Genomic DNA, 57,671 nt, shown 5'->3' on the forward strand with positions numbered 1-57,671 from the left:
GTAAACTGTGCCAAGTTCAGTTGTCTGAGAGATATAGACAAGTTTTATCTTTACATCAACTTCTGAAGAATGTTTTTTAATCACTTCATTTACTTGAGATGGTTTTATCTTGCCGTCTTCTGAATGAACTGTGACAACTTTATGTCCAGTTGATTCAATGGAGCCAGTTTCGTGATGAGTGATGTGTCCACTTTCGCAAGATAAGACTGCTTCATAAGGTCTTAATACAAAAGTTGTCGCCAAAATATTTGCGGCAGTTCCACCAGATATAAATTCAATATCAGCGTCACGACCCACTTCTTTTTTAATTAATTCTCTTGCTTCATTTGACAAAGAGTCTTTTCCATATCCAGAAATTTTTTCGTCGAATAATTTTTCTATTTCTCTATAGATTTCAGGTGAGCCGAAATCTTTATAATCATTTCTAAAGTTATTCATTTTGCCTCCAATAAGGTTTTGTCCTTAATTTACATTTACCCAAATTTGTGTATAATAAAATAATATTATATTCAATTGGGTAAAATATAAAAGAGGTGTTTAAATGAATAGTCATGGAGCTAACATTTTTGAAATTTCAAAGAAAAATAATATAGATTTAAATGAGATAATGGATTTTTCTTCCAATATCAATCCTCTTGGTCCAAGCAAAAAAGCACTGGACTTCTTGAAAGAAAATCTAAATCTCCTAGCTGCATATCCCGATGTGGACTATGTGGATCTTAAAAACTCAATATCAAATTACACATCTGTGGACAGCAAAAACATTGTATTGGGACTTGGCTCCACAGAAATTTTAAAGGATTCTATTAAATTCTTTTCTCCACAAAGGGCAATGATTTTATCTCCCTGCTATTCAGAGTATGAAAGGGAATTAAAATCCATTGGTGCAGAAGTTTTTGAATTTAACTTAAAAGAATCTAAAGATTTTAAAGTTGATGTAGATGAGATAATTCTTGCAATACATGAAAATAAAGTCAATCTTTTAGTGTTTGCAAATCCAAACAATCCAACTGGTACAATTTTTACAAGAGATGAAATCGAAAAGATACTAAAAGAAACAGAAGTAAATTTGATAATAGATGAAACTTATGTGGAATTTACTGATATGGAAATTTTTTCTTCAACTAAGCTAATTGATGATTATGAAAATATTATTGTAGTAAGAGGTACTTCAAAATTTTTTGGACTTCCAGGAATAAGGCTTGGTTATGGGCTTACTTCTAATAAAGAACTGCTCAAAAACTACGAAGAAAACGAAACTTTATGGGAGATAAATTCCGCTGCAGATATCTGCGGCAGAGTTATGTTTTCAGATAAAGAATATATTGAAAAAGTTTTTAATTTTATAAAAACTGAAAGGGAGAAAATTTTACAAGATTTAAAAGATATTAAAAACCTTAGAGCCTTTGAAAGCTATGGAAATTTTATACTTGTAAAGATTTTAGATGGGCCTAATTCTACAGCTCTTCGCGAGAAACTAATTGAAGATAAAATAATAATTAGAGACTGCAAAACATTTAAGAATCTAGATAATTCATTTTTTAGATTTTGTATTCTGGGTAAAGATGAAAATGAATTGTTAATTGAAAAATTGAGAAAAGTTTATGAGGTGGACAATGATTAAAATTAATTTTCCAAAATTTATTAAAAAGAACAAAAAGAAACTTAAAAATATAATGGTGCTATTTGTGCTTGCTCCAGCACTTGTAATTCCTACATTTGCTGAAGGTGCAAAAAAGGTCCCTAATACAAATGATACTAAAGTCGAAGAAACTCAACAAACTCAACAAACTTTAAAACTTCCAACATTTAGTCCATGGGCAACTGCGGACTTAAACGAAGCTCAATTTATGGGAATATTCCCAAATGAAAGATTCTACGATGGAACAGATTATAAAAAAGAAGCAAAGCTTGAAGAGTTAAAGAAATTAAACGAACTTTCAAATAAAAAGCTAACTGAAAGAGATATTAAAACTGGCGGAGTCTTTGAATTTAAAAATCTCACAAGAATTGAAGTGCTAAACTCAATATCAAGACTTCTAAACAAAGAAGAATTTAGCATTAAAGACTTACAAGATAAAAAAATATTTAGAGGAGAAAGTGACGAAAAATATCTAAACTCAAAAATTCCACTACAAGAAGCACTTGCACTTTATGCAAGAACAGTTAATGGAGTTCTCCAAGAAAATGGCAAGACTTCAAAGGGATTTTTCTATGAAGTAAAAAATAAGGACAACACAATATATATGCTTGGATCAATTCACGTTGGAAAAAATGAAATGTATCCAATAGATGGAAAAATTATCGATTCACTTAAAAAATCACAAAAAATATATATGGAAGTTGACTTAACTAATCCTAATGCTGCAAAGATTATGCAAGAAGCTATGTATTACAAAGATAACACTACTCTTAAAGATGATTTAGGAGATGAACTATATGCAAAAGTTGTAAAAATCTTTGGAAATCTTGGACTTAAAGAAGAATCTATAAGAAAAATGAGACCATGGGCAGTTGTAAATTCACTTTCAATTGATCCAAGTGGTGAAACTGGCAACGCAGCCTTTGGTGTGGAATCATATTTCATATCACAAGCTTTATTAAATGGAATAAAGGTTGGCGAGCTTGAAAGTATTGAATTCCAAAGAGATTTACTTTCTGGCTTTGACAAAGAAACTTATATCACTATGATTAAAGATAGTGTCGAAGAAATTGAAAATAATGGATATAAAAATATAAATGCACAACTTGATGCAATGCTTGAATCTTGGATTAAGGGAGATAAAAAAATTATAGCTGGATCTTTTAGACAAAAAAGTGATGATGCTTCAGTTAAATTTAACAACGCCCTTGTAGAAACAAGAGATGCAAATATGGCAGAAAAAATAGAAAAACTTTTAAAACAAGATGGCAAAAACACTTACTTCGTATTAGTTGGATCAGCACATTTAGTTCCAGATGAATCAATTACAGGAATTTTAAAAGACAAAGGATATGAAGTAGTAGAAAAATAATTATTAGAAATATGAGGTAAACATGTATAATTTTGATAAAAAAGTAGACAGAAGAAATACAAATGCAATGAAGCTAGAAGGCTATGAATCATATATCTTTGGTTCATCAAAAAATTTAGACCTACCTTATGGTCCAGATGACTTCATCCACATGTGGGTTGCTGATATGGAATTTGCATGTGCCCCAGAAATTCTAGACGCAATAAGAGATAGACTTGATAGAGAAATCTTAGGTTACACATCAAATTATGATGGCAGTTTATTCAACGCAATTAAAAAATGGTGCAAAGATAGATATGGTTGGGAAATTGAAAGAAAAGAACTTTTGACAAGTGAAGGAGTTATCCCGGCACTTGAAAGAATTATAAAATATGTGCTTAAAGAAGATGAAAAGGCACTTTTTCAAACTCCAGGATACGGACAATTTGCACTTTGCTGCGACAGAATGAATAGAGATTACATCACAAGCGATTTAATTTATGATGGCGAAGGTGGATACACAATTGACTTCGACGACCTTGACGAAAAGTTGGCAAGAGATGATGTAAAATTATTTATCTTCTGTTCACCACACAATCCAACTGGAAGAGTTTGGACTGAAGAAGAGATGAAGAGAGTTGCAGAACTTGTGAAAAAACACGATGTATTTATGATTTCAGATGAAATTCACTGCGACTTGAGAAGAAAAGATGCCCCAAAGCATGTGCCATTTGCAAAGATTTTGCCCGATTATGAAAAACTTGCAATTTGCATGGCAGCATCAAAGACATTTAACCTTGCAGGACTTCAACAATCTGCAATATTTATAAGAGATGAAAAAGTAAGACGCAAGTGGAAAAAGAAGCCATGGGACTATTAAATCCACTTAGCCTTGAAGGAACAATTGCAGCTTACGAAAAGGGCGGAGCTTGGCTTGAAGCACTTACAGAATATTTAGATGAAAACTTTAAATTTATGAATGAGTTTATAAAAGAAAAACTTCCAAAAGCAAAAATCTCTCCATCTCAAGCTACTTACCTTGGCTGGGTTGACTTTATAGATTACTTTGAAGAAGATGAAGATGTTGAGCTGTTCTTTGCAAAAAAAGCTGGAGTATTAATAGAAGCGGACAAATCCTTTGTGGATAACGCAAATAGAATGGTTAGACTTAATCTAGCTTGCCCTAGAAGTTATTTAGAAGAAGGACTTGTACGAATGGCCGATGCCTTAAATAATAAAGAAGGAAAGTTTTTAGAAAAAAGATAATATTTTAATTTGCAGGCGATTATAATCATCGCCTGTTTTTTTTATTGAGCCAATTATGAAAAAAGCGAGAAAAGTGAATATTAAAGAAGTGGTAGCAAATTTTAATTTGTATTCTTCACGCCGATTAATGAGCGTAGCGAAATTAGAGGCGATGAAGAACCAACGGAACAGCTAGGGCTGTCTGCTTATTTTCATGGGTATTTGGGGACTGCTGCGGGATTTCGGGGACTGCTGCGTGCCCTGTGGGTATCCCAAATGGCATATTAAAAAAATAGATTAAGTAAAAAAATACTTTATTAAATAATAAGCTTTATGAAACTTGGGACTGTCCCTGACAGGTTTATTTCGGGACTGCTGCGTGCCCTGTGGGTATCCCACTGTTCCTATGCGAGTGCAGCCCTCTTGCTTATTTATTTTTGCCCTCTGGTTTTTGAGATATCGGGGACGGTCCCTTTGTTGACTTGGTCAGGGACAGTCCCCTACTATTAAAGAGCAGCCCTCTTGTTTAATTATTTTTGCCCTCTTGTTTTTGAGATATCGGGGACGGTCCCTTTGCTGTGCTTGGTCTAAGCAAAGCAATTTGTCATCTTGTTTCTTAAAAACTTACAAATTCGCCCAAATAAAAAAGGAGCATCAAAAAGACACTCCATAAATCATCCCTTCAACAAATAAAAAACACCTGTTGATTGAAGGAATAAAATAAACATAATAACTGGACAGAAATATTTAATAATCACTGCATAAAGCCTCTTTCTCGAAAACTTCTTGCCTCCTCTTTCCATCTCATCAATAACCCACTGCGGAGTCATAATCCATCCGATTAAAATAGAAGAAAGAAGAGAAATAAAAGGCATCATAAAACTATTGCTAATATAATCCATAATATCTAAAAGCTGACCAGTAGTACCATTAGGCAGATTAACCTCTACATAAAAAGTACTATAACCTAGAGCAATAACACCAGTGGCAATTAAATAAACAATAGATAATACAACAGTGGCTCTCTTTCTCTGTGCATTTAAAATCTCCATATAATTTGCAACAATAGATTCCAAAACAGAAATACAAGAAGTCAAAGCAGCAAAAGCAGCAAGAACAAAAAATACAAAACCTATAATTCTGCCGCCAAGTCCCATCTGTGCAAATACCTTAGGAAGAGAAATAAACATAAGACCAGGCCCTGCGCTCATACCTTCCAAACCAAGGAATACAAAAACAGGCGGAATAATCATAACACCTGCCAGAAAAGCAACACCAGTATCCATTATCTCTATCATTGAAACAGACTTAGAAAGATCCACATCCTTTCTCACATAAGAACCATAAGTAATCATAATACCCATAGAAACACTAAGAGAAAAGAAAAGCTGACTCATAGCATCAAGAGAAATCTGCAAAAATCTCCCAACTGTCATCCCAGTAAAATCAGGCTTTAAATAAACCATAAGACCATCAATACCAGTTCTAATCTCGCCATTTGGAGCAGTTGCCTTTAAAGTAAGAGAATAAATAGCAATGCCAACAACCATAAAAAGAAGCACTGGCATAATAAACTTAGAAACTCTTTCAATACCCTTCTCTACACCACCGTAGACAATAAAAGAAGTTAGTAGCATAAAGAATAAACTAAACCAAACAGAATTTGGCGAAGAAATAAAATTAGAAAAAGTATCGCTTTGTGAAGCAATATCAACCTTACCAGTCAAAAACAAAATAATATAATTAACAATCCAACCACCGATAACAGCATAATAAGTCATAATAAGAACTGGCACAATAAAAGTAATAATACCTAAAAATTTCCATTTCTTTCTCATGCTCTCATAAGCATAAATAGCACTCTTTCCAGTCTTACGACCTATGGCAAGATCAGTAGTCAAAAGTACAAAACCTACTGTAAGGACAAGCACCAGATAAATTAAGAGGAATACCCCTCCACCATTTTTCGCTGCAAGATATGGAAATCTCCATAAATTTCCTACACCAACAGCAGAACCCGCTGCAGCAAAAACAAAGCCAAGTTGTCCAGTAAATCCCGTCTTTTTTTCCATCATTTCCCCCTTATATAAATTAATAATGTTCATATCATAACATAAAATAGAAGAAATGATTAATATAAATATAAATTTAAAAGTGACTAAAAACTATTTAAAAGATAAAAATTCAGAGTACTTATTAAACTTAATCAAAAATTCCTCGAGAGAATAAAGTTTACAATCATCAAGAGAAGAGTGCCTGCATGCACGATAAACTAAACCAAATCTTCTTAGTCTTATATTTACAAGAACAACAGGATAATCATAGTTCCAAGTAACACATCTAAAACCACAATGTTTTAAAAACCTATAAAACTTCTCCCTCTTATAAAAATCAGCCTCCCTAACAGCATAAGGCAAGATTTTTTCCTCATCCCAGTAAGCACCTTTGCAATTTTTTTCATAATTTTCATAATAAACTTCTAATAACATTTCATCCTCCTTAAAATTAGAGAAGAAAAAAGCACCCATCGTCTGATGGATGCAAAATATGTATCCATCGTTCAAGCGTTAGCACCTTGCCAATTGGTAGGTTGCTGAAGGGTCGATGAGCTTGTCTCTCGCCTTCTCTTTATGGTAATTACATTATATCATATAGTTTAAAAATCTTTATTTTTTTATTGAAAAGAAATAATAATTAATAATTTTGAAATGGTATAGTACCTAATGCAATTAATTTTCATAGGTCTGGGATACCCACAGGGCACACAGCAGTCCCAAGCATGAGTAGTTTTTTAAATTTTATAAGTTTATGATGATTATTAGCATAAATAAAAAAATAAGAAAGGGGACAGTCCCAAATTGTCCCAAATTTTCATAAAACTTATGAAGAATATCTCAAATAAAAATTAAACGAAAACAAAATCAAAATTTTTAATAAAAGCATTATGATATAATTAAAAAAACAATGTTTTCAATAAATTTATATAAAGGAGAATTAAATTGAAAGAAAATTTAATTTCAACAGAAGTATGGGAAGACATCCCAGTTGACATATCACAAGAGGCAAACTTTATATGGGGTATAGCAAATAAATTAAGAGGAGTTTACATGCCAGACAAGTACGGCGATGTAATAATCCCCATGACAATAATAAGAAGATTTGAATGTGTCTTAGAAGATACAAAGGAAGAAGTAGTAAAAACTTACGAAAAAAATAAAAATTATCCAGCCTTTGCCATGTATCAAATATCTGGCAAGCAGTTTTACAACACATCAAGATTTAACTTAAAAGAACTTGTCAACGACCCCGACCATATCGCTGCAAACTTTAAAGCATATATAGAAGGATTCTCTGCAAATGTAATAGATATACTTGAACAATTAGAAATAAATACACATATTGAAAAAATGAATAAAGAAAAATGTCTATTCAATGTAGTGAAGGCATTTTCAGAATTAGATTTGTCAGAAGAAAACTTCGATCCAATAAAAATGGGATACATATTTGAAAATCTAATAGGCAGATTTTATCAAAACGTAGATGCCGGACAGTTTTACACAGGTCGTGACATTATAAAGATGATGGTATCAGTCCTAACAGCAGAAGGATGCGACGATGTGTATCAAGAAGGCAAGGTTATAACAGTACTTGATCAAGCCTGCGGAACAGGGGGCATGCTTTCCACAGCATATTCTTACCTTCACAAACTAAATCCATTAGCAGATATAAGACTATTCGGTCAAGAATTTATGGGGCAATCCTACGCAGTTGGAATGGCAGAAATGTTAATAAAAGGACAAGATGCCAACAACTTCAAACACGCAGACACATTAAAAGAAGATTGCTTTAGAGATGTTGAGATGAGATTTTTACTAGAAAACCCACCTTTCGGCACACCATGGAAGGGTGCAGATTCAAAAACTGGTCAAGAAGAAGCAGTGCTAGAAGAACATGCAAAGGGCGAAAAAGGAAGATGGGGAGTTGGACTTCCAGCAGGCGGCGACTCACAACTTCTATTTATGCAATCAGCAGTGGACAAAATGGCAGAAGGCATAGGAAGAGCGGCAATCATTACAAATGGTTCTCCACTATTTAATGGAGGAGTATCATCAGGCGAAAGCCAAATAAGAAGATGGCTACTTGAAGAAGATTTAATCGAAGCAATAATAGCAATGCCAACAGATTTATTTTACAATACGGGCATAGCAACATATGTGTGGATACTTTCAAAGAATAAAAGAGAAGAAAGAAAGGGAAAGATTCAGCTAATCGATGCAACAGAAATCTATCATACACTTAGAAAATCACTGGGCAATAAGAGAAAAGAATTTACAGAAGAAGATAGAAAAATAATTACAAAACTATACTCAGACTTTGAAGAAAATAAAAAATCTCAAATACACGACAATAGAGAATTTATCTACAGAGAATACACAGTGATGCAGCCACTTCAAAGATCTTATAAAATCGATGAAGAGAGATTAGAAAACTTACTTACATCAGGTACTCTTGATAGCTTTTATAACGAAGCAAAGCATACTGAACTCCTAGAAAAAGAAGCAAGTGGAGAGAAATTAAAAAGAACAGAGATTAAAAACTTAGAAAAGTTCAATGAAAATGAAAAAGTTTATGAAAAAATATTTGAAAAACTAAGAGAAAATATATCTGACAAAAAATACATTTCTAAAGAAGAATTTGAACCAGTGTTAAGAGATGTGCTTGGGCATTTAAATAACGACATAGACAAGAAAGACTTTAACAAAATCCTTGATGGACTTTCCCTAATGGATAAAGAAGCAAAAATCGAAAGGGACAAAAAGGGAAATGTAGTCTATGACAAAGACACTAAGGACACAGAAATAGTAAATATAAGAGAAAATATAGATGACTACATGAATAGAGAAGTGCTGCCACATATACCTGATGCAGTGGCATTCTTTGAAGAAGATGTATATGCGAAGAATCCTAAAATAAAAACTGGAGCAGAAATACCATTTACAAGATACTTTTATGAGTACGAAGCACCAAGACCTTCAGAGGAATTGGAAAGAGAATTTTTAGAATTAGAAGATTTAGTAAATGAAAAGGTGAAGAATCTTTTTGGAGAGATACAATGACAAGGAAAATGAAAGATTCGGGAATAGAATGGATTGGAGAAATACCTGAGGATTGGGAAGTTTCATTATTAAAGTATTTAATTGTTGATCGTCAAGGTGGTGTTTGGGGTAATGAAGAGAATTACGAAGATATTACTAATAATAGAATATGTATAAGAATAGCCGATTTCAACTATCCAGAAATGATTGTTAATAAAGATAAAGGATTCACTATAAGAAATTACAAAAAAAGAGAAATTATTAAATATACTTTAAATAAAGGAGACATTCTTGTAGAAAAATCAGGAGGAGGAGAAAAAACTCCTGTAGGACGAACTGTAATTTGGGATGAAGATATTGAAGCATTATATGCAAATTTTATTGAAAGATTAAGGGTAGATAGTTCCAAAATTTCACCAATGTATGCTCAATATTGCTTTTATTCTTTTTATGGGATGGGTGGTTCAAATTTATATTTCAATCAAACAACGGGAATACAAAATCTTGATATTACAAAAATGATGGGAAGTTTAAAGTTTCCATTACCAAATTTAATACAACAAAAAAAGATTGTCGATAAACTGAACTTGTATCTAGATGATATAAAATCAATTACATTAACTATAAATCAAGAGATTAAAAAGCTTGAAGAATATAAGAAATCTGTCATCACAGAGGCAGTAACAAAGGGTCTCGATAAAAACGTGGAAATGAAAGATTCGGGGATTGAATGGATTGGAGAAATTCCAAAACATTGGAAGACACCAAGAATAAAAGATGTAGCCTTACTGAAGGCGAGAATTGGTTGGCAGGGATTAAGGTCAGATGAATTTTTATATGATGAAAATTTACCTTATCTAATTACTGGAACAGACTTTAAAAATGGATATGTTAACTGGAGTACATGCGTAAGAGTATCTGAAGAAAGATTTCACTTAGATAGAAATATACAAGTTAAAGAAAATGATTTATTAATAACTAAGGATGGAACAATTGGAAAACTTGCGATAGTTAGAAATTGCCCTAGCAAAGTAACTTTAAATAGTGGCGTATTTGTAATGAGAAATCAAGGTAATTATAAATATATAGATAGATACATGTATTACTTATTACAATCTATTCAATTTGAATTATGGTTTGAATTAAATGATTCAGGAAATAGTACTATTAGACATTTATATCAAAAAGATTTTTACAACTTTAAATTTACCTATCCTTCGATAGAAGAACAAAAAGAAATAGTCGACTACCTCGACAAAAAAACTAAAACAATAGACGAATCTATCCAAGCCAAAGAAAAGCAACTTGAAATCCTAGAGGAATATAAAAAATCCCTCATCTATGAATATGTTACTGGAAAGAAGGAGGTGCCAAGTGAAGAGTTTATTTAACGAAAGATATGAGTTTCAAGAAGAGTTTATAAAAGAGCTTGTTTTAAATGGTTATATAGAGAGAAAGAATGATAATTTTGACAGAAGTTTTGCAATGGATAGAGAAATTCTTTTTAAATTTCTTGAATCAACTCAACCTAAGGTCGTGGAAGAATTAAAGAAAGTTTTTAAAGATGATTATGAAGAAACTATTACAAGCTTTATAAATAATGAAATCACTAAAAAACATGGTTCTCTTTTAAACACTCTTAAAAATGGTTTTGAAATTTCTAATAGAAAAGTTGAATTAATGTACACAAGACCTGCCACTGATTTTAATAAAGATTTAAACGAAAAGTATGAGAACAATATTTTTTCCGTGATGCAAGAGGTCACTCCCAAAGATGATGAGAGAGTTGATGTGGTTATATTTTTAAATGGTCTTGCAATTATGACCTTTGAACTAAAGAGTGAGTTTTCTGGGCAAAGTGTTGAAGATGCTATTTGTCAATATAGATTGGAAAGAGACCCTAAGTCAAGATTATTTTTGTGGAAGAGTGGTGCTCTTGTTAATTTTGCAATGGACACTTCAAATGTTTTTATGACTACTAAGCTTGACAAGGAGAAAACTTTCTTTATGCCCTTTAACATGGGTAGAGGCGAGGGCGTAAACACTGGTGCCGGCAATCCAATCTTTGATGATAAGTATTCTGTCTCATATATGTGGGAGGATATTCTAAAGAAAGATACAATCTTAGAACTCATTAGCAAATTTATTTTCATTGAAGAGGCAGAGTCTGTGGATAATGTAACTGGAAAGACTTCTATCAAAGAAACTGTGATTTTCCCAAGGTATCATCAACTTGATCTTATTAGAAAGATTTTAGCTGATGTCAAGGTCAATAAGACCAGTCTTAATTATTTAATCGAGCACAGTGCTGGATCTGGCAAGACTAATTCCATTGCATGGCTTAGCCACAGACTTGTTTCTGTGCACGATGATGACAATGAGGTTATCTATGACAGTATTGTCATTATTACAGATAGAGTTGTTGTAGATAGACAGCTTCAAAAGGCGGTCTTAGGTTTGGATCATGCTCATGGGCTTATTAGAGTTTTAGATGATAATTCTAATTCCAATGATTTAAAGATTGCACTTGAATCTAACACCAAGATTATTGCCACAACTATTCAAAAATTTCCTTATGTGGTTGATGAGCTTAGAAATTTAAAGAATAAAAAGTTTGCTGTTATTATTGATGAGGCTCACTCTTCTACTGCTGGCAGAAATATGCAGGCTGTTACAAAGTCTCTTGGTTCTGATGATTTTGATTATGAGAATGAAGATGACATGATAATCGATGAGATTAAAAGATCTGGCAAGCAATCCAATGTTTCAATGTTTGCATTTACTGCAACTCCAAAGCCTACTACTCTTAGAATGTTTGGAAGGCTCAATAGATACGGTCAGTACGAAGCTTTTCATCTTTATTCTATGAAGCAGGCTATTGAGGAAGGTTTTATATTAGATGTGCTGGCAAGCTACACTACTTACAGGACTATGTATAAGATTAATAAAGCTGTTAAAGATGATCCTGAGCTTGAAACTTCTGATGCTAAGAGACAAATCGCAAGGTTTATCGAGCTTCACGACACTAATATTACACAAAGGGTGCAAGTTATTATTGAGCACTTTAGAAATAATGTGATGAATGGTCTAGGTGGTCAAGCAAAGGCAATGGTTGTTACTGCTTCAAGACAAGGTGCAGTGAAGTACAAGAAAGCCTTTGAAAAATATATTGCAGACCATAAGTATTATGATATCAATGCTCTTGTTGCCTTTTCTGGGAAAGTCATCTTAGAAGATGATGAAACTGTCTACACTGAAGTAGGCATCAACAAGATGAGCGAAAGCGATGTGCCAAATGCCTTTGATTCTGATAATTACAATGTGATGATTGTGGCGAATAAGTATCAAACTGGTTTTGATCAAAAGAAGCTCTGTGCAATGTATGTCATGAAAAAGCTAAGGGGAGTTAATGCTGTTCAAACTTTATCAAGACTTAATAGAGTTTGTCCGCCTTATGACAAGAAAGTTTTTGTATTGGATTTTGAAAATGACTACGATGATATCAAAAATGCCTTTGCACCTTATTACACAACTACAATTCTTGCAAATGACATAACTCCAGGCAGGATTCATGAGCTTGTAGTTACTATTGATGCTTATAATGTGATAGATCCTCTTGATGTGGAGAGATTTAACGAGCTTATATTTAAAGAACGAAAGAAAAATATTACACCAACTGAGAAGAAGTCGCTATTATTTATCCTAAGAAAAACTGAAAAGAATGTGAGAGGTTTAGAAGAAGATCATTTCATGGAATTAAAATCAACTATGAATGGTTTTAAGAGATTCTATGAATATTTGATTCAAGTATCTTGCTTTGAAGACAAAGAAGTGCATAAGAAATACATCTTTATCTCTTATTTGCTTGATTTGTTAAACATAGGAAGTGGCGGAGGAGGATTTGACCTCAAGGGCAAAATTTCTGCCGAAAACTTTAATCAAGAAAAGATTGGAGAGTTTAACAAAGAAAACATTCCTAAACCTTTCGTAAATATAGCAAGTGCTGGTGGATTTGCTCCGCCTGAGGACAAGATAAGGAAGTTATCGGAAATACTTGAAGAGATAAACGCAAAGAGCGGCATGGACTTTGATGTTGATGTTGCAATGTCTGCAATTTATCAAATTAAGGACATTATGATGAAGTCAGATAAACTTAGAACTTCTGCGAAGAATAACACAGAAGATGACTTTAGATTTTCATATTTTTCTAATGTAAATGATGCACTTGTAAAGGGACTTGATCAAAATCAAGACTTCTTCACAATGCTTTTAAACGATCAAGATATGAAAAAAGAAGTCTTAGGATTATTTATACCTGAGATTTATAAAAGTTTGAGACAAAATTTATGATTATTATTAAGCAGGTGGTCCTTTTGGATTATCTGCTTTTTGTTTATGTGATTGTCTCAAGAGGGCTGTCCCTTGTTGACGATAAAAAACATTATAATGAAAAAGAATTGATAAAAAAGAAAGAAGAAGATAAAAGAAGGGGCTGTCCTCGCAAGTGAAACAGCATTAAAAGAAGCAGCAACAAAGGAAAGGGGACAGCCCCTTTTAAAATTTGAAAACATAATTCTTAGATGAAAAGCTATAAGAGAAAACAACAAAATAAAAGCAAGGGACAGCCCCAGTTTGTGGTGAGTGGGACAATACCTGGAAAATCAAATCTTAGAGGGCTGTCCCTTGTTGTCGATAAAAAAACATTAGAATGAAAAAGAATTAATAAAAAAGAAAGAAGAAGATAAAAAAAGGGGCTGTCCTCGCAAGTTGAAAGAGCATGAGAAGAAGCAGTTGGTAGATTTTTGGGACTGTCCCAGACCTAATAAAAAATAAAAATAATTTAGGTTGATAATAATTTGTAAAAGAATTAGGTTTATGGAGCTTGGGGCTGTCCCATGTTAGAAAAAGTTACAAAATTAATAAATGCATTCTATTAACAAATAATAATAGAACATAACAAAGGGGACAGTCCCAACAGAATAGAAAACTTTTTACGCAAGGTGTGGTGTGTAGGACAATACCTGGAAAATCAATCTAAGAGGGCTGTCCCTTGTTGACGATAAAAAACATTATAATGAAAAAGAATTGATAAAAAAGAAAGAAGAAGATAAAAGAAGGGGCTGTCCTCGCAAGTGAAACAGCATTAAAAGAAGCAGCAACAAAGGAAAGGGGACAGCCCCTTTTAAAATTTGAAAACATAATTCTTAGATGAAAAGCTATAAGAGAAAACAACAAAATAATAAAAAGGGACAGCCCCCGTATGGGTAACAAAGAGATCATCCCCATATTGTCAACTCCATCTACTTTTTGCTTTAATACTCTTATGCTAAAATATAATTATATTAAATAATAATTAAGGAGGTAATTATGCAAGGTGGTGCTACTCAACTTCTATCTTTTTTAGAGGGTGTAAACAATAGATACATTATTCCAGTTTATCAAAGGAGTTATGATTGGAGAATTGAAAACTGTAAGCAATTGTACAATGATCTTTTAAGTCTAATAAAAGATAATAGGGAAAATCACTTCTTTGGAAGCATTGTTTCTGAAGCTCACGGAGTCGGTTCTAATATTAATATTCATATAATTGATGGTCAACAAAGACTTACTACTATTACCCTTCTTCTTCTCGCTATTTCAAACCTTATCAAGAAGGGCGAGCTTGAATCTAATTACAATGATTTGGCTAATCAAATTTTAGAAGTTTATATTATTTCTAAATGGGCAGAAAAAGACAATATGATTAAACTTATTCCCATTGAAAAGGATAGAGAAGCTCTTAAAGTTTTAATTTTAGGTAGTGATGATGAATACATACAAAATTCCAACTTAACTATTAATTATAATTATTTTTACGATAGGATTAAAAAAGATTTTAATAATGTCGATGAATTTTATGATGCAATTAAAAGACTTCAAATTATTTCTATAAGCTTGGATAAATATGATGATGCACAACTTATTTTTGAAAGTTTAAACTCAACTGGTCTTGCACTTAGCGAAGGTGATAAGATTAGAAACTTTATCCTTATGAATTTATCTCCAGCAGAACAGGTTAGGTTTTATGACAATTATTGGGTTAAAATCGATAAATTTACAAAGAAAAACATAGACAGCTTTGTGAGAAATTACATGAGCATTAAGACTAATCGCACTCCCACTATGTCTAAGGTTTATATGGAATTTAAAAATTATGTAAATAAGTCTGATATTTCTCTTGAGGATTTGTTAAAAGATATGCTTAGATATTCTAAGTTTTATGAAAAACTTTTAGATGGAAAAAGTGGTCTTGATAGCAAGAATCTCGACAGGATTTTATTTAATTTAAAAAGGCTTGAGATTACTGTAACTGAACCATTTTTTATGGAGATTTTTAACTTAAATGACAAGGGTGAATTATCTACTGATGAGCTTGTTGAAATTTTTAAGGTTGTTGAAAGTTATTTATTTAGAAGAAATATCTGCGATGTTGCAACTAATGCACTTAATAAAATCTTTTTAAATTTAAACAGAGAGATACTTAGATATGATGGAACTTGTGATGATTATGTTGAGAAATTAAATTATAATCTTATGAATAAAAGGGACAGCGGAAGATTTCCAGATGATGACGAGTTTTATGAAAGTCTTGATGCTAAACAAGTTTATTTAATGCGTGGTAGATACAAGAATTATTTGTTTAATAAGTTTGAAAACTTCAACACCGTTGAGACTAAGGATGTCTACAATCATCTTGATGAAGGGACTTATAGTATTGAGCATATTATGCCTCAAAAGTTAAATAAGTCTTGGATAGATGAATTAGGTGAAAATGCTGAAGAAATTCACGACAAGTGGATTCATAAGCTTGGCAATCTAACACTTACTGGCTACAATTCTGATATGAGCAATTCCTCTTTTGAGAAGAAAAGAGATGCAGAGCATGGTTTTAAGAACAGTGGACTTAGAATGAATCAAGGCTTGGCACTTATCGATTCTTGGAATGAAGATGAGATTATAAAAAGACATAAGAGTATGCTTGATATGGCAACTAATGAGATTTGGAGATATCCTATTTCTAATTTTAAGCCTAAAGCCAGGGAACTTGATTATTGTTCATTAGCTGATGAGGAATACAATTTGAGTGGTAGAAATCTTGTGAAGATTAATTTTCGAGGAGATGAAATTGATACAAGTACATGGGTCGATGCTTTTATTACTGTTATAAGAACGCTTCATGAAGAAGACAAGTCTATTTTGATTGATATTGCCAATAGAGATGAGAATGATATTTTGTCATATAGTTTTTCAATTTCTAGTGAAAGATTTAATAATTTTGAAAAGATTGATGACAATATTTTTGCAAATACTAATAGTAGCACAAATATGAAGGTCAAGATTTTAAGAGAATTGTTTGAATTGTATGATGAGGATTTAGAAAATCTTGTATTTTATTTGGGCGATAGAAAAAGTGTAGTAAGTGACAAATTTTTAATAAAAGAAGAGTATTGGAGCTATGCACTCCCTATAATTAAAGAGAAAAACGAAAAGAATAATCTTTTTACAAATGTTAATAAAGGCTCAGGTACTTGGATAATAGGCTCTTTTGGAATAGGTGGTTTTGGAATTTTCTGTTGGTTTTATAGGAGTATGGTTAAAGTTTCAATGATATTAGACAAATCTGACAAAGAATATAATAAAGCAGCTTTTGATTATTTATTTAAAGATAAAGAAGAAATTGAAAACAATTTAGGTTTCAAATTGTCATGGAATAAATTAGAAGATAAAAAATTATCAAGAATTGATGTAGTATTAGAAGATGAAAATTGTTATGATAAATCAAATTGGGACAAATATGCAGATTTTCAAGCAGAGATGAGCGATAAGCTCTATAACGAATTAGTTCCAAGACTTAGAGAGTTTAAGAATATGAGGTAGTTATGAAAAAATTATTGCTTTTAATTTCTATAATATTTATTTTAACTGGCTGTAGCAAAGGGGAGGAGATTGTTTTCAAGACTGGTGAGAGATATCAGTTTAATGAGTTTTCTGTGAAGATTATAGATAATGAGGAAGAGGTTTCAAGTGTTGAGATTTTTAATTCCAAAGATGATGAGAAGAAAAAGGATAGAATTAAAAACTTGCTTTCAGATTTAGATATTTCTGATATTGGAAACAGCTACGATTCCATTCCTGATAAGAATAGTTTAATTATCGTGTTTAAGAATAAAAATAATGAAGATACTTTATACATGTATGATTCTGAAAGAGATGGAAATACAGGTAAGTTCCATTATTCCTTTTATGGCGAGATTGAAGGTAAGGAAGTTTGTCTTTTATCTGATTATGATATGATTACTGAGATTATGAAAATTATTTATGAAGATTCTTCAATTAAAAAGTAGTTCTTATTAAATATTAGGAATAAAAAAGACTAAGAGGGCTGTCCCTTGTTGTCGATAAAAAACATTAGAATGAAAAAGAATTAATAAAGAAGAAATAAGAAGATAAAAGAAGGGGCTGTCCTCGCAAGTGAAACAGCATCAAAAGAAGCAGACAGCCCTCGCTGTGCCGTTGATTCTTTTCAACTCAATCTTCCTTTCAGTCGATTTCGTTGTAAAGAACGTAAATCTTGTGTTCACACTCAATTTACTATCATTAAAGGGCAGCCTGCCAAGGATTCCATCTCGTGTCTTCGACAATCATCTTGCTACCATTCTCGACTCGCTCTAAAAATGGGGACAGTCCCGAAGTAAACCTGCCAGGGACAGTCCCCAAAGTATGAATTTCAGTCTCCAAAGTACGACACTCTTCTCGCTACCATTACCACGTGCATAGTCCAGTTTTTTCTTGCACCTTCCAAACTGTTCTCAAAAACAATCCTTCTTCTTTATTTTCTTCTAAAGGTACAGTGTACTGTGCGTCTTCATTATTCCAAATTCTTGCGAAATAATTTTTTATCTCTTCATCTATCTTTGAATTTTCATTCATCATTATCTCAACATCAGTTTCTAAATTAAAGTCATCTAAATTTCTTCTTGTGAAATTTGCTGATCCAAGTATTGCCACATTTTCTCGATTTTCATTTTCAAAATAAATCATTTTGCTGTGATACTGCTCGCCTGATGTGTTGTAAAATTTTATCTCAAGCTTTGGAAAGTCTTCTTTTAACTCTGTAAGTGCTGGTCTATTTGGTGTTCCATTCTTTTCAAGTCCAAAGGCATCTTTGTTTAAGTCGGCGATAATTTTCACATCAACTCCACGGTCGCTGGCATTTCCTAGTGCTCTTAACACTTCAAATTCGCTGATATAAAATACTCCTACATTGATTTTATCTCCAGCTTCAGCCTTCTCAATATTTTCCATTATCGCTTTTTTAATTTCGCCTTCTGAAATTATTCTAAGTTTTTCATCTGATTTAGCAACTTCTTCTGCTCTATAATTTTTTATTATTTCAGGACCATTTTCGAAAAATATCAATTCTGATGCTATTAAATCTTCCATAGGCTTTCCCTTAAATTTCACTCCCACATTTTCATGATATGCACTTGGGTCGTGTGGATTTGCAGATGCTATTATTGCATTGTTTTCTGATATTAAAACTTTTCTGTGATTGCCCTTAAAGTTTGCAAGTTTTAATATGGAGCGAAGATTTACTTTTGGTCCGTCTTTTTGAAAGAAATTTCGAATCCAAGTTGGTCCCGCTGTACCAAAGTGTTTAAGATAAGCTCTGTATCCGCCAGAAATAAAGACATTGGAGTCACGCATTTTGTCATGGTCTGTCACCACAACATCAATTCCATTTTCTCGAAGTCTTTTAATATTCTTTTGCTCATAGGCTCCGTAAAAATTATTAATTGGATCAGTTACAAAAAGTATGGGCATGTCAGCATTTTCTTTTTTCTTTGTTATTAATAGGTCTGTCATTTTTTCCACTTGGTTTGGATATTCTACATCTTTGTTGTATTCGTCGTTAAATAAAAACAAATCAATTATTAAAAACTTTTCAGCCTCATTTATTAATTTCATTTCTTCGTCAAAAATATTCATTTCGTGATTTCTGTTATTGTTTTTAAGATAAGTCAAGTCATAGAAAAAGTCTAAGTCCACGTTTTGAAACTGGCTAGAAACATTGGTGCCAGGTGGATTTTTTGTGTTCATGCTGTATAGAATGGGAACTATGATTAATGCGAGAATTACTAAAATTATCATGTTTTTCTTCCTTTTACTTTTCATAATTTGCTCCTTTTATAATTTAGCGAGAAGTTTTTTCTTTCTTTATCATTATATCAAGAACTTATATTATATTAAATTAATTTATCATATTGGAAAGTGGACAAAATTAATATATAATAAAATAGGTATAATTTTATTTTAGGAGGAAAAAAGAATGGCAAGTAATATAGAAACAGTATGTACTAGAAATAATATTTCTTACAAAGCTGTAAGAGGCGCTATGATGGAAGGCGCAAGAACTTTAGATGAACTAAAGGAAAAAGCAGGCGTTTGTGGTGAATGTGAAACTTGTAAGGAACATATCCCATATATTTTAAAAAGTCTTTGTGGATGTGGAGAAGTTTCAATGAAAACTGTTCAAGATTTAGTTAAATCTGGAGTTAATTCTTTAGAAGAAATTATGGAAAGAACTGGCGCTGGTCAAGGTGAAGACTGCGGAAAGTGCCAAGGACTTATTCAAAATATAATTGACCAAGGATATTGATAATTTTAACAAATCGAAAGACGGGTCTTGAGAATATAAGTGTAAATAATCTTAAAAAAGTTGTAAATACTCAAAGTACTTTTGTACAATTTAAAATATTTATGCAAAGCAGGTTGATCGTAGAGGTCAACCTGTTTTACCTTTTGTATAGATCTTGTTTATGAGGGCTGTCCCTTGTTATTATTTTAAAATTTATCAATTTGAAAAACATTATAAAAAACTATATTTTGTCAATAAGAAGGGGCTGTCCTCGCAAATAAAACAGCATGAAAAGAAGCAGCAAGAAAAGGGAAATGGGACAGTCCCAAGTTTCATAAAGTTTACTTTTTAATAAAGTATTTTTTCTACTTAATCTATTTTTTTAATATGAGATATGGGACAGTCCCAAAATACCCAGCCGCATTCGGGAACAAGAGCACTGAAAGTGGATGCTGCGTGCCTGGGGACTGTCCCTGACAGGTTAAAAAGGGGACCGTCCCCGTTTTTGAAAAAAGAAATATTAAAAAGAGGGAAAAAAGAATGCAAGAGGGATGCCTTTCAGAGCTGTCCTCGCAAGTGAAAAAGCATCAAAAGAAGCAGACAGCCCTCGCTGTGCCGTTGATTCTTTTCAACTCAATCTTCCTTTCAGTCGATTTCGTTGTAAAGAACGTAAATCTTGTGTTCACACTCGATTTACTATCATTAAAGGGCAGCCTGCTATGAATTTCGACATTCGTCTCGATACCATTTCCGACTCGCTCTAAAATGCTCCTTACCCAGTCGCATTTTATTAGCTCCCTGGATAAGGTTTTTCATCAATTCAAGCTCCTTTCAGTCGCTTTCATTGTGAAAACCGCTCATCTCGTGTCTTCGACACTCGTCTCGCTACCATTAAAGGACAGTTCGCAATAATAAAATAAAAGTAAAATTGTAAGTACAGTGTGTTGACAATATACGAATTTTGAAATATTATTATCTTAATAATAAGGAGATGAGATTATGTCCACAACAAATTTAAATATACGCACGGACAAAGAAATAAAGGAGACAGCAGAAAAGATTTATTCAGAACTTGGGTTAAATATGTCAACTGCTGTAAACATGTTTTTAAGAGCAAGTATTAGAGAAAATGGAATTCCTTTTGAATTGAAACTAGATATACCTAATGAAGAAACTTTATTAGCTATTGAAGAAGCCAAAAGAATAGCAAAGGATAATAGTATCAAGGGTTTTAATAGCATAGAAGATTTGAGGAATTCTCTTGAAATATGAAATAAAATATACTAGCAAATTTAAAAAAGATTTAAAGTTAGTCAAAAAACAAGGAAAGGATATTGATAAACTTTTTGAAATCATTGAAAAAATTGCAAATGGAGAAGTCTTAGAGGAAAAAATAGAAAATGGGGACTGTCCCTGACAGGTTAAAAAGGGGACCGTCCCCGTTTTAGAAAAAAGAAAGATTAAAAAGAGTGAAAAAAGGATGCAAGAGGGATGCCTTTCAGAGCTGTCCTCGCAAGTAAAAAACATCAAAAGAAGCAGACAGCCCTCGCTGTGCCGTTGATCCTTTTCAACTCAATCTTCCTTTCAGTCGATTTCGTTGTAAAGAACGTAAATCTTGTGTTCACACTCAATTTACTATCATTAAAGGGCAGCCTGCTATGAATTTGACACCATTTTCGACTCGCTCTAAAAATGGGGACAGTCCCGAAGCAAACCTGCCAGGGACAGTCCCCAAAGTGCATCTAGTGTCTTCGATACTCGTCTCGCTACCATTCGCGACTCCCTTGTAATTGCTCCCTATTCGGTCGCAATTACTTCGGTCGCTGCATAAGGTTTTTCATCAATTCAAGCTCCTTTCAGTCGCTTTCATTGTGTAAACCGCTCATCTCGTGTCTTCGACACTCGTCTCGCTACCATTAAATTCTATTGTTTATCCAAAGTAAAGTATCATCTATTACTTCATCTTTTAAAAACTCATTGTAAATTTCATGGCATGCCTTGCCGTAGATTTTCATTTCTTTATCTTTAGATCCAGTTTCTCTAAAGAAATCTAAAGTGTCTCCATATCTTACTAAATCATCTTCTTCGCCGTGAAGCATTAATACTGGGTATTTAAATTCGCCAACATTTTTGTAAAAATAATCTAGTCCGTTTTTAATTTCATAGGCAATTGAAACTGTATATTCTTTTAAATTTAGCGGATCATTTACATAATCTTCCACTACTTCTTTTACAGAGCAAACTCCATCTCCTAGGTCATTTTTAAGAATTGTATTTCTATCAAGCCCCTTTGGAATTTCTGCAAAAAGCTGTCTGTTGTCAAATGTTACTGCTCCTGATGTGATAATTCCTTTAAGATTTTTGTCTTTGTATTTTGCACCAAATACTGAAACTGCAAATCCACCCATGGAGTGACCAAGTAAAAAGCATGGCACATCATTGTCTTCAATTAATTTATCTACGAAAAAATTAACATCGTTAATCATGTCATTATAATCTTCAAGATATCCTTTTTTAGTTTTTTCTGCACTTTTTCCGTGACCTCTGTGGTCAAATCTAAGTACAGAAATGTTATCCTTATTTAGTCTTTCTGTTAAATAGTCGTATCTACCAAGATGTTCACAAAGTCCATGTACTATTAAGATTGCAGCTTTTGGACTTTTTACATAATTTTCTTTATAATATAATTCACTTTCGTCAAAAGATTTTATAAATCCATCTTTCATATGTATCACCTCAAATTCATTTTATCATAAATTGGCATAAGAAAAAGGACTGCATTAGCAATCCTTAAACTATTTAAATGAATATCCCAATTTTTTAGAAAATTCAATGCTGCAGCTTTTAACTGCATCGATATAATCCTTTTTAATTTTTTCGTCCACTCTTTCTTTTGGCACAACTACTCCAATGGCACCAACAAGCTCTGATTTATGATTAAATACTGGAGCACCAATGCCTATGGCGTCTCTGATGTATTCTGAATCAGATATTGAAATTTTGTCTTCTCTTATTTGTTCAAGCTCTTTTCTAAGTTTTTCTCTGTCAACACTTTCACTAAGGTAAGACTCAAGATCTCTGTCTAGATAGTAGTCGATGTATTCCTTAGGTTGAAAGGCGAGGACAGTTTTTCGAATGGCTCCCTTATGAAGCTCTATTTCAAGTCCGAAGTTTTCTACTATTTTAAGTGAGTGTTTTCCCTCTGATTTTGCAAGGACAAGGCCCTTATCTCCAGATTTTATTATTAAAAAGGCGTCTTCCATGGTTTTGTCTGATAATTTTTTTAGAACTTCTTTTTCCACTTCTCCCGGGTCGATATTCGAAGATGCCTTCATACCAAGTGAAATCAAGGCAGGTCCCAAGGTGTATAGGGGCGTTCTTTTGTTTTTTGTAACATAGCCTACATTTATAAGTGTAGATAAAATTCTATGGCAAGTACTAGGTGGTATGTTTAAGATTTCAGAAATTTCAGCGATTGTAAGTTCTCTATTTGCATCTTTTAATGCCTCTAGTACATTAGCTGCCTTTACTAAACTTTGAATCATTATTTCACCTTCCAAGAAAATTATATCATAATATGGACTTCATTTCATCATAAGAAATACTTATGCCTATTTTTATAAATTTATTTAGCTTGGGTATAATATTTAAAAGGAAGGTGCTTTATGAAATTAATTAGATATGAAATAAATAATAAAATTGATATTGGAGTTTTAAAAAGAGATAAAATTTATCCCTTTAAAAATTACAGTCTATCAAAAAATTATACAGATTTAAAAGATTTTGTCAAAAATTATAATTCAGAAGATTTTGAAAAATTAAAAGAAGATGGAAAAGATTTTGTAAATATAAAAGATGTGAAAATTCTATCGCCTTTTGTAAACTTAGATCACGACATGATTTGTGTGGGATTAAATTATAAAGACCATGTTGAGGAGAGCGAAAAGTCTAAAATCAAAGCAGGGGAAGCAGAAAACGCCACATATTTTTCCAAGAGATGCGAAATTATTTCTTCTCCTGATGAAGTTTTAGAATATGATTTTTCACTTGATGAAGCACTTGATTACGAGACAGAGCTTGGTGTAATTATTGGCAAGAGGGGAAAAGACATAAATTACGAAGAGGCAAAAGATTATGTATTTGGTTTTACAATTGTAAATGATTTTTCTGCAAGAAATCTTCAAAAAGATCACGGACAGTGGTATAAGGGAAAGAGCATCGACGGATTTTCTGCAATGGGTCCTGTAATTGTAACTTCAGATGAAATTGATGGAATGAATTTAGATTTAAAAACTTATGTCAATGGAGAGCTTCGTCAAAATTCCAACACTAAGTACATGATTCGTGACATTTATAAATTAATCGAAGAATTTTCAAGAGGAATCACTCTTGTTCCTGGAGATGTATTTGCTACAGGTACTCCAAAGGGAGTTGGCATGGGATTTAGTCCAGAGAAATTTTTAAAATCTGGCGATGAAGTTAAATGCGTTATAGAGGGAATAGGAGAACTTAAAAACTTTATTAAATAGAAAAAACTCTTCACTGTATATTGGGGGTATACAGGAAGAGTTTTTAATTTTTATTATAAAGGATTTCACTATTTGTTTTAGTAAGTAAATAGGATTTGGCTACTATCCATTTAAAAAAATCGTATATAAAAAATTTGCACTTAGATACTAATACATTTTCGTAACATTTCCAGTAGCCTACATATTTGTAACATTTGTCGCAACTTGAAAAGGCTCTGACATCTTTTAGAGGGTATCCGAGAAAGATGCCAATTTCATGAGGACATGAATCTAAGTCTTTAAATTTTTCCGCTAAAAGTTTAAGACTGTTGTTTATATTTTGAGGGGTATTATAATCCATGCTCATTAAAAAGTTTGCGACTTCTTTATTACACAGTCTTTTTGAAAGACATTTTTCGCGATAAAAATAAACCAATATATTATCTGAACTTGATCTTAGAACAATTGAATTTAAATTAAATTGATTTTCGAAATACACTTTATTTTCCATAAAACAATTGCAAAGATTTCTATCCATTGATTTTAAATTGATGAGGGTGCCAATCTTCTTTCCGTAGACAGTTGGCGCTGTATAAAATTTTAAAATTAAGTAAAGATAATTAAAATCGCTTAAGAAGTTTATGTCTTTAAAAAAATCTATGTAATCTTTTTTGAATTTATGCTTGGGCCAAAGCTTTTCCGGCCATTTCGCAGTCATCAATTGCATCGTCATCTGGTGCGTCATATGCAATTACTGCATCGATAATCTGTGCACCAAAGCCTTGAACTTCTTCTTCCCAAGTTTGCATCCATTCACCATCAGCCCATTCGTAAGATCCGAATAATAAAACTTTTTTGCCTTTTAGAAGCTCGTTTACACTGTCCATGAAAGGTCTCATTTCAGTTTCTTCCAATTCTTCAGCGCCCATTGCAGGACATCCAAAGGCAACTTTATCAAAATCCTTAACATCATCAACTGATGCTTGACCAACTTGAATAAGTTTACATTCTTCGCCAGCACCTTCAATACCTCTAACTACAGCTTCAGCCATAGCTTCAGTATTACCAGTGCCACTCCAATAAATTACATTAATCATTTATATTCTCCTTTTGAAAAATTTGATAAATATTTCTATTAAGTTTTCATATGTATTTTCCAATAAATATTAAAACTAGAATTTCTCCAGTCATAGAGAAAAAATGTAAAGTAAGTTAATATCTCAAATGACGTTTGATAACATTTATCAACTAATGAGATTGTACAATATTTAACAAATTATTGCAATAGGTTTTAATAATAATTATCAAAAAACTTTGCGAAACTTTTTTTAATGTATTTTTTGTTGTATATAATATTTAGTCATAGTTTTAAAACTTATTGTGTGAGAATTTTTGATAAGTTTAAAATTTAAAATTGACTAAAAATTATTTTTAAAATTTTAAAATTATAAAAGTTTTAATTTATTATTTTCAAAGCACGAATTGATTTATTTATAAATTATTTAAATTTAGACAAAAAAATAACCCCGGCTTTCACCGAGGTTAAAATTTAAAATCTTATGCAGCGTTTTTAGCTTCGCCTACTACATTTATACGATTTTCAGTTTTGTATTCAAATCCATTAGGATTTTCTTTTGTAAGTTGTCTGATATAATCTTCAACGATTTTTGCAAGGGAACCGTAAAGTGCTTTTTGAGTCTTTCCTTTAAACATATCGTATCCATCTCCACCAACTGCCATAAAGTCGTTAGTTGCTAGAGTGTAAGTTTTAGAAAGATCAATTGGAGCTCCACCAACTTTTACATTAGTTGCTTTACTTGGTTTACCTGCAACTAAATCAAAAGTAATTCCTGAAACGTGAGAGAATTGTCCTGCTGGATTTGGATAGTCTTTAACGCCGTGGTTTAGAGCATCAACTATGTCTTTTCCAGTAACTTCAATTACAGTCATTGCGTTACCAAATGGAAGAACAGTAAATACATCTCCAACTGTTACATCTCCAGCTTTTATAGAAGCTCTGATTCCACCACCATTTGTGATAACAACATCAGCTTTTGCTTCTTTTCTCATTGCATCAGTGATTAAGTTACCAAGGTTAGTTTCGCCAGCTCTTACTTGTTCTCTTTCGCCATCAAGATTAGTAGCTGTTTTTCCTAAAACTTCTCCAAGAACTTTTTCTTGTTCTTTAGATAGGTCGTCAATTACTTTTTGAACCTCAGCATTTTCTCCATAAGAAAGTGCCTCAGATTTTGTAATCATTCTTGATTTTACATTTCCATCTTTGGAAATTGTTGTAAAACCAATATTCCTTAAAGTATCTCCAGTAGATGCGATGAAAGAATTTCCAGTTTTTTCACCATTTTTAAATAATGTGTGAGAGTGACCGTCAATCATTACATCTACACCCTTAACATTTTTAGCAATTTTTTCAGTTGTTACATCAGAAGATTCATCTGTACCAACGTGGCTTATCATTACTACAACTTCTGCTCCTTCTTTTCTAAGTTTGTCAGCTTCTTCTTGAGCAATCTTAGAATTTTCTTCTACAGTTTTTGAAATAGCGATGCCTTTTGTATTTCTTGGGTCAGCCTTGTATTTTGTTTCTGGAGTTGCAAGTCCAAAGATACCTACCTTTAATCCATCAACATCAATAACTTCTCCCTTAGAGAAAATTGTTTCGCCAGTTTTTTCATCAAATAGATTTGATGCATACCATTTAAATTTAGAATTTTTGTGATTTTCTAAAGCTGATTCTTTAGAATAGTCAAATTCGTGGTTACCAGGAGCAAAAGCATTAAGTCCTAGCATATTCATTACAGTAATTACATCTGCACCTTCGTTAAGTGATGCGAAGTTTGATCCTTGAGAAGCATCTCCAGCATCAACTACAATAACTTTTTTGTTGTCATTTTTAATTTTATCGATTACATTTTTGTAATTAGCATATCCAATATGCTTGTCGTCAGCATTTACAGCACCGTGAACATCATTTGTGTGAAGTATAATAAGATCATCTTTGTAAACGCCAAAGTATAGGTCAGTTTTTCCTAAAGTTTTAACAGTTGTGTGAAGCATTTTTGCAGCTTCTGATCTTTTGATATCTCCAGCTGGTTTAAAGCTTCCGTCAGGATAACCATTAATAATTTTCTTTTCAACAAGAGCTCCTACAGAACCTTTGTCTTTGATAGCATCTTTATCAGAGAAATTGTTAGCTTCATTTTCTTTGTCTTCTAATTTATAAACAGTTGATAAAATATCAGCAACTTCTTCTCTTGAGATAGCTTCGTTTGGTTTAAGTTCTCCAGCTGCATCTTCAATATATCCAGCAGCTACTGCCTTTTTAACATCAGAATAGAACCAATCAGAATCTTTAACATCAGTAAATTTTACATCTTTTTCATCTTTAAAGTCTGCAAATACATTTACCATCTTGTAAAATTCTGCTCTTGTGATGTTTCCTTCAGGTTTGAAAGTTTCATCAGGATAACCTTTTACAATATCCTCTGAGCTTGCCCAATTAATATCTGCACTAGCCCAATGCTCTTTATCTACATCGGAAAATGCGAATATAGATGTTGGCATTAAAACTGTTGCAAGAGCTATTGGTGCGATCCACTTTTTAATACTTTTTTTCATAATTACCTCCATAATAAATTTTATAACTAAACTATATCATATAAGAAAACTGGGAAATATTACAATACCGTAAATTATTGTAAATTTAAATTGACAATATTAAAATTCGTTGTAGTGAACTTTTGAAGAGATGTCAAATTCTTCGTGATCTTTAGTTCCAGATTTTTTATATCCAATTGGAATTAAACAAGCTGCTCTGTATGGTTTTTTAACTCCGAAGTTTTCTTTGAAATATTCTTCATAGGAAATTTTACCAGCAGTGTTTCCTTCGACTACATTGATCCATGAAGTTGAAATGCCTTCTTCTTCGGCAAGAAGTTGAAGATATGCAGCAGTAAGAGATGCTTCTTCGACCCAAGTTTTGCAGATGTCAGTATTTGCAACTAGAATTACTATACATGGAGCTTCTTTTAAATATAGAGTTGCAAAGGAATCCATTTGTGAAAGCTCTTCGATTTTGTCCTTATCATCAACTACTATAAATTCAATTGGATGTGAGTTACCATTGCTTGGTCCCATTGAAGCATACATTAAAATTTCTTCAAGTAGCTTTCTATCTACTTCTTTATCTTTAAATTTTCTTACAGTTCTTCTTTTAAGAATTGTTTCTTTTAACAAATTAATCACCTCGCTCTAATTTTATCATAATAAATAGTTTATGGGAAACTTGAAAATATTTGCATAATAAGTTTTAGTTAAAATTGTACAAAAAATAAACAATAGAATAATGGGGGCTTCAGCTTAAATTGAGATTAAAAATCTTTTTGAAAATATTTTCACAAAAGTATTGACAAAAATTTTCTCTTGAATTACAATATACATGAAGTGAAAACTTCATCATCTTTTTTCTTCCCTTAGAGAACAGTTAGTATTACATATGCTGTTCTCTTTTTTTGTGCAAAATTTTAAAAACATCTACTACATAAAGTATTATTTTAAAAATGGTATAAAAAAAGCACAATATGTCAGAAATATTACAAAGCTCTGCCTTTGTAACATAAACTTAAAATAGAATCTGTGTTAAATTTCTTTATATGAGATATAATGAATGTGAAGGTGATAAGAATGAATAAGTTGAAAAAGCTTTCATTGATCTTTATCTCCTCAACATTGATTTTAACAAATTCTGTATTTGCTAGGTCTTTTAGAGATTTAAGAGGCCATTGGTCAGAGTCATCAGTTGACTTTATAACTGAAAGAAATATTATGGCAGGTTATGAAGATGGCAGCTTTAGGCCAAATGAAAATATGACTAGAGCACAGTTCTACTCAGTTGTAAATAATTTAGCAGGTCTAGATAAAACTTATACAGTTACTTTCTCAGACGTATCTACATCAGATTGGTTTTATAATGATGTTGCAAAGGCAATTAAAGCAGGTTATATAACTCCAACAACTGGAAGATTAAATCCAAACAGAGAGATAACAAGAGAAGAAGTTGCAGAAATTCTAGTCTACATTTATTCAATACCTCAAAAGCCATCAGCTATTAATGAATTTTCTGATAGTAATTCTATCAAAGGTTCTGCGAGAGGCGCTGTAGGTGCTCTTGTAGATGCAGGGTTATTAAGAGGATATTCCGATGGGAATTTCCATCCAAGAAGATCAATTAGGAGATCCGAGGTGGCGACACTATTTAGATCTATGATAACTAAGTATGACTATCCACAAAAGAAAAGCTTAAATAGTAGCAAAATTAAATTTGGAAGCAGGGAACTATACGAATAAGACAGGTTTTAATGCCTGTCTTATTTTTGTGTCTAAAATTATATACAATGTAAAATCTTGGTAAAGTATAAAAGATTATAAAAAATATTAATTTAATAGTGTTTAGAAAGTTCAAAAGCAGGATATGTATTTATTAAGTACAATTGTCAACACTTATATGATAATAAACCTTATAAAATTGCGACAACTTCTTAAAGTTTTTAAACTTAAGCAAAGATTTTGTTACCGCTGCGTGCCCTATGGGTATCCCTGTCAGGTTTGCTTTGGGACTGTCCCTATACTTCTGTTATCTTTGGTTTTTGTGCTTTTTTCAATGCTTTCTTTTTCCCAAAAACGGGGACGGTCCCTTTGTTGACTCGGTCAGGGACAGTCCCCTAAGCTATAAATTTAAAACATTTTTGCCAATAATTAACCAACTTCTCGAGTGATAAGCAAAAAGGTCGGAGACGTTAAGAATTTTCACATAAAAAGAGGGTTTCCCATCTTTTTTATCTCAATAAATCTTTTTTTATTTCCGCTCTCATAGTCACATTAGGATTTACTATCTGACAAGCCCTCACATCAACAGCAAGACTCATCAATATATAAGCATCTTCAAAACTCAGGCCCTTCTTATCCATAATTAACTCAGCCATATTTGCAAGTGAAAGATTTGTCGCTTCATCTATATTTTCTCTTGATGCAAGCATCATAAACTTATCATCAGTCTCAATCATTGGAGTTTTGTACTTAAAATCTTTAATAACCTCAACAACTACATCTACAGATCCGCTAATCTCTGCAGCAGCACCACTAATTTCTCCGTCACCCATAGCTGCGTGAAGGTCGCCAATTGCAAGTAGTGCTCCATCAACTTCAACTGGAAGGTAAAGCGTAACTCCTTCAGTGATTTCTTTGCAATCGAGGTTTCCGCCGTGGTCTCCAGGAGTGCCAGTGTTTACCGCTTCTCCTGCAGGTGCAGTTCCAATTACTCCTATCATTTTATTTATTGGAAATTCAATTCCTTGAAACTTTATCTTTTCATTTTCAACTTCAATTATTCTAGTCTTTGACTCACTTACTCTTTCTCCAAGTCTGCCAAAGCCAGGCTCAGCCACAGAAACTGCAGAACCCTTAAGATTAATTTTGTTAATAAAAACTTTTAGTACATCTCCAGCCTTTGCATCTTCAATATAAATTGGACCAGTGGCAGGATTTACTTTATTAAAATCAATACCGCCAAGTTTTTGATCCTCACTTGTCAAAGAACATGAGAAACAATCAAGAGTTTCAAAAACAATATTATCCCCAGACTTTGCTCTCGCAACGGGAGCATTATTTTTATCCATTGCATAAATTACAGTGTTATTTTTAATAATCATAGCTACTCCTTTTTAAAATATTTTATCAATTATTTTTATCTATTATAACAAATATAAATTAAAAGTTCTTAGATAAAGCTAATTTATCAATCCAAATGTAACCCATTACTAGAATAATAATAACTATTGCTGCAATAAAGATAATAGTTGAATATTCTGAAATAAAGGAATCTAAAGAAAATAAACTAGCCGCCAACACATTGACGGGCTTAAATATAAAAAACAATAAAAATATTTTAAAATTATTTGACAGTTTTTCCAATATCACATAATCATCTTCTCAAATGTATTTAAAAACTTCAGAAGGATTTTCAATGATGTGATCTGCATATTCCTCAAGCATTTCTCTACTTCCAGTTCCACAAGTTACTCCAAGTTTTTTTGTCCCATTTCCAAATAGCATATCCACTTTTGAGTCACCAATTACTATAATTTCTTCGTCTTTTAAATTATATTTTTCTTTAAAAACTTCAAGTGCCTCTGTGTCTGGTTTTTTCTTGTAAGTGTCTGCTGTTGCTATAAAATCAATGTATTCAGTAAACCCTAGAAAATCCATTGCAAATTTAGTCTGTCTATAATTATCAGAAGTAAAAATTCCTATTAAAATACCTTTTTCTTTTAATTTCTTAAAAATGTCGATAACATCACAAGTGGTTTCAATTCTATCTTTATTGTTTTTATAGTAATTATAAATATAGTCATCAATTTCTATAAAAAGACTATTCGCATCCATGTCTAAATATTTTGAAAGAACTACTGCGACATCGCCAATAGTTTCAGATGCAAGAATTGAATTTTCTTGAGCTTTTCTGTCTTCACCTACTCCAATATCTTGGAATAATTTTTTCTTTATAATAGTATCTAAATTTTTATCTTCTAAATATTCGATTAAGGAATCAGTATAAATATTAGAAAACCTAAGAATTGTTCCGTCTTTGTCAAATAAAACTGCTTTAATCAAATTAACTCACTCCTCGAATTTATTCTATCACTAAGTGACACTTATTTAAAAAGTATATTTAAAAATTTAATAGACCTTATATAGATGAGGTAAATTTTTAGTAAATAAAATCATAAAGCCCGTGAAAACATAAGAACTTAAGCATATTTCATTGACAATGAAATATTTAAGGAATATAATATTCCTTAAAATAATTTGCTTTAGCAACTCAAAGCAACAAAGGAGGAAGATATGGACGCATTATTAGCACTTTTATTTATTTTTGTAGTCTATACAATTGGCGATGTAGTATCCGCTGCCACAAAAAGTATTGTGCCCTCGCTATTTGTATGTTCGGCGATTTTCTTAGGAGGTTTTTGGTTGGGAGTTCCAGAAACACTTTTCCAAGATTCCCTCATGTATAGTGTAGGAGCTTTATTTATTACTACACTTCTAGTTCACATGGGATCAATGCTTAACCTTAGACAATTAATCGCTCAATGGAAGACAGTTCTTATTTCGGCAGGAGCTATTATAGGTATTGTTGCACTTCTTTTATTAGCAGCAACTCCAATCGTAGGAAAGGAAACTGCAATTGTAGCAGCACCACCAATCTCTGGTGGAGTTATAGCGGGTCTTCAAATGGCAGAAGCCGCAGATAAAATTGGTAGAGCTGATTTAAGACTTATGGCAACACTACTTGTTGTACTTCAAGGATTTATCGGTTATCCACTTGCATCTTTTTGTCTTAGAAGAGAGGCAAATAGTATTTTAGATTTAAAAGCTAAGGGTCACAAGTTTACAGAAGATGAAGAAGTTGAAAGAAAAGAAGTCAGAACTATTTTCCAACTTCCACACAAATATGTTTCCGCAAACTATTATATTGCAAAAGCAGTTTTTGTCGCATTTATAGCTACAGTAGTTTCAGGATATTTAAAAAATATTGATACTGGAATTTTTATTTTAAACATCTTTATTAGAATTGATAAAAATGTACTTGCACTTATTCTTGGTATAGTTTTTGCAGAAGTTGGATTCTTAGAAAGAGAACCACTTAACAAGGGTAATGCCTTTGGCTTAACAATGGCTGCTCTTATGACAGTAGTATATGGTGGACTTGCTGGTGCGAGCCCAAGCGATGTACTTGGAATTTTAATTCCAATTGTAATTTGTCTAGTACTTGGTACAATTGGCATAGGTATTATGTCAATTATATTTGGTAAAATTTTAAAAGTTGGACCATGGATGGCTTTTGCCATTGGTTCATCAGCGTTATTTGGTTTTCCTGGTACTTTTGTTGTTTCAAATGAAGTTGCAAAAGCTATGGGTAAAGATGATGAAGAGAGAGAATTAATTTTATCGCAAATTCTTCCGAAGATGTTAGTTGCAGGATTTGTAACAGTATCAATTGGATCAGTTGTGCTTGCAGGAATTATGGCGCCAATGCTTACACCTGCTATGTAATAAAGAAAGAGGGATAATATGGATATTAAAAATTTAATCGAAAAGAACAAAGACTATATACTTGAAATGAGAAGATATTTTCACAAGAACCCAGAGCTATCCTTTGAAGAACACGAAACTACAAAGAAAATAGCAGAAGAGCTTGATAAAATGGGAATAAAATATGAAATTCCTACTGAAGAGCCAAAGACTGGTGTTATTGGAGTTATCGAAGGGGCAAAACCAGGAAAGACTGTTGCACTTCGTGCAGATATTGACGCATTAAATGTTACAGAACAAAATGATGTTGAATACAAATCTGTTAATGAAGGAAAGATGCACGCTTGTGGTCATGACACTCACATTTCAATGCTTCTTGGAGCTGCAAAAATTTTAAATGAAGTTAAAGATGAACTTTGTGGAAAAGTTTATTTAATCTTCCAACCAGCAGAAGAAGTTGGTCTTGGTGCAAAATATATGATTAGACAAGGAAATTGGTTTGAAGAAACTGATTCAATTTATGGATCACATATTTGGGTTGGACTTGATGCAGGAAAAATTTCCCTTGAAGCAGGAGATAGAATGGCTGCTGCAGATATGTTCTCAATTAAAATCCACGGCAAATCTGGTCACGGATCTCTACCAAATGAAACAGTAGATGCAGTAGTTGTAGGGTCTGCAGTAGTTCAAGCACTTCAACAACTTGTATCAAGAAATTATTCTCCACTTGATTCTGTAACAGTTACAATTGGATCATTCCACAGTGGAAACAGATTTAACATCATTGCTGGAGAAGCAGAAATGACTGGTACAAATAGATATTTCTCAAGAGAAATTGGTGCAAGAATCGAAGAAGATATGAATAGAGTTATCAAGGGAGTTTGCGATGCTTATGGTGCAACTTATGAACTTGATTACACTTACATCTTAGGACCAACAATTAATGATGAAAAAGCATCAGAAATAGCAATTAAAGCACTTGAAAAATTTGCAGGACCAGATGCACACTCTACAATGCAAAAGACAACTGGTGGAGAAGACTTCTCTTATTATCTAGAAGAAAAACCAGGATGTTTCGGATTTGTAGGATGTAGAAATCCAGAAGTTGGAGCAGAATACCCACATCACAACGAAAGATTTAACGTAGATGAAACAGTACTTGCAAATGGTGCAGGAATGTATGCACAATATGCAATTGACTTTTTAAATGAAAATTAATTAGATTAAAGACTTGGAGTGGTCCAAGTCTTTTTTATTCAAAAATATAGACGACCACTTGGGTCGTCCTTTTTAAATTCTATAAAAATAATCTCTAAATTCTTCTAATGCATATTCTGGAAGTTCGTCAAATTCAGAAAGGTTGTCAAAGAATTCAAGTCTTGTTCTAAAGGATTTTTCTAGTTTTTCCCTGTATAAATCATAAACAGGCAATTCATAACCTTCTACTTCAAGATATGAAAAGTCTTTTATTTCAAACAAATCTTTAAACTCTGCATTATCATCAATCACTTTTTCAAGAAGTGAGAAAGTAATTTCCTTCGGTATGTCTTTTCCAAAGTAATCTCCAGAATTTATAATGTAGCAATCAACTCCGTCTTTAAATAATTCTAAAAATTTATTAAAATCATCAGCCAATGGATAAGTTCTAAAAGGATTGGCATAAGGCTCAACAACAAGCTTTGTAAAGTCGTATCCCTTCTTTAGATTTTCTGCAGAACTTCTCTTAGTAATAAGAGATGCGCCAAGAAGTGCAGCCATTATTGGATTTTCAATTTTAACAAGTGGCGGAAAAACTGGATCCTTCATTATCCAGCAAATTGCATCAATTTTATCATCAAGTCTGTTTACTCTATTTTTTGACCACAATTTAGATTTAATTGCTCGTCCATTTCCATTTCTAATATCTTCAGTCACAGCTACTATATTGCCATCTTCATCCATAGTTGCTCCTACATTTTGCATACTCAAAAGAAATTTGTTGTCAGGACTGTTTGGCGGATAATTTTGTGTCTTGTCAAAATATGATGGCTCAAGTGCAATGGAGTATTTGTCCTTGGAATTAATTATAAAGGCATCGTCATGTAAAATTTTTATATCGTATTTATCCTCGTGCTTATGATGAGTGATAGTTGATTTGCCAGAGCCAGAAAGTCCAAATACAGAAAGTGTGAATGGATTTTTATCTTCTCTATAGAAAGTTTTAATTCCGCCATGGCAAGAGGCAAAGCCATTTCTATTTGCAATAGACCATGCAAGAGTAAGTGTGCCCTTCTTGTGCTCGCCAAAATATTTTAAGCCAAGTAGTGCTAATGTGTTGTTTTGAGAATCGAAATATGCTATTCCATTTGGATAATTTTCGTTTTTCCATTGTGGGTCAGAAAAAACAATTATGTCAGCCTCGTCATATTTTTTAGAATTTTTATACATTTCTTTAATCTCATTATTAATTGGTTGAAAATTTAATAGCCAATTGTATAAAATATTTTCTTCGCCTTCTGGAATTAAAAGATGAGCCTTGACACAAAAGTCTTTATCAAGACCTACAACAGACTCTGCATAAAGCATTTTTTTAAATCTAGTATCATATACAGCATCCATTACTACCTTGTTAAGTGCGTCATCTTCGTTGTCGTTATTATTTGATATGTATCTAGCAGAAGCTGTTCTACCAGTAGTAGCTCCATCATTAAATATAATTACTTTTGATCCTTTTTCAAGTCCAATTTTTTCTGGTTCAAAAATTTCTCTACTTGTAATAATTGCACCAGGAGAATTTTTAGCAATCTCATAAGCTTCTTTAAGTGTATTTATTTTCTTAACATTATTTCCATAAAAAGGAGTTTCAACAATAGTTCTAAGTCTAGAAAATTGATTTTTTCCCTTTCTAATACCATCTAAATTTGTTCTGCCTCTAGTAGACATTTTTACCTCCCAATCCTACTCTTTTTACATATATTTTAAAAACTTTTTACAATTTTTATATTTTCACTCTTGTTATATTATATTAATTGAGTGTAAAAATCAATATCTAAGGACATTTATGATACACTTAATTTAATAAATGTTATTTTTATAGATGTATAATCTAAAATGATAGGCTTTATACATGCAATACTTTAAAAATAGTGTTACTTATAGAGGAGGATTTTATGAAATCTTCGTTATTAGTTGAAGATGATGAAATTATTGGAGAAGAAATAAAAAAATTTCTTGAGAAAAATAATTTTAGGGTAAAACTTATAGATAATTATAAAGAAGCATGTGAAGAGACAAATAAAGATTATAGTCTAGTGATATTAGACATTAACCTTCCAGATGGCAAGGGTATTAATCTTTTGGGAAATTATATTAAAATTAGATCCAATAAAATTAATAAAATAAATTAGACTCTGTATCTTAATGTAGATGCAGAGTTTTTATTATATTTAAATTTTTTAAAGCTTTTAAAAAATTTTTAAATATATATAATGGTAATAGACAAAATATTAGACATTGGAAGGGAAAAAATGAATTTAGAAAGCTTATTTAAAGAAGCAGATAAATATGACGAAGAATATGTAAAATATAGAAGGGATTTTCACAAATTTGCTGAATATGCCTGGACTGAGTTTCGCACAACTTCAAAGATTATAGATTTTCTAGAAGCAGAGGGAATAAAGACAATTGTTGGTAAAGATATTATAAATCCAAAGTATGCTTGGAGCTATCCAGATGCAGAAACTATAAGAAATGAAGAAAAAAGAGCTGCCAAACAAGGAGCGAGTTTTAAAAATTTAAAGAGAATGGAGGGCTACACAGGTGTGGTTTGCGTAATTGACTCTGGAAACCCTGGGCCTACCTATGGATTTAGATTTGATATAGATTCTGTAATGATAAATGAGACAAAGGATAAAGGTCATAGACCGAATAGAGAGGGATTTGCTTCAGAAAATCCTGGAGCAATGCATGCCTGCGGTCACGATGGCCATACTACTATGGGACTTATGTTTGCGAAAATTATAAATAAATATCGTGATAGCTTTAATGGAAAGGTAAAAATTATTTTTCAGCCAGCAGAAGAAGGAGATAAAGGAGCGAAGGCAGTTGTAGAAAGTAAAGTCTTAGATGATTTAGACACAATTGTAGGTATGCATATACTTGGAACTGAAGAAGAAGCTCCAGGACTTGCAGGAACTTGGAGAGGACTTTATGCTACAACAAAATTTGATGTGGAGTTTTTCGGCAAAAGTGCTCATGCAGGAATGTATCCACAAGAGGGACATAATGCAATACTTGCAGCAGTGCAGTCAATTTCAATGATGCAAAGTTTTGTGCAAGATAGTAAAGGTGAGACAAGACTTAATATTGGAAAGATAAAGGGAGGCACTGGAAGAAATGTAGTGCCTGATTATTGTAAGATTGAAGTTGAAACTAGAGGATCTGATTCAGATGTAGAAAAGAGACTTTATGATGCCTGTGTGAAATGTGTAAAAAACACTGCAGAAATTTACGGATGCGACTGTAAAGTCAAGGTCATGGGATATGGACCAACTGGCAATGGAAATAGCGACTTTGCAAATAAAATTGCAGAAGTGGCAAAAATTGTGCCTGAGTTAAAATGGACTAAGCCTTTTAATGACAATGTTGGCGGCACAGATGACTTTTCATATATGATGGGCCATCTTCAAGAAAAGGGAAAGAAAGCTTGTTATATGAATCTATTTACAAAGCTTCAAGGCGGAATTCACAATAGCCATTATGATATGGATGAAAGCTGTCTTAAAGTTGGAGTGAAAGTTTTAATTGCAGTTTTAAATTTGTTGAATGAGGAAAATATTAATTAGGGTCGCTTTTGTTGGAAAGAGGGCAAAATGAATGAAAATGAAGAGGGCTGTCCCTTGTCGTCAATAAAAAAACATTAGAATGAAAATGAATTGATAAAAAAGAAAGAAGATGATAAAAAAAGGGGGTGTCCTCGATTTTCAAAAAAATAGGGTAAAAAATCCAGAAAAAGGGGACTGTCCCCGATTTCACGAAAAACAAAGAGAGTAAAAAAGAATGTAATAGGGCTGACCTCGCAAATGAAAAAGCATCAAAAGAAGGATTAACAAAAGATGTAACAGAAGAGAGAAAAGGGATAGTCCCAAACCAAACCTGACAGGGACAGTCCCGAGTTTCATAAAACTTATTCTTCAATAAAGTATTTTTTTACTTAATCTAATTTTTTAATATGCGATGTGGGACAGTCCCACAGGGCACGCAGCAGTCCCAAAATATCCAGGCGCATTTGGGAACAAGGGGACTGCTGCGGAAAAAGGGTAAAAATGCAAGAGGGCTGTCCCTTGTCGTCAATAAAAAAACATTAGAATGAAAATGAATTGATAAAAAAGAAAGAAGATGATAAAAAAAGGGGGTGTCCTCGATTTTCAAAAAATAGGGTAAAAAAATCCAGAAAAAGGGGGACTGTCCCTGACCGAGTCAACAAAGGGACCGTCCCCTTTTTGGGAAAGAAAGCTAAGAGGGCAAAAAATCCGAGAGGGCTGTCCTCGCAAGCGAAACAGCATGAAAAGAAGGATTAACAAAGGAAGGGTACAGTCCCCAAAGCAAAACTGCCAGGGACCGCACCCAAAATCCATTTTCCCATTAAGAAGAGGCTTTTTGTCTCTTCTTTTATTTTTTAATCCATATCAGGAGGTGCGTAGAAAATAATATTACTTTCTTCTTCCTTAGATTTTTTTGCCATCTCTTGATTTTCTTTAATACTTTTTTATCTTCTTCAGTTAAAATTATACCGCATTCATTAGCTTTAAGTCTTCCCATTGCAATGCCAATAATTCTATATTCCCTATTCATAACGTTCTAATCCTCATCAGGTGCGTAGAAAATAATATTACTTCCTTCTTCATCAGCTTTTCTGGCAATCTCTTGATATCTTTTGATACGCTCTTTTTCCTTTTCAGTTAAAATTATATTGTTTCTCTCAGCTGTGGTAGCACCTAAGGCAATATTAATAATTAAATATTCTCTGTTCATTTATTCCTCCTCTAAAAGTATAGATTTAGCTTTTTTATACTTTTCAACTCTTCTTAAATCTTTTTCAGTAACTCTTTTTAATCTTTTGAGATTCATATTTTGTTCAAGATCAGCAAGTTTAACACATCTTGCAATCTTGTTTTTCTTAATATCTATCACATAATCTAAATAACTGGCATCTTCATCATGAGTTAAAAGAAGAAGAGCTTCTTTTTGATTTTCATTTAAGAAATCTAAATCTTCTATTTTATAATCAGTATCCTCAATTAAATCGTGTAAAAGTGCCACAACTTTTGCATCATAATCCTGTGCGTTTAAAGAAACTCTAATAGGATGAAAAATATAAGGCTTTCCGCCCTTATCCTTTTGGCCCTTATGAGCTTTGATTGCAACAAAAAGAGCCTTAATAATTTTTAACATTATTATATTCGTCTCCTTTTTAAAAATTTAATATTTATGTCCTTAAAATAAGCACAAAAATAAAACTTAATCAAAAAATTAAATTTAAAAATAATAAAAATTGAAAATTGCAACTGAAATGTTGCCAAAGAAACCTCAGAATGAGGTGAAATAAAATGAGCAAATTACGCTATAAAAAGTATACCCTAAAATTTTAAAAATATTTATAAAATGGTTAATTGATATTTTATTATAAGTTTTAAAGTAATTAGTTATTATTAACGGTCTGGGACAGTCCCAAACTATATTAGTTTAAATTCATAAATAAGTTTAAATAACAGATAACATGAAATAAATAATACACACGGGACAGTCCCAAAACACCAAAAGAAAAAGCAAAAAAGAACAGCCTAAATAGACTGTTCTAATAATTAATCTTCTGAAAATCCTCCAGTATAAAGATTATAGTATATTCCCTTTTGTGCCAATAGGTCTTCGTGATCTCCTCTTTCCACAATTTCTCCATTTTCCAAAACTATTATTACATCGGAATTCATAATTGTTGAAAGTCTGTGAGCGATAACGAAAGTTGTTCTTCCCTTCATTATCTCATCCATTCCGTCCTGTACAATTTTTTCTGTACGAGAGTCAATTGATGATGTTGCTTCATCAAGTATCATCACTGGTGGATTGTAAATTTCTGCTCTTGCTATTGAAAGAAGTTGTTGTTGCCCTTCTGAAAGTTCTCCGCCAGCTCCAGTTATTACTGTGTCGTATCCATCCTTTAGGTTAACTATAAAGTCGTGAGCATTTGTCCTTTTTGCAGCATTTATAGTCTTATCCATGTTAATTTCATCAACTGAATAGTTTATATTTTCTGCAATTGTTCCAGTAAATAGATGAGTATCTTGTAAAACCATTCCAAGTGCACTTCTCAAGTGATCTTTTTTTATTCTATTTATATTTATTCCATCAAAGGTGATTTCTCCGCTATCAATATCATAAAATCTATTGATAAGATTTGTGATTGTTGTCTTTCCTGCACCAGTTGCGCCGACAAAGGCAACTTTTTGTCCAGGTTTTGCGTAAAGATTTAGATTCTTTAGAACTTTATTCTTTCCATCATAAGAAAATGACACATCATTAAATCTAATGTCTCCAAGAATTTCTGTATATTCATCAGTTTTAAGATCATGCCAGAAATGTTTCTTTACACCATTTTTTTCTAAAATTACATTTTCAACATCGCCATCATAACTTTCAGGTTCTTCTGCTAAAAATGAAAAGATTCTTCGCGATCCTGCAATTGCAAGTACAACTTGGTTAATATTTCCTGCAACTTGAGCCATAGGTCCAGTGATAGTTCTTGAAAGTTGTAAAAATGATGCAACTACACCAACTGTAATTCCAAATCCTCCATGAACTGCCATTAGTCCACCGATTAACGCAAATAAAACATATTGGAAGTTTCCAATTCCGAAAATCATAGGATATAAGAAAAGTCCAAGTCTATTTGCAATCATTGTGTTTTCGGCAAGTTCATCATTAATAATTTCAAAATCATCAACTGCCTCATCTTCGTGATTAAAGACTTTTACAACTCTAAGTCCGTCAATCATCTCTTCGATAAATCCATTTGTCTTTGCAAGGGAGTTTTGTTGGTTTAAGAAATAATGTGAAGACCTTCCTCCGATTTGATTCATTACAAAAATCATAAGACTTACTGTAAAAATTATGATTAGTGATAGTAGTGCTGATTGGCTAAACATTGCAACTAATACCATGATTATTGTCATCATTGAAGATACAAAAGATGGAAAACTATTTGCAATCATTTCACCAAGGGCTCTCGTATCATTTGTGTAATAACTCATTATGTCGCCGTGGCTTGTGGTGTCAAAGTAAGACACTGAAAGTTTTTGCATCTTGCTAAACATTGTCTTTCTAATATCGCCCATAGTTGTCTCTGAAATATTTACCATTAGCCTTGAATAGAAAAAGGAGCAAATTACTCCAAATAATAGGAATAGTGACATTTTGACTAATACGCTAAAGAGCGGTCCAAAGTCAGGTGATGAACTGTTTAAAAGAGGCAAGATATAATCATCAATTAAAACTCTAATAAATAGTGAAACTGAAATTGATGCAAGTGATGCCATAACAACCATAAATAGAACTAAAATTAGTTTTATCTTGTGTCTTTTAAATATAAAAATGAAAAGTTTTTTTGCTGCATCAATATTTTCTTTCGAAGTCATTTTTGTCTTATTCTTTGGCATCAAAATCACCGTCACTTTCTTGTGTTTCATTTATTTCTGAATATATTGGACTTGTCTTAATAAGTTCTTCGTGTTTGCCAATAGACTCAATTTCTCCGTTGTCCATGACTATTGTGTAATCTGTATTTTTAAGAGATTTAATCTTTTGTGAGATTAAAATTTTTGTCATCTCTGGTCGTAAGCTTTGAAGTGAAGAAATTATTTTTTCTTCAGTCTTATTGTCAAGGGCAGATGTAGAGTCGTCCATTATTAAAATCTTAGGCTTTTTCAAAATTCCACGAGCTATACAAATTCTCTGCCTTTGTCCACCCGAGAAGTTTGTGCCGCCTCTTTGCACCTTCATATCTAAATCTGTCTCTGGATTTATAAAATCATCACATGATGCAATATAAAGTGCCTCTTTTAATTCTTCGTCAGTTAGATTTTCATCAGCCCAAAGTAAATTTTCACGAAGAGTTCCTGTGAAAAGCTGATTTTTTTGTAGAACTACAGAAACTTCATCACGAAGCTCTTCAAGGTCGTATTCTCTTACATCTCGCCCGCCAACTAAAACCTGACCCTTATCAGCATCATAAATTCTTGCAATAAGCGAAACAAGTGTAGTCTTAGATGATCCAGTAGGACCGATAATTCCCACATAATCTCCTGAATTTATTTTAAGATTAATATCGCATAGGACAGATTTTTCTATATCTTCTGAATAAGAATAGTAGACATCTTTAAATTCAATGCTTCCGTCAGAAACTTCAGTTACTGCATTTTCAGGGCTTACAATAGTAGGTGTAGTCTTAATCACTTCGTCAATTCTTCTAAGTGAGTTTCTTGCAATTGTAATTTGCACAAGTATCATTGAAAGCATCATTAGAGAGATTTGAATTTGGATTGCGTAGGTGATAAGTCCTGTCAGTGATCCAGTTGACATGTCGCCCGCTACAATTAAATTAGCTCCAAGCCATGCAATTAAAATTGTCATTAGATAAGTTGAAAAGTTCATCAAAGGATTTGAAAGAGCTAGTAGCTTTGAAGCTTTAATATAATTATTTTGCAATTCGTCTGATATTTCGTCGAACTTTTCTATTTCCTTGTCCTCTTTCACAAAGGATTTAACAACTCTAATAGCTGACAAATTTTCTGATACATTGGTGTTAAGTTTATCTGTAACTTTAAAAACATGCTCGAAAATTGGATAAGCTCCCTTGATTATAATCCCCATTCCAATTGAAATAAGAGGAATAATAATTACAAAAGTTGGTGCAAGTTCCTTTGAAAGTCTAAAGCTCATTATAAAACAAAAGATTAGCATAAGTGGTGAACGAATAGCCATTCTCGTAGTCATCTGAAAGGCCATTTGCACCATTTGCACATCAGTTGTCATTCTTGTGATAAGAGTTCCTCTCTTGAACTTGTCCATATTTTCAAAGGAGAAATTAGTAATATTTTTAAACATAGAATATCTCATATTTTTTGCAAGACCACTAGATGCCTTAGTGGCAAGATATCCCGAAGTAACTCCTGTAATAAGAGAAATTCCTGCAAAAACAAAGAGAATAATACCATATCTTATAATATTATTCTCAACGCCTAAAAGAATTCCCTCGTCAATTATTTTTGTCATGAAGAATGGAATTGAAACATTCATCAAAACTTCTAATAAAACAAAAATAGGCGAGAGCATGGCATACTTTTTATACTCGCCTAAATTATCAAAAACGATTCTTAACATTTTCACACTTCCCAATATTTTAAATTTTCTATATTTAAGATACCCATTATAATTGTAATTTAACAAGTTTTGTAATATTATATACTTAGAATAATCTTATGGAGGTAGTATATTATGACTGATAAAAAAGAAAAAGATTTAATTGAAAATTCTAAGACTCTTTCAAATGACAAAAAAGAAGAAATGAAAGCTAATATTGAACAACAAAAAGAAATAAAAGAATCAGATAGACCAGATTCTGATGTATATTCTAAGACTGAAGGAAAAGATCCTGAAACTGGAATTGAAATTCCTACAGATGAAGCAGTTGAAGAAGCAAAAGAATGGGTTGACGAACAAAACCAAATGTAATTTTAGTGGCCTTTTATAGGCCATTTTTCATAAAGGGGTTTAAATGGATAAGAGACTTTTAGACTGGCTAATACAAATAAGAACAGATACGCTAAATAGATATATGATAGTGATAACTCATCTTGGAACAGGTGGAGCACTATGGGTGTTTACTGCATTTATATTATTTTATTTGGGCTTTAGAGTAGAAAGTATAAATATTGTCCTTGCACTTATGTTTAATGGAATAATTTGCAATCTCTTATTAAAAAATATTTTAAAAAGAAAAAGACCTTCATGGATAAATAAAGTTGAACTTCTAATTAAAAATCCAACAGACTTTTCCTTTCCATCAGGTCATGCATCATCATCCTTTGCAGCAGCAGTGACAGTTTTATATTATTTCCAAGGAATGGGAGTAGTGTTTATTGTAGTAGCCTTTTTAATAGCAATATCTAGAATATATCACTTCGTTCACTATCCAAGCGATGTAATCATAGGAGCAATCCTTGGAATAATAATAGCAATAGTAACAAAAAATTTATACGACGATTATATCTTAGAATTTTTAAGGACAAATGCAGGTTTTCTATTTAGACCTTTCCCTAAGTTCTGAGAAAAAATTTGAAATTAAACTTGAGCATTCATCTTCTAAGATAGAACCTTTGTAATTAATTTTGTGATTGGTGAATAGATTTTCAATATTTTGATGGCTTTTGACAGCACCGAATCTTTTATTGCTCGCACCAAAATATAAATTAGAAATTCTTGCGTGTAGTATTGCACCAACACACATTAGACAAGGCTCAAGAGTGATGTAGATATCAGAACCTTCAAGATGATATGAATTTAAATTTTTAGAGGCCATATTTATTGCCAATATCTCAGCATGAGCAATTGGTGAGTGTAGAGCCTCCTTTTTATTGTAGCCAATGCCAATTATTTTTTTGTTCCTTACGATAACTGCACCAATGGGCACATCGTGAGTTTCAAGAGATTTCTTAGCAATTTCAATTGCTTTTTTCATGTACTTAATATCCATGATTACATTATAACATTAGAAAAAATTAGAGGAGACAAAATGAAAAAATTCTTTAAAATACTAATATTCTTACTCATTGCACTTAATATTGTCATTACAATCTCAGCTTATATCAATAAATCTCCCTACAACAGCATGCCTTGGTATAGCCTTCCAGTGCTTCTTTTTAAAATCTCTGTAGTTGTTTTAATAGTTTTAATAATCGTCTACAAATTTATAGGAAACAAATAAACATATAAAATTAATGAAAAAAAGAACTTTATGTTATAATATTTTATATATGATTTACATATAGATGGGGGAAACGATGAATTTTAAAATATTATCTGATTCTTCTTGCGACTTAGACAATAAGACAATAGAGGAAATTGGTATTGATATAATAAATTTAAAAAATATAGACGAAAACAACGAAGAACTTCCTGATGATTTTTCTAATCAAGATTTGTATAGAGAAATGAGGGAAGGGAAATTTTTTAAAACAAGCCAAGTAACAGCTTATGACTACCAAGTTAAATTGGAAGAAATGGCAAAATGTGGAAGCAACATAATTGTTTTGGCACTTTCAAGTGGACTTAGTGGTACATATCAAAATGCTTACATGGCAGCAAGAAAAGTATCAGAGAAATACAAAGATATAAAAATCGAAGTAATAGATTCACTTGCCGCATCAGTTGGATTTGGATTAATCACTTATTACACAGCACTAGCAGCAAAAAACGGAATGGACTTTGAAAAGACTGTTGAGTTTGCAAAATATCTTGTAGCAAACACTGCTCATATCTTTACAGTTTTTGATTTAAAATACCTTTATCAAGGGGGAAGAGTTTCAAAGACTAAGGCAAAAATTTCAAGCGTGCTAAATATAATTCCAATCTTAGAAGTGGATGATGATGGGAAATTATATGTATCAGAAGTAATTAGAGGAAAGAACAAAGCTTTTAAGAAAATGATAGAAATAATTTCAGAAAAATCAACAGCATCAGGAGTTGATTTTGTTTTTCCAGTGCATGGAGATGACAAAAAGATTTTAGATCCATTTATTGAAAGACTTGAAGAAAAGGGATTTAAAAATCACAAGTCTTTTGAAATTGGAAGAACAATAGCTTGCCATGTTGGACCAGATATGTGCGGCATGGGGTATTTAAAAGAAGATATAAAGGAAGAATTTAGAAAATATATAGTTTGATTTGGTCTCTTTGGAGGCCTTTTTTGTGAGCAAATATTTTGTTTCTATATTGAGGGTTGCCATTATCGATTACTGAGGGATGTCCCTTGCCATTAAGAAAAGATTAGAAGGAAATAAATTAAATAAAAAAAGAAATATATAATAAAAAAAGGGCTATCCTCGTAAGTTAAAGTAGATTAAGTAAAGTAATAAACAAAGGGACTGCTCCTAGTATAAAAAGAGGTAAAAATGAAAATAAGAAGAGAAGAAGAAAAAGATTATAAAGAAATAGATAAAGTAGTAGAAGAAGCATTTAATAGTGCGGAGCATGCAGATGGCAACGAAAAAGATTTAGTAATAGCTTTAAGAAATGGCATCTCTTACATTCCTGAACTAGCACTTGTACTGGGGGCTGTCCCTTGCCATCAATAAGGAAAGATTATAAGAAAATAAATTAAATAAAAGATAAATATATAATTAAAAAAAGGGGCTGTCCCCATGATTTAAGAGGTAAAAATGAAAATAAGAAGAGAAGAAGAAAAAGATTATAAAGAAATAGATAAAGTAGTAGAAGAAGCATTTAATAGTGCGGAGCATGCAGATGGCAACGAAAAAGATTTAGTAATAGCTTTAAGAAACGGCATCTCTTACATTCCTGAACTAGCACTTGTAGCAGAAGAAAATGGAAAAATAATTGGCCATGTAATGTTTACAAAAGCAGAAGTCGGAGATGAAACAGTATTAGCACTAGCACCAATATCAGTTCTGCCTGATGCACAAAGAAAAAAAGTAGGCTCAGCTCTAATAAAAGAAGCACATAAAATTGCAAGAGAACTTGGATATAACTATTCAGTTGTTTTAGGAAGCGAAAAATATTATCCAAAATTTGGTTATAAAAAAGCAATAGAATTTGGAATTACTTCACCCTTTGATGTTCCAGAAAAAAATTTTATGGCGATAAAATTAACTGATGATGCAAATAAAATCAAAGGTAAGATGAAATATGCGAAAGAATTTGGAATAGAATAAATCTTTATGGACTGCCTTTTATGTCTGATCATTATCGATTACAGAGGGGCTGTCCCTTGCCATTAACAAGAAAAGATTAGAAGAAAATAAATTAAATAAAAAAGAAATATATAATTAAAAAGGGGCTGTACTCTTAAGTTGAAGTAGATTAAATAAAGTATTAAACCCTGCGACTGCTGCGTGCCCTGTGGCTATCCCTGGCAGGTTTGCTACCAGGACTTTTTCTTCTATTAAAAATTAAAATGCAAAGCAAGCTTGACAAAAAAATGTAAAGCGTACTATACTAAAAATGCAAAGCTAACTTAGCATTTGGAGGAAGAAATGAAAAATATAATTTCCCAGTTAAGAAAAGAAAATAAAATTACTCAAGAGGAATTAGCTAATGCAGTTGGAGTGACAAGACAAACTATAACTTCAATTGAAACTGGCAAATACATTGCATCTCTACCACTAGCTTTTAAAATCGCGAGTTTTTTTGATAAAAGCATTGAGGACATATTTACTATGGAGGATGGAGATTAATATGAAGAGTTTGGAAAGCTACAAAAAAGAATTAGAAAATAGGATTGGTGTTTTAGTTGTAGTTTGTGTTTTAGCACTTCTTGCAGTTTTATTTGGAAACTTCTATTTAAAAGATATATTTCCAACTAAAGATGTTGTAAATTACTATGTAATGGGATTTTTCTTTGGAGTTGAAGTCGCTTGTTTAGTTCAAATGGGTGTATATTTTAAAGCTTTAAAAGATGAAAACACTTTGAAAAAGATGTACACTGAAGAAAATGACGAAAGAGAAATTTTTATAAGAATGAAGTCAGGTTATACCGTTGTTAAATTATTTTCTGGTCTTATTCTTTCTGCATCTTTTGTGTTTGCATATATTAGTTTTGAAGTGTTTGTAGCACTGACTATAGTTGCAATTTCACAAATCATAATCTCATTTCTTCTTAGAAAATATTGGTCAAAGAAAATATAAATTATGGCGATGGAGTTGATCTGTCGCTTTTTTATATGAAGTGTTTATGCGAAGGGGACTGTCCCTGTCAGAATTACAAAGGGACTGTCCCCTTCAATTAAAAACTACTTTCATATAAATAAAAAATTAACTTCTATATTTTATTTTTACAAACACTAAAATTTTTCATTACAATTATTTGATAAATTCTTTCTAAGAAATTATAATTAGAAAATTTTGATGGGACTTAAAAATTTAAATGAGCATAAAAAAAGACTATATTCTAATGAATATAGTCAAATATGGTCGGGGTGAGAGGATTCGAACCCCCGGCCCCATGGTCCCAAACCACGTGCGCTACCAAACTGCGCTACACCCCGGTAAAATAAAATTTACGTTTGTAAATTTCTTATTAAGTTTTAACAACTAAATAAGATTATAACACTTTTTAGAAAAAAATCAAATACTTTTTTTAAAAAATGATGTAAAATTTTTAATACCTAAATATTATAAAGGATTATGAATGATTTGACAAGCAAATAATTATAAAATATAATCATTTAGATATATCATTCTGTTATCTTCTAGAAATAGGATTCTGTAATCATTTAGAATTAGGATTCTGTAATCATCTAGAAATAGAATTCTGTAATCATCTAGAAATATCATTCTGAAAATTATTAATAATTATGATTATTTTGAAGATAATAATATGGAGGAATAAATGAAAGCTATTATATTTGACTTAGACGGCACACTTGTGGATTCAATGTCTTATTGGAATCATCTAAACAAAGACTTTATGAAGACAAAGGGCGTGGAAGTATCCGATGAAGTCAACCACAAATTAATAACTATGAGCTCAAGAGGTGCTCTTAAATTTTTAAAAGAGCATTACGAATTAAAAGAGAGCGTAGATAAATTATTTAACGAAATGAAAGATGTAATAATCGAATTTTACACAAATAAAGTTGAGCCAAAGGAAAATGCCCTTGAAGTTTTAAAATATTTAAAAGAAAAAGGATATAAAATTGTAATTGGAACTTCAACAGAAGAAGAATTTGCAAGAATTGTCGTAGAAAAATATGGCATCGATGAATTTATCGAAAAAATCTACACAGTTGAAAATATTGGAATCTCCAAAGAAGAAAAAGAATTTTTCTTAGAAATTGCTGATAAAATCTGTGAAAAACCAGAAGATGTGGCACTTGTAGATGACAATCACCTAGCACTAAAAGCTGCTAGAGAAGCAGGTCTTATTACTTTTGGAATATATGATGAAAACTCAAAAGATGTTTGGGATAAAATCAAAGGAGAAAATAAAAATTCTATTGAGGGATTAATAGAATTAAAAGAAGTATGAAAATATTTATTTTCTTTGCACTTCGAGCAATTCCAGCTTTTATAATAACTTTTATTTTATTTTCACTAATTAGGGTTAAATTTTTCCCTCACCTTAAGAAGGGAAGTTCAGGATTTAGAGAATTTTTATTAAGTGTATTGGCAGGATATATTGCAGTATTATTTGTGCTGCTATTTACACCAAACTCATATATTGCTCAATCAGGTATAAATCTGACAAATGAAAATTTTGATTTTGTTGGAAACTTTAAAGACAGAATGAATTCAGGAGCGTGGGGAGTTAACTTAGTTCCCTTTAGAACGATTTTAAACTATATAAAGTATTCGGGAATTTGGCACACATTTTTAAATGTGGCGGGAAATATTATAATTTTTATTCCCTTGGGAATTTTGATTCCAATGATTTATAAAAATTACCGAAACTTTAAATATATACTAAGGATATCAATATCACTTTCATTTTTCATCGAGTTTATTCAATTCTTCATTGGAAGATCAGTTGATATAGATGATTTAATGCTAAATGTTGTTGGAGGACTTTTGGGATATGGAATATGGAAAAATTATTTGAGATATAAATTTCCTGATAAAAAAAGAAGAGCTCGAGTTTAATTCGGGCTCTTTTAAATGCGTAAAATTGACAATTTATCCTATTTCTAGTATAATTTTTATTCTAAACTAAATATGGGGGCGAAAATGGTTTCGACGGGGGTTTTGAGCTTAAAGTAGCGAGCCGTTGATGGATCACACAACGTAAAAATGGTCCATTAAAAAATAAACGACGAAAATAATTTCGCACTAGCTGCCTAATCATAGGTAGCAATCCAATGTAGACTCCGCGATCTACTGCGGGTTTCAAATTAAGCGGGCAAACGAACTCTGTGATGCGCCATAGCAGAGGGGGTTAATGGCGATACTTTCTGCAAGTTTGACTTTCTAGTAGCAGAGAGGAATTCTTAAGAGAGATCTGCGCTCGGAGAAGCTTTCTGTAAGGGGCCTTCGGACGTGGGTTCGACTCCCACCGCCTCCACCACACAAGGCTGTATTCATTGAAATACAGCCTTTTTTTATGTTCTAGATTTTACAAACTTAGAATTTATAGTAATTGAAAACATTTTTATTATTGATATAATAAAATAAAAAGGAGAATATTATGAAAATTTTAAAAAAGATTATGTCTATAGCGATTTTAAGCATGATGATGCCAGGGATGATTTTTGCGGCTTCTAATCCTAGGATTGTAGTAAATGGAAAATTAATTGAACAAAAACCAAATCCAATTATTGAAAATAATAGGACTTTGGTTCCAATTAGATTTGTCGCTGAAAGTTTAAATTATAATGTTGATTTTATTGAAACAAGCAGAACTGTTGTCATTGAAAGTAAAGATTCCAAGATAGAGCTTAGGGTTAATTCCAATGAAGCTAAAGTTAATTCCAATGGGCAATCAAAAGCTGTTAATCTAGAAGTTCCAGTAAAAATTTATGATGACAGAACTTTTGTCCCTATAAGATTTGTGGCTGAAAATTTAGGAACAGAAGTGAATTGGGATAATGAAAATAGAGTTGTAGTTATTGGTGATTATAGCCTTTATAATCCTAAAAATTTTAAAGTAAATACACCTAAGGTTTCTAAGGATTTTAGTCTAAACTATATTTATTTGGATGAAAATGAAAATTCCCTTTATATTAGTGGTGATGATATAAAGCCTAGAGCTGATGGTTTTAATGAATTTTGTGTATATAATTATAGTGATGATTACAAAGATAGATTTTATGTAAAACTAAGTGATGATAAAACTAAAGTTTTATGCAAGTATCCAAATGGTAAAAGTGCAGGTTATATGGAAGTATTAAATGATAATCAGTTAAAGTTTAGAGGAAAAGTTTTTACAAATCCAAATGCGAATTAATATATTTTATAGTGATTATTTTTGATATATAAGAGTTTGATAGTAATAAAAGGTGTAATTATTAAAATAATATTACGAAAATATTAAGACTTTGATATTGAGAGGTCTTTTCACTTTTTTATCACATTTTAGATATATTATTAGGCTAAGAAATTAACTAGACAACTAGGAGGAATATTAATGAAACCATATAGTAAGAAATATTTAACACTTGCACTTGCAGGAATTTTAGCAACTTCAATTCCTATGACTGCTTTTGCAAATGCACAAACACCACCTACAAATGATAACTCAAGTGATATAGTTGAAGGAAGTACAAAACCGGGAACAGAAAACCCAGGAACAAATCCAGGTACAAAACCGGGAACAGAAAACCCAGGAACAAATCCAGGTACAAAACCAGGAGCAGAAAACCCAGGAACAAATCCAGGTACAAAACCAGGAGCAGAAAACCCAGGAACAAATCCAGGTACAAAACCAGGAACAGAAAACCCAGGAACAAATCCAGGTACAAAACCAGGAGCAGAAAACCCGGGAACAAATCCAGGTACAAAACCAGGAGCAGAAAACCCAGGAACAAATCCAGGCACAACAACACCAAAAAAAGATTACACAAAAGAAATCAATATTAAAGCTGGTATAGGAGAAAGAATAACAAGTAGAGATATTCTTAATAGAATACCTGATGCTAAATCTGTTGAATGGGACAGCGTTGAATTCGACAGTTATGGAAATAGAACAAGAACTGCATATGTAACATTTAAAGATGATACTTTACACAAAGTAACTGTAAATATTGATGTTGATAGAAGATACAACACTTACGGAGATATTGATCTTAAAAATGTTAAATATGATGGCAAAAAAATAACAGGTAGAACTGCATCCTATGCTAGAATTTATGCAGAAAAAGGTAGATATAATGATGAATATCTAGGAAGTGCAGACAGAGATGGATATTTTTCAATAAATTACACAATTAAGAAAAATGAATCAATAAAGATTTATGCAAAAGATGGCAATAAAACTTCAAGCTCAGTTAAAATCAGTGGAACAACTGAAAATCTTGGCAAAGAAGTTGAAGCTAATAGTTTAAGTATTTCAGGTAAAAATCTTACAGGATATATTAAGAATTCACCTAATACAAATATTAGAGTATACTTTGATGGTAAATTAGTTGGAAGTTTTAAAACTGATGATAAATCATATTTTTCAACAACTCTTTCTGAATATATTAATCCATTTGATGTAAAAAATCTTAAATTTTATAAAGAAGATAAAGCATCAGATGTATTCTTAAAAGTTACTGAAGCAATTGAAGGAACTAAGGTTGTTAAAGGTAAAGCTGACTACAAAGACACAGTTAGGGTTCTAGATTCTAAAAACAACGAACTAGGAAGATTTACAGTTCCTGTATCAGGACTTTTCTCAGTTGATCTTGTGAGAGATTTAATTGGCGGAGAAAAAATTACAGTTGAAGCAAAAAATGCTGACGGAAGTATTAAAAAACAAGAATACACTGTAACTAAGAAACCTCAAGTACAAACTCAAGTTGCATATATTAAAGGTTATCCAGATGGAACATTTAAACCACAAAACAATGTAACAAGAGCAGAAGCTGCAAAAATGTTTGGAGTTCTTTTAAATGGTAGCGAAAACTTTGGAACAAGTACTACAACAAGATTTACAGATGCAAATGGAGAATGGTACTCTCAAGCAGTAAATTATGTAGTTTCTAAAGGACTTATCAACGGATATCCTAATGGAGAATTTAAACCAAACGATAGTATCACAAGAGCTGAATTTGCACAAATGATTTCTGGATATATTAAAGCCAGCGAAGCAAAAGCAAACTTCACAGACATTGAAAATCACTGGGCAAGAGAAGCAATTGACAAGCTTTATGGAAACAAACACATCAATGGTTATCCAGATGGAACATTTAAACCAAATGAAAAAATAACTAGAGCAGAAGCTGTTACAATTTTAAATTCCGTATTTAATAGAGTGACAACTGCTGATTCAATTAAAAATATTGATAAAAACGCACTAAGAACATTTAGTGATGTAAATCCTGATTTCTGGGCATATTACAATATTCTAGATGCTTCAAATAGTGTAAAAACTTCTAAATAAGTTTTAGATTAAAGGCTTCGAGTTTTCGGAGCCTTTTTTATATTTATTAAAAGATATTTGTGTTTATACTTGACTTTGATAAAGTAAGATAATAAAATAGATATGTAATATATTACATATCTATTGAAGGAGGTTTTTTATGTTAGTTTTAACTTGGGTGATAACTTTTGCTTTAATTGTTGGAGTAGGAATATATGCAGGGACTAAAATTCAAAGTTCCAGTCAATGGTCAGGAGGAGATAAATCTCTTGGAGTTTTTTCTTTAGGATGTATTTTTGCTGCTTGGCAAATTGGTGGAATGGCAATTGTTGGAGCAGCCCAAAACGGATATAATATTGGAATTTCAGGAATGTGGTATTCTATAGCAGGTTCCTTTTACTTCATAGCTTTGGCATTCTTTGCAAAAACAATAAGAAGTAAGATGCCTGGAGAATCTGTTTCTGAGTATCTACAAATAAGATTTGATAAGAAATCATCAAGACTTTATTCATACGCATGGATAATATATGGATTTTTCTATATTCCGATACAGTTAAAAACAGTTTCTAGTATTATAAGTATAGTTCTTCCTGAAGTTAGCATGACAATTGCTATGATAATTGGTCTAACAGTTGCGGTTGTTTATACCAGTTTCTCAGGAATGAAAGGAGCTTCTTCTGTAAGTAGGATAGTTTGCTTTGGAATTTATGCTTTATTAATTACTTTTGTATTAAGAGTACTACCAACATTTGGTGGATTTAATGGTCTATTGGATACTGTTCCTGCTGAGTTTAGTAGTCCTACAAATATGCCTTTACAAAGAATTATTGCTTGGATATTCGGAGGATGTATAAGTACGGCAGTAATGCAATCTGTTTTACAACCACTACTTGCTGCAAAAAGTCCTGAAGTAGCAAAAAAAGGATCTATTTTAGGATATTTAAATTCAGCTCCTATATGCTTTTTAACTGCAATATGTGGAATAATGGCTAAGTCAACAGGTGCTGAATTAGGTGATGGTGCTACTGCATTTGCATTCGCAATTAAATATTTCAGTTCACCTATATTTGCAGGAATAATATTTGCTTGCTCAACTATGATTATTGCTGCCACTATGGCTACAATGATGTTAGCAACAGGAACAATAATAACTAATTTGTATAAAACAGATATAAATCCAAATGCTGATGATGCTAAAATATTAAAATATTCTAAAATTATAACGTTTGTGTTTGCATATTTAACTTTGATTCCTTCGTTTTTGATACCAAGTGAATCTTTGACAAATTTATTTTTAACTTTACAACATATTGCTGCGGCACCAGTTAGTTTCTCTATATTATTCGGATTACTTTGGAAAAAAACTACAAAAGAAGGAGCTTTTTGGAGTATGGCTACAGGAATGATTGTAGGTGTAACCTGGATGATATTAGGATTGACAGACAAATTAGAAGCAGTTTATCCAGTGGTAATTGTAACCTATTTAGTAGGTATTATTGTTTCTAAAATTACTTATAAGGAGGATTATAATATTGGTTGAAAAAAAAGAAGTATATATGTGGCCTTCAAATTGGAAAAAGCCTGTATCTGAGGGTAATAATGGAGGAGTTAGTACAAATAATTATTATGCAACAAAAGCTGGATTAGAAATACTAAAAAAGGGTGGAAATGCTTTTGATGCTGCTGTTGCTGTTTCTTTGGTATTATCTGTTGTTGAGCCTCATCATTCCGGAATTGGAGGAGGAGCATTTACATTAATGTATAATTCAGAAGAAAAAAAAGCTTATGCATTAGATGGCAGAGGTATTGCTCCAAAAAAAGCTAAAAAAGATTTGTTTATAAGAAATGGCAAAGTTGTAGATGAATGGAAGGACATAGGTGGAAAGTCTGTAGCTATACCAGGCCTTCTAAAAAATTTAGAAATAATGCACAATAAATTTGGAACTTTAGAATTAAAAGAATTAATAAAGCCGAGTATTAATTACGCTTTTAATGGTTTTTCAACAAGTTTTACAGAATCTATTACAATTAATGATCCTTCAGTAAAAAGAAAAATAAAAGAGTTTTCGGATTTTAAAAAATTATTTTTAAAAGAAAATGAAACTAAATATGATTTTGGTGAAAGAAAGAAAAATTTGGACCTAGCAAAATTACTTACCAAATTATCTGAAGATGGACTAAGTTCTTTTTATAAGGGTGAAATTGCTGAAAAAATTGTAAATGCAATAAATAATCATGATGGATGCTATGAAATAGAAGATTTAGAAAACTATGATTCTAAGTTCAGAGAGGTTATATATACAAATTATAGGAACCATAAAATCTTAACTTTTCCACCACCAGCTAGTGGAACAGCATTAATAGAGATGCTAAATATTTTAGAGAACTTTGATTTAAACGGAATGGGATCAAACAGTTCAGATTATTTACATGCACTAGCAGAAACAATGAAAATTGTATTTGCTGATAGGAGTATTTCTATAGCAGATCCTGATTTTGTAAGAGTCAATACAGAGAAGTTAATAAGTAAAGATTTTGCTAAACAAAGATATAATTTAATAAGCAATAAGTCTCAGGAATATTTACCGGATGATGGTATATTACCTGAAGAGTATCCAGGAAATACATCTCATTTTTCTATAATTGATAAGTATGGAAATGCAGTATCTCAAACACAAACTATTAGAGACTGGTATGGAAGTGGGATAGTTGTTGATGGGTTGGGTTTTGTATTAAACAATAATATGAGCGATTTCTCAGCTAGTGAAGGGGAATTAACAAGTCAAGGGTTATCTTATGGTAGTGCAAATTCTATAGAAGGTGGTAAAACACCATTGTCAAGTATGTGTCCAACATTTGTATTAAAAGATGATGAAGTTTTCTTGTCGATAGGTTCAGCAGGTGGGCCTAGAATAATAACTGGAACATTGCAAGGAATTGTTAACGCCATTGATTTTAATATGAATTCAGAAAATTTAGTTAATATTCCATACATTACAAGCTTAAGTAAAAATCAAGGGTTAGAAATAGAAAGTGGTATTTCTTCGGATACTATTAATATTCTAAAAGAAAAGGGCCATTCTATAAATGTGATTGAAACAGGAAATGTAATGAGTACTATGGTAAATAATGTTATGAAAAAAAATGATAAATTTTATGCGGCATCTACTAAGAGAGTAGATGGTTGTGGAGGTACATTGTATAATGATACTATGATATTTGAAGGGTTTCATCAAGAATAGAGATATCCCCCTTTTTTAAAATTAATTTTAAAAAAGGGGGATTAAAATGTAATTTTATTTCAATATTCCCAAAATCTGTTTAATGTTCTAGAGTATGATTCCTTAAGATGGTTTTCCATAAGTTTTTTAGATTTATCTGAATTTCCTTCATTAATAGCATTAGCAATCATTTCATGTTCTTTAAATACATTATTTCCATCTATTGAATTATTGTAAACAGATTTATTTTCAAATCTTAAATAATTATCCAGTATTAATTCTGTCTGATTATAAAGTATTTTATTATGAGTTGCTCTTGCAATAGATCTATGAAACTGATGATCAATTCTATATAAAGCTTGTCCATCAAAAGTACTTAAATTTTTTTTGAGTTCGCCAAGGCAGCTATATATATACTTAATATCCTCATCTGTTCTTCTTTCGGCGGCGATTTTAGCATTAATGCCTTCTAAAATTAGTCGTGTTTCTAAAATATCAT

At 32.0% G+C, this 57,671-nt stretch carries 54 protein-coding genes, 1 tRNA gene, 1 other RNA gene and 1 riboswitch (2 of these 57 running past the window's edge); of the genes, 34 read left to right on the top strand and 22 right to left on the bottom strand.

Translation table 11 applies throughout. The features are described 5' to 3' along the window. Positions 1-438, bottom strand: partial view of a threonine aldolase family protein gene (locus tag KQI68_RS01870; protein ID WP_216548386.1) — the start only. The gene continues 558 nt to the left of window position 1, outside the view; only the first 438 of its 996 coding nucleotides appear in the window; it begins with the start codon at positions 436-438; its stop codon lies beyond the left edge, outside the window. Positions 439-541: 103 nt separating this feature from the next. Between KQI68_RS01870 and KQI68_RS01875 the strand changes: the two genes are divergently transcribed. The 4 genes from KQI68_RS01875 to KQI68_RS10305 are packed head-to-tail and all read left to right on the top strand — an operon-like array spanning position 542 to position 4,259. Continuing rightward, complete coding sequence (locus KQI68_RS01875; protein WP_216548387.1) at positions 542-1,624, top strand: pyridoxal phosphate-dependent aminotransferase; 1,083 nt, start codon at positions 542-544, stop codon at positions 1,622-1,624. Beyond that, entirely contained in the window at positions 1,617-3,014 is a 1,398-nt protein-coding gene (locus KQI68_RS01880) for a TraB/GumN family protein (RefSeq protein ID WP_216548388.1), read from the top strand. The genes KQI68_RS01875 and KQI68_RS01880 overlap by 8 nt, the downstream gene beginning before the upstream one ends. Positions 3,015-3,036: 22 nt before the next feature. Continuing rightward, positions 3,037-3,873: a MalY/PatB family protein gene (locus KQI68_RS01885; RefSeq protein ID WP_246541207.1), complete on the top strand. Its 837-nt coding sequence runs from the start codon at positions 3,037-3,039 to the stop codon at positions 3,871-3,873. Continuing rightward, the gene (locus tag KQI68_RS10305) at positions 3,861-4,259 is read left to right on the top strand and encodes a beta C-S lyase family protein (protein ID WP_246541208.1); all 399 of its coding nucleotides are present in this window, start codon (positions 3,861-3,863) and stop codon (positions 4,257-4,259) included. The genes KQI68_RS01885 and KQI68_RS10305 overlap by 13 nt, the downstream gene beginning before the upstream one ends. A gap of 653 nt (positions 4,260-4,912) precedes the next feature. On the opposite strand, the gene KQI68_RS01890 is transcribed toward KQI68_RS10305, so the two are convergent. Beyond that, complete coding sequence (locus KQI68_RS01890) at positions 4,913-6,310, bottom strand: sodium-dependent transporter (protein ID WP_216548390.1); 1,398 nt, start codon at positions 6,308-6,310, stop codon at positions 4,913-4,915. Between the two features lie 93 nt (positions 6,311-6,403). After that, positions 6,404-6,727, bottom strand: a complete 324-nt coding sequence (locus tag KQI68_RS01895; RefSeq protein ID WP_216548391.1) for a hypothetical protein — start codon at positions 6,725-6,727, stop codon at positions 6,404-6,406. A 61-nt stretch (positions 6,728-6,788) separates the two neighbouring features. After that, positions 6,789-6,875, bottom strand: a riboswitch (SAM riboswitch). Positions 6,876-7,237: 362 nt separating this feature from the next. Between KQI68_RS01895 and KQI68_RS01900 the strand changes: the two genes are divergently transcribed. The 6 genes from KQI68_RS01900 to KQI68_RS01920 all read left to right on the top strand — a co-directional run bounded on the left by KQI68_RS01900 (position 7,238) and on the right by KQI68_RS01920 (position 17,718). Further along, positions 7,238-9,355, top strand: coding sequence for an HsdM family class I SAM-dependent methyltransferase (locus KQI68_RS01900; protein ID WP_216548393.1), 2,118 nt, complete (start codon positions 7,238-7,240; stop codon positions 9,353-9,355). Beyond that, the gene (locus tag KQI68_RS01905; RefSeq protein WP_216548395.1) at positions 9,352-10,725 is read left to right on the top strand and encodes a restriction endonuclease subunit S; all 1,374 of its coding nucleotides are present in this window, start codon (positions 9,352-9,354) and stop codon (positions 10,723-10,725) included. The genes KQI68_RS01900 and KQI68_RS01905 overlap by 4 nt, the downstream gene beginning before the upstream one ends. Continuing rightward, on the top strand, positions 10,709-13,684 hold the full coding sequence (locus tag KQI68_RS01910; RefSeq protein ID WP_343221636.1) for a type I restriction endonuclease subunit R: 2,976 nt from the start codon (positions 10,709-10,711) through the stop codon (positions 13,682-13,684). Before KQI68_RS01905 ends, KQI68_RS01910 begins: the two co-directional genes overlap by 17 nt. 23 nt (positions 13,685-13,707) lie before the next feature. Further along, on the top strand, positions 13,708-13,842 hold the full coding sequence (locus tag KQI68_RS10410; protein ID WP_281422228.1) for a hypothetical protein: 135 nt from the start codon (positions 13,708-13,710) through the stop codon (positions 13,840-13,842). 859 nt (positions 13,843-14,701) lie between these two features. Next, positions 14,702-17,251: a DUF4268 domain-containing protein gene (locus tag KQI68_RS01915; protein ID WP_216548398.1), complete on the top strand. Its 2,550-nt coding sequence runs from the start codon at positions 14,702-14,704 to the stop codon at positions 17,249-17,251. A gap of 2 nt (positions 17,252-17,253) precedes the next feature. Continuing rightward, positions 17,254-17,718, top strand: a complete 465-nt coding sequence (locus KQI68_RS01920) for a lipoprotein (protein ID WP_216548400.1) — start codon at positions 17,254-17,256, stop codon at positions 17,716-17,718. A gap of 418 nt (positions 17,719-18,136) precedes the next feature. Here the strand turns inward: KQI68_RS01920 and KQI68_RS01925 are convergent, their stop codons facing one another. After that, a complete protein-coding gene (locus KQI68_RS01925; protein ID WP_246541209.1) occupies positions 18,137-19,549 on the bottom strand; it encodes a phospholipase D-like domain-containing protein in 1,413 nt (470 codons plus the stop codon). A 154-nt stretch (positions 19,550-19,703) separates the two neighbouring features. On the opposite strand from KQI68_RS01925, the gene KQI68_RS01930 reads away from it, so the two are divergent. The 3 genes from KQI68_RS01930 to KQI68_RS01940 all read left to right on the top strand — a co-directional run bounded on the left by KQI68_RS01930 (position 19,704) and on the right by KQI68_RS01940 (position 21,429). Beyond that, the gene (locus tag KQI68_RS01930) at positions 19,704-20,033 is read left to right on the top strand and encodes a (2Fe-2S)-binding protein (RefSeq protein ID WP_216548402.1); all 330 of its coding nucleotides are present in this window, start codon (positions 19,704-19,706) and stop codon (positions 20,031-20,033) included. A 978-nt stretch (positions 20,034-21,011) separates the two neighbouring features. Then, positions 21,012-21,284, top strand: coding sequence for a type II toxin-antitoxin system RelB/DinJ family antitoxin (locus KQI68_RS01935; protein ID WP_216548404.1), 273 nt, complete (start codon positions 21,012-21,014; stop codon positions 21,282-21,284). Next, positions 21,274-21,429, top strand: a complete 156-nt coding sequence (locus tag KQI68_RS01940) for a type II toxin-antitoxin system mRNA interferase toxin, RelE/StbE family (RefSeq protein WP_216548406.1) — start codon at positions 21,274-21,276, stop codon at positions 21,427-21,429. Before KQI68_RS01935 ends, KQI68_RS01940 begins: the two co-directional genes overlap by 11 nt. Positions 21,430-21,928: 499 nt before the next feature. Here KQI68_RS01940 and KQI68_RS01945 read toward each other — a convergent pair whose 3' ends face one another. Then, on the bottom strand, positions 21,929-22,738 hold the full coding sequence (locus KQI68_RS01945) for an alpha/beta hydrolase (RefSeq protein ID WP_216548408.1): 810 nt from the start codon (positions 22,736-22,738) through the stop codon (positions 21,929-21,931). Between the two features lie 69 nt (positions 22,739-22,807). Further along, on the bottom strand, positions 22,808-23,557 hold the full coding sequence (locus tag KQI68_RS01950; protein WP_216548410.1) for an IclR family transcriptional regulator: 750 nt from the start codon (positions 23,555-23,557) through the stop codon (positions 22,808-22,810). A gap of 120 nt (positions 23,558-23,677) precedes the next feature. Between KQI68_RS01950 and KQI68_RS01955 the strand changes: the two genes are divergently transcribed. After that, complete coding sequence (locus KQI68_RS01955) at positions 23,678-24,541, top strand: fumarylacetoacetate hydrolase family protein (RefSeq protein WP_216548411.1); 864 nt, start codon at positions 23,678-23,680, stop codon at positions 24,539-24,541. Positions 24,542-24,584: 43 nt separating this feature from the next. Here the strand turns inward: KQI68_RS01955 and KQI68_RS10530 are convergent, their stop codons facing one another. From KQI68_RS10530 to KQI68_RS01975, 4 genes are all read right to left on the bottom strand, one after another. Further along, on the bottom strand, positions 24,585-25,265 hold the full coding sequence (locus KQI68_RS10530) for a DUF3793 family protein (RefSeq protein ID WP_425516593.1): 681 nt from the start codon (positions 25,263-25,265) through the stop codon (positions 24,585-24,587). Next, a complete protein-coding gene (locus KQI68_RS01965) occupies positions 25,198-25,617 on the bottom strand; it encodes a flavodoxin (RefSeq protein ID WP_216548415.1) in 420 nt (139 codons plus the stop codon). The genes KQI68_RS10530 and KQI68_RS01965 overlap by 68 nt, the downstream gene beginning before the upstream one ends. A 460-nt stretch (positions 25,618-26,077) precedes the next feature. Further along, positions 26,078-28,156: a 5'-nucleotidase C-terminal domain-containing protein gene (locus tag KQI68_RS01970; RefSeq protein WP_216548417.1), complete on the bottom strand. Its 2,079-nt coding sequence runs from the start codon at positions 28,154-28,156 to the stop codon at positions 26,078-26,080. Between the two features lie 99 nt (positions 28,157-28,255). After that, positions 28,256-28,774, bottom strand: coding sequence for a nitroreductase family protein (locus tag KQI68_RS01975; protein WP_216548419.1), 519 nt, complete (start codon positions 28,772-28,774; stop codon positions 28,256-28,258). A 447-nt stretch (positions 28,775-29,221) separates the two neighbouring features. On the opposite strand from KQI68_RS01975, the gene KQI68_RS01980 reads away from it, so the two are divergent. Continuing rightward, the gene (locus KQI68_RS01980; RefSeq protein ID WP_216548421.1) at positions 29,222-29,884 is read left to right on the top strand and encodes an S-layer homology domain-containing protein; all 663 of its coding nucleotides are present in this window, start codon (positions 29,222-29,224) and stop codon (positions 29,882-29,884) included. Between the two features lie 488 nt (positions 29,885-30,372). On the opposite strand, the gene KQI68_RS01985 is transcribed toward KQI68_RS01980, so the two are convergent. Continuing rightward, positions 30,373-31,245: an acetamidase/formamidase family protein gene (locus tag KQI68_RS01985; RefSeq protein WP_216548422.1), complete on the bottom strand. Its 873-nt coding sequence runs from the start codon at positions 31,243-31,245 to the stop codon at positions 30,373-30,375. A 280-nt stretch (positions 31,246-31,525) separates the two neighbouring features. After that, entirely contained in the window at positions 31,526-32,206 is a 681-nt protein-coding gene (locus KQI68_RS01990) for an HAD family hydrolase (RefSeq protein ID WP_216548423.1), read from the bottom strand. Positions 32,207-32,437: 231 nt separating this feature from the next. On the opposite strand from KQI68_RS01990, the gene KQI68_RS01995 reads away from it, so the two are divergent. Beyond that, complete coding sequence (locus tag KQI68_RS01995; protein ID WP_216548424.1) at positions 32,438-33,649, top strand: hypothetical protein; 1,212 nt, start codon at positions 32,438-32,440, stop codon at positions 33,647-33,649. 18 nt (positions 33,650-33,667) lie between these two features. After that, positions 33,668-34,846, top strand: coding sequence for an amidohydrolase (locus KQI68_RS02000; protein WP_216548425.1), 1,179 nt, complete (start codon positions 33,668-33,670; stop codon positions 34,844-34,846). A 72-nt stretch (positions 34,847-34,918) separates the two neighbouring features. On the opposite strand, the gene KQI68_RS02005 is transcribed toward KQI68_RS02000, so the two are convergent. Further along, complete coding sequence (locus tag KQI68_RS02005; RefSeq protein WP_216548426.1) at positions 34,919-36,550, bottom strand: phosphoenolpyruvate carboxykinase (ATP); 1,632 nt, start codon at positions 36,548-36,550, stop codon at positions 34,919-34,921. A gap of 227 nt (positions 36,551-36,777) precedes the next feature. Between KQI68_RS02005 and KQI68_RS02010 the strand changes: the two genes are divergently transcribed. Then, positions 36,778-37,014 (top strand): response regulator, encoded by a 237-nt coding sequence (locus KQI68_RS02010; protein ID WP_216548427.1) that lies wholly within the window; start codon positions 36,778-36,780, stop codon positions 37,012-37,014. 120 nt (positions 37,015-37,134) lie between these two features. After that, entirely contained in the window at positions 37,135-38,451 is a 1,317-nt protein-coding gene (locus KQI68_RS02015; protein WP_216548428.1) for an amidohydrolase, read from the top strand. A gap of 826 nt (positions 38,452-39,277) precedes the next feature. On the opposite strand, the gene KQI68_RS02020 is transcribed toward KQI68_RS02015, so the two are convergent. The 5 genes from KQI68_RS02020 to KQI68_RS02040 form a co-directional block, all read right to left on the bottom strand. Then, entirely contained in the window at positions 39,278-39,460 is a 183-nt protein-coding gene (locus KQI68_RS02020) for a hypothetical protein (protein ID WP_216548430.1), read from the bottom strand. A 6-nt stretch (positions 39,461-39,466) separates the two neighbouring features. Beyond that, complete coding sequence (locus KQI68_RS02025; protein ID WP_216548432.1) at positions 39,467-39,640, bottom strand: hypothetical protein; 174 nt, start codon at positions 39,638-39,640, stop codon at positions 39,467-39,469. Further along, positions 39,641-40,060, bottom strand: a complete 420-nt coding sequence (locus tag KQI68_RS02030) for a GTP pyrophosphokinase (protein ID WP_216548434.1) — start codon at positions 40,058-40,060, stop codon at positions 39,641-39,643. A gap of 410 nt (positions 40,061-40,470) precedes the next feature. Next, entirely contained in the window at positions 40,471-42,318 is a 1,848-nt protein-coding gene (locus KQI68_RS02035; RefSeq protein WP_216548436.1) for an ABC transporter ATP-binding protein, read from the bottom strand. Continuing rightward, entirely contained in the window at positions 42,305-44,041 is a 1,737-nt protein-coding gene (locus KQI68_RS02040; RefSeq protein WP_216548438.1) for an ABC transporter ATP-binding protein, read from the bottom strand. Before KQI68_RS02040 ends, KQI68_RS02035 begins: the two co-directional genes overlap by 14 nt. A gap of 114 nt (positions 44,042-44,155) precedes the next feature. On the opposite strand from KQI68_RS02040, the gene KQI68_RS02045 reads away from it, so the two are divergent. Together KQI68_RS02045 and KQI68_RS02050 are read left to right on the top strand one after the other, a co-directional pair. Next, positions 44,156-44,392 (top strand): CDIF630_02480 family spore surface protein, encoded by a 237-nt coding sequence (locus tag KQI68_RS02045; protein ID WP_216548440.1) that lies wholly within the window; start codon positions 44,156-44,158, stop codon positions 44,390-44,392. A gap of 43 nt (positions 44,393-44,435) precedes the next feature. After that, the gene (locus KQI68_RS02050) at positions 44,436-44,987 is read left to right on the top strand and encodes a phosphatase PAP2 family protein (protein WP_216548442.1); all 552 of its coding nucleotides are present in this window, start codon (positions 44,436-44,438) and stop codon (positions 44,985-44,987) included. Here KQI68_RS02050 and KQI68_RS02055 read toward each other — a convergent pair. Continuing rightward, on the bottom strand, positions 44,961-45,398 hold the full coding sequence (locus KQI68_RS02055; protein WP_216548444.1) for a nucleoside deaminase: 438 nt from the start codon (positions 45,396-45,398) through the stop codon (positions 44,961-44,963). The genes KQI68_RS02050 and KQI68_RS02055 overlap by 27 nt on opposite strands. A 54-nt stretch (positions 45,399-45,452) precedes the next feature. Between KQI68_RS02055 and KQI68_RS02060 the strand changes: the two genes are divergently transcribed. The 6 genes from KQI68_RS02060 (at position 45,453) to KQI68_RS02085 (ending at position 48,583) form a co-directional block, all read left to right on the top strand. Continuing rightward, on the top strand, positions 45,453-45,644 hold the full coding sequence (locus KQI68_RS02060) for a hypothetical protein (RefSeq protein WP_216548445.1): 192 nt from the start codon (positions 45,453-45,455) through the stop codon (positions 45,642-45,644). 76 nt (positions 45,645-45,720) lie between these two features. Beyond that, positions 45,721-46,602 (top strand): DegV family protein, encoded by an 882-nt coding sequence (locus KQI68_RS02065; protein ID WP_216548446.1) that lies wholly within the window; start codon positions 45,721-45,723, stop codon positions 46,600-46,602. A 228-nt stretch (positions 46,603-46,830) separates the two neighbouring features. Continuing rightward, positions 46,831-47,013 (top strand): hypothetical protein, encoded by a 183-nt coding sequence (locus tag KQI68_RS02070; RefSeq protein ID WP_216548447.1) that lies wholly within the window; start codon positions 46,831-46,833, stop codon positions 47,011-47,013. Between the two features lie 84 nt (positions 47,014-47,097). Beyond that, positions 47,098-47,610 (top strand): GNAT family N-acetyltransferase, encoded by a 513-nt coding sequence (locus KQI68_RS02075; protein ID WP_216548448.1) that lies wholly within the window; start codon positions 47,098-47,100, stop codon positions 47,608-47,610. Positions 47,611-47,931: 321 nt separating this feature from the next. After that, entirely contained in the window at positions 47,932-48,132 is a 201-nt protein-coding gene (locus KQI68_RS02080; protein ID WP_216548449.1) for a helix-turn-helix transcriptional regulator, read from the top strand. Position 48,133: 1 nt separating this feature from the next. After that, positions 48,134-48,583 (top strand): hypothetical protein, encoded by a 450-nt coding sequence (locus tag KQI68_RS02085; protein WP_216548450.1) that lies wholly within the window; start codon positions 48,134-48,136, stop codon positions 48,581-48,583. 282 nt (positions 48,584-48,865) lie between these two features. Here KQI68_RS02085 and KQI68_RS02090 read toward each other — a convergent pair. Both KQI68_RS02090 and KQI68_RS10415 read right to left on the bottom strand, forming a co-directional pair. Further along, positions 48,866-48,942: transfer RNA gene (locus KQI68_RS02090), tRNA-Pro, on the bottom strand. Between the two features lie 163 nt (positions 48,943-49,105). Continuing rightward, the gene (locus tag KQI68_RS10415) at positions 49,106-49,231 is read right to left on the bottom strand and encodes a hypothetical protein (protein WP_281422230.1); all 126 of its coding nucleotides are present in this window, start codon (positions 49,229-49,231) and stop codon (positions 49,106-49,108) included. A gap of 55 nt (positions 49,232-49,286) precedes the next feature. Between KQI68_RS10415 and KQI68_RS02095 the strand changes: the two genes are divergently transcribed. From KQI68_RS02095 to ggt, 7 genes are all read left to right on the top strand, one after another. Next, positions 49,287-49,925, top strand: coding sequence for an HAD family hydrolase (locus KQI68_RS02095; RefSeq protein WP_216548451.1), 639 nt, complete (start codon positions 49,287-49,289; stop codon positions 49,923-49,925). Beyond that, positions 49,922-50,536, top strand: coding sequence for a VanZ family protein (locus tag KQI68_RS02100; protein ID WP_216548452.1), 615 nt, complete (start codon positions 49,922-49,924; stop codon positions 50,534-50,536). The genes KQI68_RS02095 and KQI68_RS02100 overlap by 4 nt, the downstream gene beginning before the upstream one ends. 74 nt (positions 50,537-50,610) lie before the next feature. Further along, positions 50,611-50,957: a transfer-messenger RNA gene (ssrA, locus tag KQI68_RS02105) on the top strand. Between the two features lie 120 nt (positions 50,958-51,077). Then, complete coding sequence (locus tag KQI68_RS02110; RefSeq protein WP_216548454.1) at positions 51,078-51,836, top strand: copper amine oxidase N-terminal domain-containing protein; 759 nt, start codon at positions 51,078-51,080, stop codon at positions 51,834-51,836. Positions 51,837-52,016: 180 nt separating this feature from the next. Then, positions 52,017-53,972: an S-layer homology domain-containing protein gene (locus KQI68_RS02115; RefSeq protein ID WP_216548456.1), complete on the top strand. Its 1,956-nt coding sequence runs from the start codon at positions 52,017-52,019 to the stop codon at positions 53,970-53,972. A 157-nt stretch (positions 53,973-54,129) separates the two neighbouring features. After that, entirely contained in the window at positions 54,130-55,491 is a 1,362-nt protein-coding gene (locus KQI68_RS02120; protein ID WP_216548458.1) for a sodium:solute symporter family protein, read from the top strand. Continuing rightward, entirely contained in the window at positions 55,484-57,193 is a 1,710-nt protein-coding gene (gene ggt / locus KQI68_RS02125) for a gamma-glutamyltransferase (protein ID WP_216548459.1), read from the top strand. The genes KQI68_RS02120 and ggt overlap by 8 nt, the downstream gene beginning before the upstream one ends. Positions 57,194-57,252: 59 nt before the next feature. Here the strand turns inward: ggt and KQI68_RS02130 are convergent, their stop codons facing one another. Beyond that, positions 57,253-57,671 carry the 3' portion of a GntR family transcriptional regulator gene (locus tag KQI68_RS02130; protein ID WP_216548460.1) on the bottom strand. It continues 265 nt past the right edge of the window, so only the last 419 of its 684 coding nucleotides appear in the window; its start codon lies off the right edge, out of view — the gene reads right to left on this strand; it ends in the stop codon at positions 57,253-57,255.

It is taken from the genome of Peptoniphilus ovalis, from assembly GCF_018919265.1.
GTDB lineage: Bacteria > Bacillota > Clostridia > Tissierellales > Peptoniphilaceae > Peptoniphilus_A > Peptoniphilus_A ovalis.

Excerpts from the sequence above, each read along its gene's own strand:
- KQI68_RS02100 (WP_216548452.1), top strand. The coding sequence starts at position 49,922 with ATGAAAATATTTATTTTCTTTGCACTTCGAGCAATTCCAGCTTTTATA.
- KQI68_RS02045 (WP_216548440.1), top strand. The coding sequence starts at position 44,156 with ATGACTGATAAAAAAGAAAAAGATTTAATTGAAAATTCTAAGACTCTT.
- KQI68_RS02015 (WP_216548428.1), top strand. The coding sequence starts at position 37,135 with ATGAATTTAGAAAGCTTATTTAAAGAAGCAGATAAATATGACGAAGAA.
- KQI68_RS02075 (WP_216548448.1), top strand. The coding sequence starts at position 47,098 with ATGAAAATAAGAAGAGAAGAAGAAAAAGATTATAAAGAAATAGATAAA.
- KQI68_RS01950 (WP_216548410.1), bottom strand. The coding sequence starts at position 23,557 with ATGATTCAAAGTTTAGTAAAGGCAGCTAATGTACTAGAGGCATTAAAA.
- KQI68_RS01980 (WP_216548421.1), top strand. The coding sequence starts at position 29,222 with ATGAATAAGTTGAAAAAGCTTTCATTGATCTTTATCTCCTCAACATTG.
- KQI68_RS02110 (WP_216548454.1), top strand. The coding sequence starts at position 51,078 with ATGAAAATTTTAAAAAAGATTATGTCTATAGCGATTTTAAGCATGATG.
- KQI68_RS02010 (WP_216548427.1), top strand. The coding sequence starts at position 36,778 with ATGAAATCTTCGTTATTAGTTGAAGATGATGAAATTATTGGAGAAGAA.
- KQI68_RS02060 (WP_216548445.1), top strand. The coding sequence starts at position 45,453 with ATGAAAAAATTCTTTAAAATACTAATATTCTTACTCATTGCACTTAAT.
- KQI68_RS01920 (WP_216548400.1), top strand. The coding sequence starts at position 17,254 with ATGAAAAAATTATTGCTTTTAATTTCTATAATATTTATTTTAACTGGC.
- KQI68_RS02095 (WP_216548451.1), top strand. The coding sequence starts at position 49,287 with ATGAAAGCTATTATATTTGACTTAGACGGCACACTTGTGGATTCAATG.
- KQI68_RS01875 (WP_216548387.1), top strand. The coding sequence starts at position 542 with ATGAATAGTCATGGAGCTAACATTTTTGAAATTTCAAAGAAAAATAAT.
- KQI68_RS01895 (WP_216548391.1), bottom strand. The coding sequence starts at position 6,727 with ATGTTATTAGAAGTTTATTATGAAAATTATGAAAAAAATTGCAAAGGT.
- KQI68_RS01935 (WP_216548404.1), top strand. The coding sequence starts at position 21,012 with ATGTCCACAACAAATTTAAATATACGCACGGACAAAGAAATAAAGGAG.
- KQI68_RS02040 (WP_216548438.1), bottom strand. The coding sequence starts at position 44,041 with ATGTTAAGAATCGTTTTTGATAATTTAGGCGAGTATAAAAAGTATGCC.
- KQI68_RS02030 (WP_216548434.1), bottom strand. The coding sequence starts at position 40,060 with ATGTTAAAAATTATTAAGGCTCTTTTTGTTGCAATCAAAGCTCATAAG.
- KQI68_RS01890 (WP_216548390.1), bottom strand. The coding sequence starts at position 6,310 with ATGGAAAAAAAGACGGGATTTACTGGACAACTTGGCTTTGTTTTTGCT.
- KQI68_RS02000 (WP_216548425.1), top strand. The coding sequence starts at position 33,668 with ATGGATATTAAAAATTTAATCGAAAAGAACAAAGACTATATACTTGAA.
- KQI68_RS01930 (WP_216548402.1), top strand. The coding sequence starts at position 19,704 with ATGGCAAGTAATATAGAAACAGTATGTACTAGAAATAATATTTCTTAC.
- KQI68_RS01880 (WP_216548388.1), top strand. The coding sequence starts at position 1,617 with ATGATTAAAATTAATTTTCCAAAATTTATTAAAAAGAACAAAAAGAAA.
- KQI68_RS01965 (WP_216548415.1), bottom strand. The coding sequence starts at position 25,617 with ATGATTAATGTAATTTATTGGAGTGGCACTGGTAATACTGAAGCTATG.
- KQI68_RS10305 (WP_246541208.1), top strand. The coding sequence starts at position 3,861 with ATGGGACTATTAAATCCACTTAGCCTTGAAGGAACAATTGCAGCTTAC.
- KQI68_RS02070 (WP_216548447.1), top strand. The coding sequence starts at position 46,831 with ATGAAAATAAGAAGAGAAGAAGAAAAAGATTATAAAGAAATAGATAAA.
- KQI68_RS02020 (WP_216548430.1), bottom strand. The coding sequence starts at position 39,460 with ATGAATAGGGAATATAGAATTATTGGCATTGCAATGGGAAGACTTAAA.
- KQI68_RS01915 (WP_216548398.1), top strand. The coding sequence starts at position 14,702 with ATGCAAGGTGGTGCTACTCAACTTCTATCTTTTTTAGAGGGTGTAAAC.
- KQI68_RS02050 (WP_216548442.1), top strand. The coding sequence starts at position 44,436 with ATGGATAAGAGACTTTTAGACTGGCTAATACAAATAAGAACAGATACG.
- KQI68_RS02055 (WP_216548444.1), bottom strand. The coding sequence starts at position 45,398 with ATGAAAAAAGCAATTGAAATTGCTAAGAAATCTCTTGAAACTCACGAT.
- KQI68_RS01985 (WP_216548422.1), bottom strand. The coding sequence starts at position 31,245 with ATGATTATTAAAAATAACACTGTAATTTATGCAATGGATAAAAATAAT.
- KQI68_RS02065 (WP_216548446.1), top strand. The coding sequence starts at position 45,721 with ATGAATTTTAAAATATTATCTGATTCTTCTTGCGACTTAGACAATAAG.
- KQI68_RS01925 (WP_246541209.1), bottom strand. The coding sequence starts at position 19,549 with ATGAAAAGTAAAAGGAAGAAAAACATGATAATTTTAGTAATTCTCGCA.
- KQI68_RS10530 (WP_425516593.1), bottom strand. The coding sequence starts at position 25,265 with ATGACGCACCAGATGACGATGCAATTGATGACTGCGAAATGGCCGGAA.
- KQI68_RS01885 (WP_246541207.1), top strand. The coding sequence starts at position 3,037 with ATGTATAATTTTGATAAAAAAGTAGACAGAAGAAATACAAATGCAATG.
- KQI68_RS01955 (WP_216548411.1), top strand. The coding sequence starts at position 23,678 with ATGAAATTAATTAGATATGAAATAAATAATAAAATTGATATTGGAGTT.
- KQI68_RS02025 (WP_216548432.1), bottom strand. The coding sequence starts at position 39,640 with ATGAACAGAGAATATTTAATTATTAATATTGCCTTAGGTGCTACCACA.
- KQI68_RS02005 (WP_216548426.1), bottom strand. The coding sequence starts at position 36,550 with ATGTCTACTAGAGGCAGAACAAATTTAGATGGTATTAGAAAGGGAAAA.
- KQI68_RS02085 (WP_216548450.1), top strand. The coding sequence starts at position 48,134 with ATGAAGAGTTTGGAAAGCTACAAAAAAGAATTAGAAAATAGGATTGGT.
- KQI68_RS02115 (WP_216548456.1), top strand. The coding sequence starts at position 52,017 with ATGAAACCATATAGTAAGAAATATTTAACACTTGCACTTGCAGGAATT.
- KQI68_RS01995 (WP_216548424.1), top strand. The coding sequence starts at position 32,438 with ATGGACGCATTATTAGCACTTTTATTTATTTTTGTAGTCTATACAATT.
- KQI68_RS01905 (WP_216548395.1), top strand. The coding sequence starts at position 9,352 with ATGACAAGGAAAATGAAAGATTCGGGAATAGAATGGATTGGAGAAATA.
- KQI68_RS01945 (WP_216548408.1), bottom strand. The coding sequence starts at position 22,738 with ATGAAAGATGGATTTATAAAATCTTTTGACGAAAGTGAATTATATTAT.
- KQI68_RS02080 (WP_216548449.1), top strand. The coding sequence starts at position 47,932 with ATGAAAAATATAATTTCCCAGTTAAGAAAAGAAAATAAAATTACTCAA.
- KQI68_RS10415 (WP_281422230.1), bottom strand. The coding sequence starts at position 49,231 with ATGATATTTCTAGATGATTACAGAATTCTATTTCTAGATGATTACAGA.
- KQI68_RS02035 (WP_216548436.1), bottom strand. The coding sequence starts at position 42,318 with ATGCCAAAGAATAAGACAAAAATGACTTCGAAAGAAAATATTGATGCA.
- KQI68_RS01970 (WP_216548417.1), bottom strand. The coding sequence starts at position 28,156 with ATGAAAAAAAGTATTAAAAAGTGGATCGCACCAATAGCTCTTGCAACA.